Genomic DNA, 57671 nt, shown 5'->3' on the forward strand with positions numbered 1-57671 from the left:
ACCGAACTGGCGTCAAGCTCGCCATCGGCGCCGGAGGCGAAGTAGTGTGGTGAGTCCGGGGTCAACACGCAGGCAACCGTACCAGGGGAGAAAATGACATCTGACGATCCGATTGAGCGGATCTTGTCCCGCGCCGGGACTGCCATTCAGCCCGAAACCCCGAACCAAGACAGCCGCTGGGATCAGTTGGAGCTTGAGGAAAGGTCGGCCCTAAGGCGAGTTGGCGGGCTTTCGACCGAACTAGTGGACGTCTCAGAGGTCGAATACCGTCAGCTTCGCCTTGAGCGCGTGGTCCTAATTGGCCTGTTCGGGGGCGGGGTAACCCAGCTAGAAGCTGAGGTTTCGCTGCGCGAGCTGGCCGCCTTGGCCGAGACCGCCGGCTCGCAGATCCTCGACGGTATCCTGCAGCGCCGCCAGGCACCGGATCCGGCCACTTTCTTAGGATCTGGCAAGGCCCAAGAGGTTGCCGCCCTGGTGGCGGAGCTGGGCGCGGACACGGTGGTGGCCGATGCCGAGCTTGCCCCATCCCAGCGCCGTGCCCTCGAAGATGTCCTCAAGGTCAAAGTGGTTGACCGCACAGCCGTGATTCTGGACATTTTCGCTGCTCACGCCAAGTCCAAAGAGGGCAAAATGCAGGTCGAATTGGCGCAGCTCGAATACCTCTTGCCGCGATTGCGCGGCTGGGGCGAGTCGATGTCAAGGCAGGCTGGCGGCCGCGTGGCTGCGGGAGCCGGCATCGGCAGCAGGGGCCCAGGCGAGACCAAGATCGAACTTGACCGTCGCCGCATTCGCACCCGCATGGCCAAGCTGCGCCGTGACCTGGCCCAAACGGCGCCAGCCCGCCGGACCCGCCGAGCCAAGCGGCGCCGGGCCAATGTGCCGGCTGTGGCCATAGTCGGCTACACCAACGCCGGCAAATCCTCGCTGCTCAACGCTCTGACTGGGGCCGGGGTGATGGTCGACAACACCCTTTTCGCCACACTCGACCCGACGGTTCGCCAAACCCACACCGCCGACGGCCGCGTCTACACCCTGGCCGATACAGTCGGCTTTGTCCGAAATCTGCCGCATGAGCTGGTCGAAGCCTTCCGCTCTACCCTAGAAGAAGCGGTCGAGGCCGATGTCTGGTTGCATGTGGTTGACGCCGCCCATCCCGACCCGGAAGGGCAGATCACGGCGGTCAGGACGGTTTTGCGTGATCTCAAGGCGGCCGATGCCGTGGGGCAGGGTCCAGGGGGAAGCTCCGGCAACGGTTTGGGTGAGGGTTTGGCTGGTGCGGTCCAAGCGGTCGAAATCCTGGCACTAAACAAGGCGGACCTGGCTCCAAGCGAAGTGGTGGCCGGACTTTTGGCCTCCCACCGAGGCGCCGTGGCGATCAGCGCCAACAGCGGTGATGGTCTCGACCAACTGCGCCAGATGCTGGATGAGTCTCTACCCAGACCGCAAATCCTGGTCGAAACGGTGGTGCCCTACCTCCGTGGCGATTTGGTCAGCCGAGCGCATGAGGAAGGCGAAGTCATAAGCCAGGACCATCAGGCCGATGGCACGCATTTGACGGCGCGAGTCGGCCCGGCCTTGGCAGCCGAACTGGAGCGGGCCGCCTCTTCCTGACCGGCGGCTTGGCAGCGGTCAGAGGCTGCGGATCAAGGCCACCACCCGGCCCAGGATCTGGGCGTGGCGGCCAGGAATGGGCTCGTAGGCCGGGTTTCGCGGCAGGAGCTGAACCTTGCCGCTGGCGGATTGCCACACCTTGACGGTGGCCTCGTCCTCGACCAAGGCGGCCACGATCTGGCCGTTTTCTGCTGTGACCTGGTGGCGTACCACGACATAGTCACCGTCATTGATGCCGGCCTCAATCATCGAATCGCCGCGCACCTTGAGCATAAAGATCTCGCCGTCGCCAACAATCTCGCGCGGCAGCGGGTAAAGGCCTTCGACCAGGTGTTCGGCCAGAATGGGGGTGCCGGTGGCGATCCGCCCGACTAACGGGACAAAGCGGGGCTTGGCTTGATTCTCCTCTTCGAGATGGCGCAGGTTAGGTGGCACGTCGGCGTTGGTGTCGACCAGCTCGATGGCCCTAGGCAGGAGGGGATCGCGGCGCAAACAGCCCATTCGTTCCAGGGTGAGCAGGTGGTGTTTCACGCTTGAGGCACTGACTAGGTTGACTGAGTCGGCGATTTCCCGCATCGACGGGGCATAGCCGCGTCGCTTAATTGACTCCGCGATGCAATCCATGATGGCCTGCTGGCGTTCGGTCAGAACTTCTGGTGGCCGGCCCCTGGGACTTCTCTTTGGTCGGCTGACTTCCTCGCTCATTGGCAGTGTTTCTCCTGGTCCTAGCCATGTCCGTGGTCGGGTGTTGACTAGTAAGCATAGTCAAAGTGACAGGCAATTGCAAACATTTGTACTAAGAATCAAGGGAGATGATCATGAGTTCTTTGGCACTGGGGGCACAGGTAGCACCGTCCTGGCGGCCGGGCTCTAGCCGGGGTCCAGCCAGGCCGCGCCAGCGGCGAGCTCCGGACCGGCTGACCCGGCGCGGGCGGGCGGTGGTTGCGGCGCTGCTGGGGTTGGTTTTGGCCGGGTCCTACGCCGCTGGGACTATGCGGACTGGCGGCCAGGTCTACGTACCGTCTGAATCGGTGGTTGTCCACCAAGGCGACACGCTTTGGTCGCTGGCGGCGGAACGGACGGCGCCGGGCCAAGATGTGCGGCAAACGATCCAGCTAATTCAGCGGCTCAACCAGCTTGCCGGTCCGGGCTTGATGGCAGGGGATCGGCTCTGGCTGCCGCGCCTGGGGCAGTAGAAGCCTGCGCTGCCTTGGCCGCGTTCAAACGAAAACCCGACACGCCCACAAGATATAGTGGTGGCTTCTCCCAATTGCACCCACATGTGGTTAGACTGCCATTCGTGCATTGCCCGTTTTGCCGACACGAAGACTCCCGTGTAGTCGACTCACGCACTAGTGAGGACGGCACCAGCACGCGGCGGCGGCGCGAATGCCAAAAGTGTCAGGCTCGCTTCACCACGGTTGAGTCGGTGGCGCTGGCGGTGATAAAGCGCTCGGGCGCTTCGGAGCCGTTCTCGCGCGACAAGGTGGCTGCCGGTGTGCGCCGGGCCTGCCAGGGTAGGCCGGTTTCGGATGACGACGTAGCCGTGCTGTCCCACCAAGTGGAAGCCAAGATTCGCTCTACCGGGCAGGCGGCCGTGGACTCACAGGACGTGGGCCTGGAGATCCTTGGCCCGCTGCGGGCCTTGGATGAGGTCGCCTACCTGCGCTTCGCCTCGGTATACCGGTCGTTTGACTCGATCGACGATTTCGACAAAGAGATCCTGGCCCTGCGAGCCCAGGAGAATCATCCATCAACCCTCAACCGCCAGGAGACCTTCGACCGATGACCGAGCAAACCAAGAAGACCACCGGCCTGACCATTTCCCGGGTCTTCACGACCGAGGGTGTCCATCCCTATGACGAGGTCACCTGGGAGGCCCGGGATGTGGTCCAGACAAACTGGAAAACCGGTGAAACTGTCTTCGCCCAGCACGGCGTAGAGTTCCCCGACTTCTGGTCCGTCAATGCCTCGACCATCGTTGCCACAAAGTATTTTCGCGGCGCTTTGGGTACCGCGGAGAGGGAAAGCTCGCTGCGCCAACTAGTTGACAGGGTGGTTGGCGCCTACCGCCGGGCTGGCCTGGAGGCCGGCTACTTCGCCACCGAGGCAGATTCAATGGTCTTTGCAGAAGAGCTGACCTGGCTGCTAATCCACCAACATTTTTCTTTCAATTCGCCTGTCTGGTTCAACGTTGGCACCAATTCGTCTCAACAGGTCTCTGCCTGCTTCATCTTGTCGGTTGACGATTCAATGGAATCGATCCTGAACTGGTACAGCGAAGAGGGCATGATCTTCAAAGGCGGCTCCGGCTCCGGGGTTAACCTTTCGCGCATTCGCTCGGCCAAAGAATTGTTGCGGTCTTCCGGTGGTACTGCCTCCGGTCCGGTCAGTTTCATGCGCGGGGCGGACGCCTCGGCTGGGACCATCAAATCCGGCGGCGCCACTAGGCGGGCGGCCAAAATGGTGGTGCTGGACATTGACCACCCGGACATCGAAGAATTCATCGACACCAAAGCCCGCGAGGAGCACAAGATCCGGGCCCTGCGAGACGCCGGTTTCGATATGGATCTAGACGGGCGTGACATCAGCTCGGTCCAGTATCAAAACGCCAACAACTCGGTCAGGGTTTCTGACGCCTTCATGAAGGCAGTTGATGAGGGCGCCGGTTTTGGATTGCGGGCTCGCCTCAGCGGCGAGGTGATCGAAGAGCTCGACGCCCGGTCCCTATTTAGAACCGTGGCCCAAGCGGCATGGGAATGTGCCGATCCAGGCATCCAATATGACGACACCATCAACGCCTGGCACACCTCACCGGAGACCGGACGCATCACGGCCTCCAACCCTTGTTCTGAATACATGCACCTGGACAACTCCAGCTGCAACTTGGCCTCGCTCAACCTGCTGTCGTTCCTCAAGCAGGACGGCACCTTCGACCATGTCCGTTTTGAGCGCGCGGTCGAATTGGTCATAACGGCAATGGACATTTCGATTGGCTTCGCAGATTTCCCAACCGAATCAATCGCCAAAACCACCAGGGCGTTCAGGCAACTTGGCATTGGCTATGCCAACCTTGGTGCTTTGCTGATGGCCTGCGGCCTGGCCTACGACTCAGACGCCGGGCGCTCGCTGGCCGGCGCCGTCACCTCGCTGATGACGGCAACGGCCTACCGTCGCTCGGCCCAATTGGCTACCGCGGTTGGGCCGTATGAGGGCTACGCCCGCAATGCCGAGGCCCACCAGAAGGTGATGCGCAAACACCACGCCGCCAACGACCAGCTCATCACCAAATCGGCGCTTGACGGTGACGTTCACCGGGCCGCTTCCCACGCCTGGGAGGACGTCCTCGAACTGGGCAAACACCACGGCTGGCGCAATGCCCAAGCCTCCGTCTTGGCGCCCACTGGCACCATCGGTTTCATGATGGACTGTGACACCACCGGTGTTGAACCGGACTTCTCACTGGTCAAATACAAGAAGATGGTGGGCGGCGCCTCCATGCAGATCGTCAACCAGACGGTGCCCATGGCCCTGGCCCGCCTGGGCTACGACCAAGAGGTGATCGAGGCCATCGTTGAACACATCGTTGAACACGGTCACGTAGTCGACGCCCCTGGTCTTAGGTCGGAACACTACGACGTCTTTGATTGTGCGGTTGGCAAAAGAGCAATCCAACCAATGGGCCATTTGCGCATGATGGCGGCGGCCCAGCCGTTCTTGTCCGGCGCTATCTCTAAGACGGTAAACATGCCGGAGACCGCCACCGTCGAGGACATTGAGGATGTCTACTTTGAAGGCTGGCGCATGGGTCTAAAAGCGTTGGCCATCTACCGCGACAACTGCAAGGTCTCCCAGCCTTTGTCTGACGCCAAGGCCGTCGCGGGTAAAGCGGCCGAGCCGCCGGTCCCGGCACCAGCTCGCCGGCGCCTGCCCAAGCGGCGCTATTCGATCACCACCTCGTTTTCAGTTGGCGGCGCCCAGGGCTATATCACGGCCGGTTGCTTTGACCAGGAACATGCGGACCTGGGCGAAGTCTTCTTGAAGCTGGGCAAGCAGGGCTCAACCCTGGCCGGCGTCATGGACGCGTTTTCGATCGCGGTTTCAATTGGCCTGCAATACGGCGTGCCACTAGACACTTTTGTCCAGAAGTTCACTAACCAGCGCTTCGAACCGGCTGGTTTGACCGACGACCCAGATGTACGCATGGCCCAATCGGTTATGGACTACATTTTCCGCCGTTTGGCCCTCGACCACTTGCCCTTTGAAACTCGCGCCGCCATGGGCATCTACACGGCGACTGAACGTGAGCGGCAGTTGGAAACCGGCAGCTATGACGACCTAATCGACCAAGGTTCGGTTAGCCAGGACGTCACCATCGAAACGCCTCCGGCCGCCCAAACCGGGCGAAAAGCCATAGAGCAGGTTCATTCGACTGCCGAGCTATTTGAAGCCATGCAGGGACGAGCCAATGACGCGCCCATCTGCATGACCTGCGGCACCAAGATGAGGCCGGCCGGTTCCTGTCACGTCTGCGAAGGCTGCGGCGCCACCTCCGGTTGTTCCTAGCTCAGCACGCGCAGCCGGATCGTTTCCGGCCGCTGGGCCAGAGTCTCTAGCACGGCCGGCTCGAGAGCCGAACCGACATCGGTCAGCACGTAACCCACCTCGCCCCGCGTACCAAGTACTTGGCCAACTATGTTGACCCGATACTCGGCCATGGCCTGGTTGATCGAGGCCAGCACGCCGGGGATGTTTTGGTGGGTGTGCGCCAGCCGGCTGACCCCTTCGCCGGAACGGTCCAGGGTCAGATTCGGCAGGTTGACGCTCATGCCGGTCGAACCGTGGGTCAGAAAATCACGCAACTTGCCACTGACAAAACGGCCAATTGAGATCTGAGCCTCGACGGTCGAACCGCCAACGTGCGGCGTCAAGATGACATTGGGCAGGCCACGAAGCTCACTGGCAAACGGGTCGCCGGCGGCCTTTGGCTCTTCGGGGAAAACATCGATCGCAGCCCCGGCCAGATGCCCTTCGTCTATCGCGTCGCGCAGGGCTCGCAGGTTGACCACGTGCCCGCGGGCCAGGTTGATAAAGACCGAACCCTCACGCATGGCCGCAAATTGGGAAGCGCCGAACAAATTGGTGTTGGCCGGCCGGCCGTCAACGTGAACCGAGACAACATTGGCCACTTCAAGCAGTTCTTCAAGCGAATCGAGTCGCAGGGCGTTGCCCAGCGACAGCTTCTCGTCGATGTCGAAAAAGACAACGGCCATACCAAGAGACTCGGCCAGGACTGAAAGCTGGGAGCCAATCGAGCCGTAGCCGACTATGCCAAGCGTCCGGCCGCGCACCTCATGCGAGCCGGTGGCAGACTTACGCCAAACGCCATTGTGCAACGAACGGTCACGCTCGGTCATGCGGCGGGTCAGGGCAATGATCTCCGCCACCGCAAGTTCCACCACCGAGCGAGTATTGGAATACGGTGCGTTGAAAACCGCCACGCCTCGCTCTGAGGCAGCCTGCAGCGCGATCTGGTTGGTGCCAATGCAATAGGCGCCAATGGCCAGCAGCTGCGGGCAGGCTGCCAGCACTTTTTTGGTGACGGACGTCTTCGACCGGATGCCCAACAGGTCGACCCCGCTAAGGGCCGCTATCAGTTCGCCTTCATCTAGGGCACCGGGCAACGCGGTGACTTCGAGTCCGGCGCGTTGTAGTAGTTCAACGCCTACGGGGCTGATGTTCTCGAGCAGAAGGGCTTTTGGCACGGGTTATATGTTGGCGCTGACCGGCCCGCAGCGCAAGGCGGCGCTCAGGCTTGGCCCACCACCAAGCACAGTTTGGTGGTGGGCCGCGTCATGGCCACGTAAAGATCGGCCGCGCCGGCCAGTTCGGCGTATTTGCCCCGGTAGGTGCGCAGAATCTGATCTGGCCTGGTGATAATGACGGTATCGAATTCGAGGCCTTTGGTCTGGGCGGCGGTCAACAGCGCCACCGGGTAGTCCAACGGGTTTTGGCCGGGCGGCGCCACTCTTGGCGCCAGCTGGCCGTGCCCGATGCCGGCCCTGACCTTGGCGATATCAGCCGGCGTGCCAACAATGGCTAGGCGACCGGCGGTGCCGGTCGGGGCCAGGTCCCCGGCCAGTTCGATGGCCTTGGCCGCCCAGTCGCGGGCCTGAATCCTGACCAGGGCGTCGTCTAGCTCGCGGGCGGCGGTGTCCTCACTCACCGGCAGCCCCGCCCGCCGCGCCATCCTTTGGGCGGTTCTAACCACAGCCCCCGGCGTTCTGTAGTTAACAGTCAATGGCGCCATACGCCATCGGCCCCTACCAAGTGCCTGGTCAAGGACTGATTCCCAGTGTGTGCCGACAAAACGGGCCTGACCGGGGTCTCCGACAATTGTCAGCGAGCGTGATGGGCAGCGGCGCAACAAGCAACGCCAGTCCATCGGAGTTAGCTCTTGGGCCTCATCGATGACGATGTGCCCGTAGGTCCACTGCCGGTCGCTTGAAGCCTTTTCTGCCAAGGTCATATGAACCTCGGTTGGGGTGAAGCGGTCGGCCAAGGTTACGCCCCTGACTCGATTGATGCCGTGCATGGCTAGAACCTCTTCGGCGTATTGAAGATTCTGAGCCCAGCGGGCTGCGTCCAGGCGGCGTTCGGCCAAAGCGGCGGAGTCATCTTGGCCCAAAAGCTCCGCCGCCTCGTCAAGCAACGGCACGTCTGAAGCTGACCAGGGTTGGCCGGCAGGCCGGGTGATGGCCCGGCGCTGGGATGCGCTCAGCTCTTTGGCGCAGGCCTGAAGCAGGTAGGACTTTGAAAGCAGATCCGAGACCAGGCGCTGCGGGCCAATCGGCATCCAGCAAAGGTTGAGGATTGTGCGGACCTCAGGTGATGTGCGCAGATCCTCGACTATCTCGGCCCGGCTGGCGTCAGTTAGATTCGAGCCCAACTTTTGCTCTAACTGTGTTGCCAGACGCCCCAGCATGTTACTGACGAAAGCGACCCGAGCTTTGTTGTGGGGCTGGTTGGTTTTGCGGGCGGCGGCCTGGGCGGCATCAAGTTCGTCGCGGCGAACCACCAGCTTGCGTCCCAAAACCCTGATGGCGACATCGCGCCGCGGCAGGCGTTGACGCTCCCTGACAGCCCGCCTGATCACCTTCGCCATTACCGCCAGGCCCTTGATCTGGGTTTGAACCGGGTCTTCAGGGGCGGAGGCGGTGATACCGGGCAGCAGGTCGGCCATAGTGGTGGCGACTACGCCAGTTTCGCCCAGCGACGGCAGGACCCGGTCGATATAGCGCAAGAACAGTCGCGAGGGTCCAACGATCAAAACCCCAGAGGCGGCCAGGCGCTCCCGGTTGGTGTAAAGCAAGTAGGCCGCCCGGTGCAGGGCGACAGCGGTCTTGCCGGTACCCGGGCCACCTTGAACCACCAGCGCACCTTGCGGACTGGAGCGGATAATCCGGTCTTGTTCGGCCTGGATCGTGGCGACAATGTCGCCCATTTTGCCGGTTCTGCCGGCGGCCAGGGCCGCCATCAACGCGCCTTCGCCGCTCAGCGCATCGGCCTGAGACAGTTCGGACTGGCTGGCAGCGGCGAGGTCGAGCAACTCGTCTTCCACGGCGGTGACAGCGCGGCCAGAAGTGGTGATGTGGCGCCGCCGCTTGATGCCAAGCCGGTGGGCCTGAGTGGCCTGGTAGAACGGCTCGGCGGCCGGTGCTCGCCAATCGGTCAGCAGGGCGGCGTGGTCGGCGTTAGTCAGGCCGATCCGCCCAATCAGCCGCTTTTCGTCCTGATCGGTCAGGATCGAACCGAAATAGAGCCGTTCTTCGACCGCCTCAAGTTGGGACAGGCGGTTCTGGTGCAGCATGGCAAAGGCGTCACGCTCTGAGCGATTCTGGGGTGAGCCGCCGGCCCTGGCCTTTTGGACTTGATCTAGGGCCTTTCGGGTTTGGCGACGCAACTGGTCAAGGCGCTGGTAGAGCTTGGTAGTTAGGGCCTGTTCGGCGGCGATTTCCGGGTCCTGGCTCACCCCTCCGCCTTTCTTGCGTTGGCCAAAGCGACCATCAATTCTAGTGGACTGCCCTGGGAATGAACCGGCTTTGCTGGCTGTTGCCTTGGATAGAGAGCGTTTTTCTCCCGAAAGGACGGTGACATGACCAAGCCTCTGTACACGTTGCAGCCAGCCGCTGTAGCTGAACTGGATGCCCTGCCCACGCCACCTGTCTTGCTGTATGCCCTCGACGGCCACATTGACTCTGGCCTGGCGGCGGGCCTTATGATCAGCGATCTCGTCCTGAACTGCGAGACTAAGCGGATCGCAACCTTCGACACAGACGATCTGGTCGACTACCGCTCCCGGCGGCCCCCAATGATTTGGGGCGAGGGCGGTTGGTCAGACTATGGCCGCCCTGAGCTGATCATCGATCAACTCCGTGATGTCGAAGGAACCCCGTATCTTCTGCTCTACGGGCCCGAACCCGACTTCAAATGGGAGGCGTTCGCTCAAAGCGTGGTTGACATCGTGGAACAACTCAACATCCGCATGGCCCTTGGCCTGCAGGGCCTGCCCAAGCTGGTGCCACACACCCGGCCGGCTCTAGTCCGCCGGCCAGGTGAAATCGATGATGTCGACTCAGCTGGCCAAGGCGTCAAGGCCAGGCTGCATGCGCCCGGTTCTGCCATGGCCATGATCGAGTACCGACTGCGCCAAGCCAACCGTGAGGCCACCACGTTGGCGGCTGACGTGCCAACCTACCTGGCAGCAGTGCCCTATGCCCGCGCAGCGGTCAGCCTGGTCAATGCGGCCTCGGCCGCTACTGGCCTGAAGCTGGCAACTGATCGCCTTGAAGAGATGGCTTTGCGTTCTGGGCGGCAGCTGGAAGAAGAGATGGCTGGCGCCGGCGACCTGACTCGCACGGTGATGGAACTTGAGCAGCGTTTCGACCGACTGCAAGCCTCGAAGCGGCACCCGGCCGGCGGCGGCGATCCCGTTCGCGCGGATTCCCGGACCAGCGAAATCGGTCCAATCGACCCTCGCGGGGCTTCGGTCGAATTGATCCGAGACCTCGAGAGGTTCCTGGCTGAGCAACCGGCCGCCACTCCACAAGTTGAGCCTGAACCGGAACCCGGCTCCTGACCGGCTCGGGCCTAACGCCCGCTCCAACCAGCCCCAATCACCCGCGAGGTTGAGCCCACGCATAATCTCGTTATGCGAAATTCAACCTGGTGGGGTGGGGGTGACACAGTCGATAATCGATGCATGGGTCCGCCGGTCATACTTCACGTCGACATGGACGCGTTCTTCGCCTCGGTCGAGCTGATCGACCGGCCGGAACTGCGCGGCAAGCCGGTGGTTGTAGCCGGTGAGGGCCGTTCCGTGGTGGTCGCTGCCACCTATGAAGCCCGGGCGTTTGGGGTGCATTCAGCCATGCCGGTGGGCCGGGCCAAGCGGCTATGTCCCCAGGCTGTCTTTCTATCCCCCAGCCGTGGGCGGTATTCGGCAGTTTCGAGAGGCGTGATGGACTACTTTCGGACAATCACACCCCTGGTCGAACAGGTCTCCATTGACGAGGCGTTTCTCGATGTCACAGGGTCTATGCGACGTTTGGGGGCGGGTGGGCTCATCGCCAAGGCCATCCGCCGTCACGTGGTTGAGCAGTGGTCCGTGACCTGTTCGGTCGGCGTTGGCCGGTCCAAATCAGTCGCCAAGATCGCTTCGACCTTGGCCAAGCCAGACGGCTTGATGGTGGTAGAACCACAGGCCACCGAGGAATTCCTGCGGCCTTTGGACTTGGGCGTGCTCTGGGGGGTGGGTGCCAAGACCCGGCAAAGCCTGACCCGTCTGGGACTGAGAACCGTGGGCGACCTGGCCGATGCCCCTGATTTCCATGTTGCTCGCGCATTGGGCCAGGCCGCTGCCGCCCACATCCAGGCGATGGCCCGCGGCCAGGATGACTCACCGGTACAACCCGTTCACCTCGAAAAATCAGTTGGCGCTGAGACCACTTTCCAGACCGACCTGCCGGCCGGCGAGGAGGTCCGCCGGGCCCTGATAGGCCTGGTCGAGCGGTCCACCCGCCGCCTAAGGCGCCGCCAAATGGCCTGCCGTACCGTCGCGGTCAAGCTACGACGGACCGATTTCTCCACCGTCAGCCGGGCCCACACACTGGACCAGCCGACCGACTCGACCAAGACCATTCAGGCTGCCGCCGAGACCCTGCTAGATGCCATCGACACTCGTGGTCAAGCCATCCGCCTGATCGGCGTCCGCTTGGAGAACCTCAGCCCTAGGCATAACCTCGGCGTTCAAGACACCCTTGATGCCGCCGCCAGCCCGCCCAAAAGTGCTGATCAGGTCAAAGATCAGATCAAGGACCGCTTTGGCGAGGCTGCTGTTGGGCCGGCAACCTTGGTTGAATCTGGGCCGGATGTGCCACCGGACCTGCCATCGACGTATGCTTGATATTGGTAGCGTGTGCCGCGAGGCCAGATGGAGGTGATTGACATGCCCCTTTCCGAGTACGAACAACGTGTGCTTGACCAGCTCGAGGAACAGTTGACGTCGCAAGACCCGCGTCTAGGATCGAAAATGTCTGCCTCTTCGTCCGCTCGCAGTGGTCGGGTGGCCCTGGGACTGGCTGGTGTACTGGCCGGGCTGGCCACTTTGGTTGTGGGCATGGTCGTCGGCCTGCTGTGGGTTTCGATGGCCGGATTTGTCATTATGTTTGCCGGCGCCTATTGGGCTTTGTCGCGGCCAAAGGTCGCCAAAGGCGTCAAGTCCAGCGGCACGGCTAGCGGAAAGTCGCGCCCCCGTCGCTCGAAGTTGTCAGAGCGTTTCGAAAAGCGCTGGGAGGACCGCGGCCGCGAGTAGTCCCCCCCTGCCCCACCTCACTCCACAAGGTGGGACTGCTGGTTCACCACCAAGGCCGCGAGTGATCCTCCCTGCCCCACCCCACTCCACCAAGGCCAGCGCAGCTGGCGAGTCCTCTCCACCCGGCAAAGTCGAGGTCGGCCAGTAGCACCCTGCCCGCGAGGTCGAGGATTCGCATAAAGCCCCAGGTAGGACACGGTGGGCACCTACCTTTCCGGCTGCATGGCAAGGTCTGGAACCAGACCCAGCCGTGCGACATCGGGCGCTGTGGCGACACGCCTCTGATCAGCATTTTCTCGCGAGGTCGAGTTTTCGCATAGGAGCCAAGGCCAAAGACTGTCCACTTTGCTCCACGCAATTAGCGGTTGAATTGCCGCAAGGCGGCCAATGGTACCTTGTTGACCTGCATCTTAACCGCCATCTTGGCGTCGAAACTGGCTCAAATCTGGGCCCTAACACGCCGAAGCCGGGGCCTTGGCTCTGCGGCATATGCCGGTCTCAACAGGTAGAACATGCCAGGCCCACCAACACAAATTGTCCGCCTGTGGCGCTTGGGGGAGATTGTGGAGTAAAGTGGCACAGTCGGTGCCAGGCGAGGGGAGGTGCAACCGATGGCGTTTTTGGGCAAGCTCCAGGTCAAGCTTGACGAAAAAGGCCGGTTGTTCCTGCCTGCCAAAGCTCGTGCCCCGCTGGCCGAGGGCGCCTATCTGACCGGCGGGCAGGACCACTGTCTTTACCTGTTTGGCCAGGACCAATTCGACCAGTTCTGCGATGACATTCGCGAGCAGACGCTGGAGGATATGACACCCACGGACTTTGACCGGGTGCTTTTCTTCACGCTGACAAACCCGAAATTGGACAAGCAGGGTCGCCTTACCATCCCCCAAGACCTACGCAAATTCGCCGGCCTAGACCGGGAGGCGTTGGTCATTGGAATGCCAGGTCGGCTGGAGCTTTGGGATCTGGAGAATTGGCAGAACTACTCTTCGACCTTCTTCGAGCTGTTTGCCTCGGCCAAATCCCGCCGAGGCTGACCAGCACAACTCAATAGGAGCGGACCTAGCCGCACGGCTTGATCTCCGCCCCGCCGGGACCTGAGGCCACTTCCCCGAGTCTCAGTGCTAACGGCGGGTTGGGGATCTGGTCGGGTGGAAGGAGGGCCGCCCGACCAAATCTTTGAGCCACAACGGGAAGGGGCAACGGACATGGGCCAGGTTGGCGCCTCACATATGCCCGTGGCGCTGGACCGACTACTCGAACTAGTAGGACCCGCTCTTGAACGTGAAGGTGCCACCTATGTCGACGCAACTGTTGGGATGGGCGGCCACGCCGAGGCTGTGGCCAGGCATTTCGGTGAAGTCAGGATCATTGCGTTAGACCGAGACCCGCAGGCAGTCGACCAGGCCAGTGCCCGGTTGGCGCAGTTTGGTCAGCGAGCCAGGGTGGTGCGGGCGAATTTTGACCACATCGATCAAGTCTGCGCTGAACAGGGTGTCGACGCCATTGACGCCGCCTTATTTGACCTCGGTGTCAGTTCTTTCCAGCTTGACAATGACCATCGCGGCTTCGCCTACTCGCGCCCAACTCGACTTGATATGCGGATGGATCAAACAGAAGGCCAAACTGCGGCCCAGGTGCTGGCCACGTACTCGAGAGGTGAGCTGATCCGAGTCTTGCGGGACTACGGGCAGGAACGCTTTGCCGGTGCCATTGCGACCGCGATTGTCCATGCTCGTCAGGACAAGCCGATTGAACATTCCGACCAGCTGGTTGATCTGATCCGCTCAGCCATTCCGGCACCGGCCCGTCGACAGGGTGGCCACCCGGCCAAGAGGGTCTTTCAGGCGCTAAGGGTCGAGGTCAACGGTGAGCTCGAGGCCATCGAAAAGGCCCTGCCAACGGCTATTGATCTGCTGCGAGTTGGCGGACGCCTAGTGGTAATGAGCTACCAATCGCTGGAGGACCAAGCGGTAAAGCGAATCCTCAAATCCGGCTTGACTGACCGGGCCCCAGCCGGTCTGCCAATAGTGCCAGATCTGGCCAAGCCCTATTTGCGGGCTCTGACCAGGGGCGCAGAACTGGTTACAGCTGCCGAACTGGCAGCTAACTCGCGTTCAGCGCCGCTGCGGCTGCGGTCGGTTGAGAAGATCCGGGAGGCGGCATGAGTGCGGCACGGGAAACCGCTGTACGGCGCAAGCCCACCACACGCGGCCAAGCCACCACCTCACCCGTGCTCCAAGTGGTGGTGGCCCCCAAACGTCGCACCGGCTATTTGGTCCATCTTGCCGTCTGCGTCACAATGCTGGTTGGCGCCTTGGTCGCGGTCTTGGCCCTAAACACTGCACTAACGCAGGGTTCCTTCCAGATCCACCAGCTGAAACAGGAACTGGAAAACCTAGAGGCCAAAGAGAACAGGATCGCCGAGCAACTTGATGACCTGGCCTCCCCAGAGCAGCTTGCCGTCAAGGCCGCCGAGCTAGGCATGTTGGCACCACCATCGACCCGTTACATCACCATCAAGGACGGCACCATTACACCGGCCCAGCCTGCGCCGGTGGAAGAGGTGGGTGACCAGTGACCCGCCGGCGGGACAACCGCTTCGGTTCTGCCAAGGCTCAACCTCGCGCAAATAGGGCGCGAGGGGAAAAGCGTGGGGCCGATGCCGGCGCGAGCAGGCCGGGCGGCGAGCCTGCCAAAGCTCGACCTCGCGGGGGGGAGTATGCAAAGGCCCAACCTCGCGGGGAAAAGGTGAGGCGGGGCCCGGCATCGGACGCGGAGTATGCCAAAGCTCGACCTCGCGGGGAAAAGGTGAGGCGGGGCCCGGCATCGGACGCGGAGTATGCCAAAGCTCAACCTCGCGGGGAAAAGATGAGGCGGAGCCCGGCATCGGACGCGGAGTATGCCAAGGCTCGACCTCGCGGGGGGGAGTATGCCAAAGCTCAACCTCGCGGAAATAGGGCGCGCGGGGAAAGGGCGAGGCGGGGCCCGGCATCGCGCGCGGAGCATGTCAAAGGCCGGCCGCCAAAGGTCGGATTTGGCCGGCGCATTGTTCGCGCTTGGACATCGGTAGGCGACCCGGGCCGGCGGCAGTACTACGTCCGGGTGGTGGTGCTTTTGCTGCTGGCGGTCTTTGCCACCAAACTGGTCCAAATCCAGCTAGTTGACGCCGAGGCGATTGCCCAAGAAGGCCTAGAAACCCGCATGCGGGAGACGACCGATCCGGCCAAGCGTGGCTCAATTGTGTCATCGGACGGTACACCATTGGCAGTTGACGTGGTCCGTTACGAGATCCAGGCCAACCCGCGCGAGATAGTTGACTACCAGGCCAGCGAAGAAGATGGCGGTGGCACCGGAGCTGAAGCGGCAGCGGCGGCCCTGGCCGGGCCACTGGGATTGGACCAAGATGATCTGGCAGAGCAGCTAGGCGAAAAGGGCCAGTACGTCCAACTAGTCAAAGCCGCCAGCCAGGAGCAGTGGGATCAGGTCAGGCAACTGGACATCAAGGGCATTTATGGGGTCAAGTTCTTCCAGCGCCAATACCCAGCCAACGCGCTGGCCGGCAACGTTATTGGTTATCCCTTTTCCTTAGAAACAGACCAGCCCGGCGACTCACTTCACTTCACCGGTCTTGAAGAAACCGCCGATCAGGCCCTGGCCGGCCAGCCCGGTTCGAAACGGCTCGAAGAAGGTCCGGGCGGCCAGGTCATCCCCGGTGGTAGCGAACAAATCGAACCGGCTTCCGACGGCTGCGAGATCACCACCACAATCGACTCTGATCTGCAATGGAAGGCAGAGGCCGCCGTCAACGCCAGCCGGGAGGCCAACCAGGCCATCTCCGTGATGGCCGTGGTCGAGGACCTGACCACAGGCGAGATTCTGGTTTTGGCCGAGTCCGGTTCTGTCGACCCGTCAAATCCAGGGGCAACCGACGCGGCCGCTCGTGGCTCACGTGCGGTCGAGACCGTCTTTGAACCAGGATCGACCGGCAAGGTTGTAACCATGGCCATGCTGTTGGAAACCGGCACCGCCACCCCCGATTCGCAGTACTCGATCTCATATGAATGGACCATTCAAGGGCAAACCTTTCACGACTCCAGCCCACCGGCCTTCACCAATTTGACCTTGGCCGGGGTGCTGGCCAAGTCCTCCAACGTCGGCACTTTGATGGCGGCCCAGGGTGTGCCAAGCGAAACCCGCTACGAGTACCTAAAACGGTTTGGCTTTGGCGAAAGAACCGGACTAGGCCTGAGCACTGAAGTGGCCGGCTATGTGCCGCAGCCAGGCACCGACAGCTGGGACGGACGCACCCGCTACACCGTTCTGTTTGGCCAAGGTGTCAGCGCCACCGCCGTACAAGCCACCGAAGTCTTCGCAACTTTGGGCAACGGCGGCGTGGCCGTACCGCCCCACTTGGTCCAGGGCCAAACCTGTCCCGGCCAAGAGTTCGAACCGTTTGACGTTGGCCCAAGCCGCGTGGTGGTCTCGCCTGAGACAGCCCGGCAGGTATTAGACATGCTCGAATCCGCCGTCAATGAGGGCACCGGCAAGAAAGCCCAGATCGCCGACTACCGTGTGGCCGGCAAGACCGGTACGGCCGAGTGGCTGACCGGCGACAACACCGGTGCGATGAAGTACGTGGCATCATTTATTGGTGTGGCGCCAGCCGAGGCGCCGCGCATTGCGGTTGGCGTTTTCGTGGTCGATCCCAAGGGCGAGTATTACGGTGGCGAGGTGGCGGCCCCGGTTTTCGCGGCCATAGCCGAGCAGGCGCTGCAACGCCTGGGCGTGCCGCCTTCGATCGAACCAGCACCGACCCTGCCTTTGACCTGGTAGGAGGCCCAGATGAGCCTGCGTCCGCAGCGGGGGTTTGGCCACAGCCTGGATGCAGTGGCCAAAGCGCTTGGGTCTGCCCGGGTGGTGGGCCAGGCCACGGTTTCAGGCCTGACCTTGGCCAGCGATGAAGTTGAGCCAGGCGATCTGTTTGTGGCCCTGCCCGGAGCTCGCACCCATGGCGGGCTATTCGCCTTCGAAGCGGTTGGCTTGGGGGCGGCAGCGGTATTGGTGGACGATGCCGGCGCGCACCTAGTTGACGCCGGCGTGCCTTTGGTGGTGGCGGAGGATTTGCGCCCTCGCCTCGGTGACCTGGCGGCCTGGTTTTATGACCATCCCGGCCGGTCACTAAAGACAATTGGCGTGACGGGCACCAACGGCAAAACCACTGTCACCCACATGCTGGCGGCGGCGCTGGGCGGCCTTGGGGCGGTGCTTGGCACCGTCGGGGCGCGGATCGGTCACCAAGAACTGCCGCAAGAGCGCACCACCATGGAAGCGCCGGCCTTACAGGCCGCTTTGGCGACCATGGTTGAACGTGGTATCGAGACTTGTGTGATGGAGGTGTCATCCCACGCCATTTCGGCCCATCGGGTTGACGGCCTGGTCTTTGATCTGGTCGCCTTCACCAACCTCTCCCGCGACCACCTTGACTTTCACGGCTCAATGGAGTCCTATTTTGCGGCCAAGGCCGCCCTGTTTGAGCCCAAGCACGCCAAAGCAGCCATAATCGATGTTGACTCCGAGTGGGGCCAGCGCCTGGCCCAGTTGGCCACCATCCCGGTCCAAACCCTAGCCAGAAGGGCCCTTGGCGACACCGCCGGTGGCGGCCCGGCCTGGCGTTTTGGCACCGCCAAGGTCTTGGCGGATGGTTCTCGGTTGTATCTCCAGGCTGACGGTATCGAGCTGGAAGCCGGCGTGCCCATGCCGGGCGAATTTGATGTCGCCAACGCCGCCATGGCCTTGGCCCTAGCCATCCAGACCGGAGCTGAGCCGGCGGCAGCAGCGGCCGGCCTGGCCGCCATGGATCCAGTGCCGGGTCGAATGGAAGTTGTGCCGCGACCGGTTGACGGTCCAAGTGTTGTCATCGACTACGCCCACGCCCCTGAGGCCATTGCCCAGTGCCTAGCCGCCTTGCGCCCACATGTGACGGGCCGCTTGATCGCAGTGTTGGGCGCCGGAGGTGGCCGTGACCTGGGCAAACGCGAGTTGATGGGGGTGGCGGCGGCCGAAGCGGCCGATCTGGTGGTCATCAGCGATGACAACCCGCGCTCCGAAGAGCCGGCGGTAATCCGAGCCCAGGTTTTGGCCGGGGCGCGGGCGGCAGCCGGGGCCGAGGCCAAAGATCGGGTGATAGAGATCCCGGGCCGGGCCGAGGCCATCTGCTACGCCATTGAGCAGGCCCAAGCCGGTGACCTGGTGGCACTGCTGGGCAAAGGCCACGAACAAACCATCGAAGTGGCCGGTGAGTTCTTGCCGCATTCAGACAAAGCCGTGGCCTTGCAGGCCCTGGCTTTGAACCGAGGTGAGGCATGATCCCGATGACGGCCGCCCAGGTGGCGGCGGCGACCGGAGGGCAGTTGCTTGGGCTCGAAGCCTCAGCCAGAGCCTGGGCCGCCAGTATTGATTCCCGTCAGGTCGCCGAGGGCACTATCTTTGTCGCCTTACCGGGCGAACGGGCCGACGGGGCTGATTATGCTCCAGCGGCGATGGCCGCCGGGGCGGCTTTCTGCCTGGTGCAACGCCCGGTCGAGGCTCCTTGCGTGCTGGTGGCAGACACCACGGCCGCCCTGGGGGCTTTGGCCCGCCAGGCCCTGGCCACCAGGCGAGCTGCCCCTCCTAACATCACCGTTGTGGCCGTGACCGGCTCGGCCGGCAAAACCACCACCAAAGACTTGCTCGCCACCTTGACGGCCCAGATGGGCCAGACTGTGGCGGCCAAGGGTTCGCAAAACAACCATTGGGGTTTGCCGCTAACCGTTTTGCGAATCCAAGCCAACAGCCGCTACCTGGTAGCAGAAATGGGCGCCAATCACCTTGGCGAAATCGCCGCCCTGGCCCGTCTGGCCCCGCCGGATGTGGCGGTCGAGTTGGGGGTTGGTGTGGCCCATCTGGGCGAATTCGGCAGCGTCGAAGCCATCGCCCAAGCTAAGGCCGAGCTGGTTGAGGGCCTGGCACCTGGCGGCACGGCCGTTCTCAACTTAGACGAGCCGCAGACCGCCAAAATGGCGGCCCTGACCACCGGCCCAGTTATTGGTTTTGGCCGCGGCCCAAAGGCTCAGGTCAGGGCACAGCGGCTGTGGACCAATGACAAAGGCCAGGTCAGCCTGGAAATCAGTTTCGACGGTGCGGGCAAAGGCCAAGACCAAGTGACTGTTAATTCGGCCCTGATTGGCGCCCATCACGCCAACAATTTGCTGGCCGCCAGTGCCACCGCCTGGGCTTTGGGGATGGCGCCAGACGGCATTGGCCAAGCCCTAGATGGGGTTACGGCCGCCAGCCCGCACCGCATGGCCGTGACCCGAGTGGCCAACGGCGGCCAGATTATCGACGACGCCTACAACGCCAACCCGGCTTCGATGAAGGCTGCCCTCGAGACGGCGGTCTCATTGGGCCGCAGCCACAACCAGCCGGTCTGGGCGGCATTGGGCCTGATGGGAGAACTGGGCGCGGCGGCCGGCGATCACCACCGCGAGCTGGGCCGGCGGGCAGCCCAACTCGCCTTGGACCGGCTCTGGGTGGTTGGCGAAGCGGCCAAAGCCATCCTTGACGGTGCCGCTGAGGCAGGTATGGCGCCCCAGGCCTTAGAGTATTTTGCGGGACGCGAAGAGGCAGCGTCCGCCCTAGCCGCCCAGATGAGACAAACTGATGGGACTTGGCCAGTGGTGTTAGTCAAGGGATCACAAAGCGCCGGACTTTGGCATCTGGCCGAATACCTGGTTAGCCAAGCGGGGGAGTAAGCATGGTCAATATCATCGTGGCCGGCGCCTTGGGCTTGGCTATTGCCCTGTTCGGCACGCCAGTTCTGATCAAGTTCCTCATCAAAAAACAATACGGTCAGTTCATCCGGCAAGATGGGCCGGCCGGGCATCACACCAAACGTGGCACCCCAACAATGGGCGGGATCGTCATGATCATCGCCGCCACAGTTGGTTACCTTGGCTCGGATCTGCTGGTAGGCCACGGCCCCAGCGCCTCGGGTTTGTTGGTGTTGTACCTGATGGTTGGCATGGGGTTGATTGGTTTCCTCGACGACTTCACCAAGATCCGGCGCGAACGTTCCTTGGGTCTAAGACCAACCTGGAAGTTCATTGGCCAAGGCGTCATTGGCGTCTCGTTTGCTGTTTTGGCCATCAAGCTGCCTGATTCGCGTGGCTGGACGCCCGGTTCGAAGGGTATCTCTTTCCTGCGTGACACGTCGGTGACTTTGGCTGCCTGGGGCCCCATTATTGGCCTGGTGGCTTTTGTCATTTGGGCCAACTTCCTCATCACGGCCTGGACTAACGCTGTCAATCTGACCGACGGCCTGGACGGCTTGGCCGCCGGAATCTGCACCATGATTTTTGGCGCCTACATTGTCATCTCGTTTTGGGCCTGGCGCCACGCTTGCCCCACGGCCGGCGGCGTTGGCGAGTATTGCTACACAGTCCGCGACCCGCTCGACGCGGCCGTGATCACCGCCGCCTTGGCCGGCGCCTGCCTCGGTTTCTTGTGGTGGAACGCCTCGCCGGCCCGGATCTTCATGGGCGATACCGGCTCGCTGGCCTTGGGTGGGGCCTACGCCGGCATGTCCATCATCACGCGCACCGAAATCCTGGCCGCGCTCATCGGTGGGCTGTTAGTGCTGGTGGTGCTGAGCGACATTATTCAGATTGGCTCGTTCAAGCTGACCGGTCGGCGAGTTTTCAAGATGGCGCCGCTGCACCACCACTTTGAGCTGTCCGGCTGGGGTGAGGTCACTATTGTGATTCGCTTCTGGCTGATATCGGTGTTATTTGTGGCTAGCGGTGTGGCGCTGTTCTACAGCCGCTGGTTGGTAGGTTCGGGCGGATGACGCCAGCTGAGTCTTGGGCCCAGCGCCGGGTCGCCGTGGCCGGGCTTGGTACCTCCGGCCAGGCCGCCCAGGCGCGTTTGACCGAACTAGGCGCGCAGGTCACAGGGGTAGATGACACCGAACCTGGCGCCATCAAATCCGACCAGCTTGACCTTGAGAAAATTGACCTGGTGGTGGCCTCACCCGGCTGGCCACCAAGGACGCCGCTTTTGGCCAAGGCCCAGGCCGCCGGGCTGCCGGTAATTTCGGAGGTCGAATTGGCTTGGCGCACCCGGGCCAACCGGCAGGCCAATTGGCTGGCCGTGACCGGCACCAACGGCAAAACCACCACAGTGACCATGCTGGCCGCCATGCTCCAGGCCGCCGGCCGGCGCGCAGTGGCCGCAGGCAACGTTGGTAACGCCCTAGTTACGGCCGTAGCCGACCCAACTATCAGCGATTTCGCGGTCGAGCTGTCATCTTTTCAACTCCACTTCACCTACTCGATGCAAGCCACCGCCGCCGTCATTTTGAACTTGGCGCCAGACCATATCGACTGGCATGGCAGCTACCAGGCCTACGGCGCGGCCAAGGCCCGCGTTTACCGCGGCGTGACCAAGGCCCGGGTTTTCAACCTCGACGATCCCGACTCCTGCCGGTTGGCGGCGGCGGCCGATGCCGGTCCATCGGTTCTAAAGGCAGGCTTTACTTTGGCGCAGCCCAGCCAAGGTCAACTCGGGCTGGTTGACGGTTTTCTCCTGGACAGGGCCTTTAGCCAGGGCCAAGAACTGGCCGCTCCGGCTGATTTAGCCCAGCTGGCCGGTCCCACCGGCCAGCTGCCCGCCCACACCCAAGCCAATGCTTTGGCGGCGGCCGCGCTGGGGCTAGCGGCCGGCATCGGGCCAAGAAGCCTGGCCCAAGGCCTTAGACAGATAGGCCCAGGCGCCCACCGCATCGAGGAAGTGGCGAAGCTAGGTGGTGTCGTTTACGTCAACGACTCGAAGGCCACCAACGCCCTGGCCGCTGCCACCGCGCTGGACTGTTTTGGCGACGGCCAAGTCGTCTGGATCGCCGGGGGCCAGGCCAAAGGGGCCCGTTTCGAAGAGCTGGTGGCCAGGTGCGGCGCCAAACTCAAGGCCGTCATTCTGATTGGGCTGGACCACCGCGAACTAGACCAGGCGCTTGACCGACACGCGCCCGGCCTGCCCCGTTGGGCAGTGTCGGGGCAGCAAACTGGATCGGTGATGGATCAGGCGGTGCAGCTGGCAGCCCAGGTGGCCAAAGCCGGCGATGTCGTCTTGTTAGCGCCTGGCTGTGCCTCAAAAGACCAGTTCTACTCTTACGAAACCCGGGGCCGGGCCTTCGTTCAGGCCGTCGAGGCACTGGCGGCGGGAGCGGGCTGATGGAAAACCGGCGAGCCCTGATCACGGCCTACTACATGATTTTGTTCTCGGTCGCCGCGCTAGTTGGCCTGGGCTTGGTCATGACTGTTTCAGCCCAGACCGTAACGGCCCTGGCGAACGATATGTCGCCCTACCTGCAGGGCCTGTATCAGGCTGTTTACGCCGCCATTGGCGTTGGGGCGGGCCTGGCCTTCGCCCACTTGCCGCCGCCGTGGCTGCGCCGGGTCGGCTGGGCGGCCATGATTGTGACCCTGGTGCTGCTGGGTCTGGTTTTGCTGATCGGTGAAATGCGAGGCGGCAACCAGAACTGGCTGACGATTGGCGGGCGAACGGTCCAACCGGCGGAGTTCGTCAAATTGGCTTTGGCCTTGTGGTTGGGGTCGGTGTTGGCTATGAAAGCCCCGACTTTAGGTTCCTGGGTCGACCTGATTGTGCCGGTGCTGGTGGTGGTGGCGCTGACCTTGGGCCTGGTCTTGGCCGGTGGCGATGCCGGCACGGCGGCGGTGATCGGCATTCTGGTGCTTGGCGCCTTGATCTTGGCCGGCGTGCCTTGGTCGAAGCTGGCCACGGTCATTCTAGTGATGGGTTCGTTGGCGGTGCCGGTGGTGATGCTGTCAAGCCATCGCCGGGCCCGTTTCGCCACCATGCTTGACCCAGGGGCCTGCACCGAGGCCGAAAGGCTGGGCCAATGCTGGCAGGTCTCTCAGGCCAAATACTCCCTGGCCCAGGGCGGGTTGCTCGGTCAAGGCCTAGGAGCTTCGCGGGCCAAGTGGTACCTGTCCCAAGCCGAATCCGATTTCGTTTTCGCCATCATTGGCGAAGAACTGGGTTGGCTCGGAGCCGTCACCGTACTGGTGCTATTTGGCCTGCTAGGAGTGGGTTTGTTCCGGGTGGTGCGGCTGCACCCCGACCGGTTTGCTCAGATCACCATTGGCACCGTTGGCTGCTGGATCATGGGTCAGGCCCTAGTCAACGTCGGTATGGTGGTCCAGGTGCTGCCGGTCATTGGCGTACCCTTGCCGTTCGTCTCCGTGGGAGGGTCATCGCTGGTGAGTTGTTTGGCGGCGATAGGTGTGGTGGTTGGTCTAATGCGAGGTAACCGGGAGGTGGCCCACGCCATCGCCCCGAAGTCCCGCCGAGCTTTGGCCACAGCCGGGGTGGCCGCCGTCTCAGGGCCCACGGTCCCGAGCCGTTCCGGGCCAAAGCGGGTCAAGGCGTGAAGGTTGTCCTGGCTGGTGGCGGCACCGCCGGTCACGTCAATCCGCTGCTGGCCACGGCTGGCGAGCTGCGCCGGCGCCAACCGGATTGCGAGCTGTTGGTGCTTGGCACCGAAGAGGGCCTGGAGGTTGATCTGGTGCCGGCGGCCGGGCTGGAGCTGGTCTGTATACCCAAAGTGCCTTTTCCCCGCTCGGTCAGTGGCCAAGCCTTGCGTTTCCCGGCCCGTTTCCGCCGGGCCGTGGCCCAGGCCAGGGGCCTGCTAGAGCAGTTTGAGCCCGATGCCGTAGTCGGCTTTGGCGGTTACGTCGCCACTCCGGCCTACCTGGCGGCCAGGCGACTAGAGATCCCGGTGGTCATCCACGAGGCCAACGCCCGGCCCGGACTGGCCAACCAGCTTGGGGCTCGGTTCGCGGCGCAGGTCGCCACCACTTTCCGGGCGACCCGCCTGCCGCGCGTCCACCTCACCGGAATGCCGATGCGGCCGGAGTTGGCCGGTTTGAACCGGGCCAAGGATCAGGCGGCGGCCCGGGCCGAGCTGGGTTTGGCGCCCGACCGGCTGACGTTGCTGGTGGCCGGCGGCTCGCTCGGTGCGGCCCATCTCAACCAGGCCATGACCGACCTGGCAGAGTCGCTGCTAGCAGCTGGGGTGCAAGTGATTCACACCACCGGCAGGGGAAAGGCGGCCGGTATCCATGAGGCCCTGGCCGGGGTTGACCAGGCCGAGCACTACCACACCTACGAATACTGCAACCGGATGGACCTGGCCATGGCGGCGGCCGATTTGGCGGTTAGCCGGGCCGGGGCCGGATCAGTTTGTGAACTGGCCTGTGCCGCCTTGCCCTCAGTGTTGGTGCCTTTGCCAATTGGCAACGGCGAGCAGCGTCACAATGCGGCTGATCTGGTTGAGGCTGGTGGGGCGGTACTGGTGACAGATGCCGCCTTCCCCAAATGGGCGGGCGAGAACTTGCTGCCCTTGCTGGTTGACGACAGCCGGCTGGCGGAAATGTCGCGGGCGGCGGATTCTGTGGCGCTGCGCCACGGGGCTGAACTCCTGGTCAACTTGGTCGAGGTTAGTGTTAGCGGCGGCCGGCGCGAGCGTGACTTCCACCTGATGGGTGCCGGTGGGGTCGGTATGGCGGCGGTGGCAGAACTGGGTCTGGCCAGCGGCTGGAAGGTCAGCGGTTGCGATGGGGTCGACTCTGAGCTGCTGCGACATTTGGCTTCGCTGGGCCTGGCCACATCGGTTGGTCACAGCCCAGACCACTTGGACCAGGTCACCACGCTGATTGTGTCCAGCGCCATCAAGCCAGATAACCCGGAGCTGAAGCTGGGGCGTGACAAGGGTCTGGAGGTTTGGCACCGTTCAGAGGCTCTAGCCGAGCTGGCGGCCGGCCGGCGCTTGCTGGCGGTGGCCGGCACCCATGGCAAGACCACCACCTCGGCCATGGCCGCCATGGCTCTAGCCAGCGCCGGCTTAGACCCCAGTTTCGCCATCGGCGCCGAGGTGTTGGGCCGGGGCACCGGGGCGGGCCTGGGTGCTGGCGACATTATGGTGATCGAAGCCGACGAATCAGACGGTTCGTTTTTGAACTACCGGCCCAAAGTGGCCGTGGTAACCAACGTCGAGGCTGATCACCTGGACCATTACGGCAACGCCAAAGCCGTTATGACAGCCTTCCAAGAATTCATCAGCCAGGTCGAAACCGCCGTCATTGGTGTTGACGACCCGGGTGCCAAACAGCTGGCCAGCTGGGCCAAACGACACTCAACGGCGGTTGTCACTTACGGCGCGGCGGCCAAGGCCCAGATCCGGTTGACGGACCTGCCAGGTAGGGAACTGGCCCTGTCCGGTCTGCTTGGCGAGGCCCAACTGGATTTGACGGTAAACGTGCCGGTTCCGGGTTGGCATATGAAATCCAACGCGGCGGCCGCCCTGATCAGTGCGGTCCTGCTGGGAGCCGAACCGGCCACGGCGCTGCGCGGAATTGAAGACTTTGCTGGCACCGGCCGGCGCTTTGAACTCAAAGCCCAGGTCGGTTCAGTTCGCCTTTTTGACGACTATGCCCACCACCCAACTGAGGTCAAAGTCACCTTGGCCGCCGCCCGTGAAGGGGGCGACGGCCGCCTGCTGGTGGTTTTCCAGCCTCATCTGTACTCCCGCACAGTTGCCTTCGCCAGCGAATTTGCCCAGGCCCTGGACCTGGCGGACCAGGTCTGGGTGCTAGACGTCTACGGTGCGCGGGAGGATCCGGTAGCAGGTGTTTCTGGTGCCACCATCACCGACTTGATGGATGGCAGCAAAGCAAGTTTTGAGCCGGATCGTCAAGCCGCTGCCCTGGCCGTAGCGGCGGCGGCTGGGGCCGGGGATCTGATCATGACCATGGGGGCGGGCGATGTCACCCAGCTTGACGGCGCCATCACCAAGGCCTTGGAGGAGCGATTCGGTCAGGCGGCCCAATGAGCCGCCTAGCCAGCTGGCTGGGACTGGGCCGGCCGCCGGCCGCCGAGCCCCCGGCCGGCCGCCCGGCCATGCCGCAGGTGGTCCGCCAGGCCGGCCCGCTGGTCAAGACGGGCCCCCAGGCGCCACAGCCGATCCGGTCAAAGCCAGCCAAGCAACCGGCCAAAAAACGGGCCCAGCCACCGGCCGAGCCTCAGACCCACCCGGCCTTTGTCAAACGCGCCAAAGCCGCCCGGCGAGCCACTTGGGCCCGCTTTGGGCGCTGGGCCCTGGCCCTGGGTATTCCGGCCGTGATCGTGGTGTTGTTGGTGGCCAGCCCGGTGGCGGCGGTGCGGCAAGGCGATATCAAAATCGAAGGCCTCGGTGGGGCAGTTAAGGCTGATGAAGTGGCTGAGGTTCTGCAAGCCTCGGTGGGCGTGCCCCTAATCCGTTTGAACACTAACCACCTGGCGGCCCAGCTCGAAGCTCTGCCGGCGGTCAAACAAGCCACCGTTTCCAAGTCCTGGCCCACTGGGCTGACGGTGAAACTGGTGCCCAGAGTGGCCGCCGCTGCGGTCAAAGACGGCGACCAGTACGTTTTGCTTGATGTTGATGCGGTCCAACTCGAACGGGTGGACCAGCCACCCGAAGGTTTGCCCCTAGTGACCGTGCCGCTTGAGGAGGGCTCCGGCCGGACTTTGCGTTCGGTTCTGGGTGTGGTGGTCTCCCTGCCACCCGAGCTAGCCGCCCAGCTGACCCAAGTCGGGGCCACCACCCAAGACGGCGTCGAATTGGTTTTTGGCGACGTCACAGTGGTTTGGGGTGACAATTCTGAAGCTGGGCTCAAAGCCGCCGCGGTTGAGCTTTTACTCAAGGACGGTGCCAAGTGGATCGACGTCACCGCACCGGCCCACCCCGTCACCAAATAGCCTTTGCCAACCCGCCCCTCAGCCGCCAGGTTGAGCTTTGGCAGACTTAGCCAAGGCTCAACCTGGCGGGAGGGGAGGGCGGCCAGGTGGCGTAGGGCCAGCGAATCCGCTGGGTCAACCGAGCCAAGCGACACGCGGCCCAGGTCATTGAGCTTGGAGCCGACCTGGCCTAGCGTCGAGGCGAAGATCCATATCCCTGCAACATTGGGAGGCAGAGCCGTGGCGGCACCCCACAATTACCTTGCCGTGATAAAGGTTGTCGGCGTAGGCGGCGGTGGCGTTAACGCCGTCAACCGCATGATTGAGGCCGGGCTGAAGGGAGTCGAATTCATTGCGGTGAACACCGACGCCCAAGCCCTGTTGATGTCGGACGCTGATGTCAAGCTGGACGTTGGCCGCGAGTTGACCCGAGGGTTGGGCGCTGGCGCCGACCCAGAGGTGGGACGCCGGGCAGCCGAGGACCACTCCGAAGATATCCGCGAGGTCCTAGAGGGCTCTGACATGGTCTTTGTCGCCGCCGGCGAAGGCGGCGGCACCGGTACGGGCGGCGCGCCGGTGGTGGCTCGAATCGCGCGTGAACTTGACGCCCTGACCGTGGGCGTGGTGACAAGGCCATTTGCCTTTGAAGGCCGGCGCCGGGCCGAACAAGCCGATGACGGCATCGAAAACCTGCGCGGCGAAGTCGACACCCTGATTGTCATCCCCAACGAACGCTTGATGCAGATTTCGGATCCTGGCATCTCGATCCTTGAAGCCTTCCGGCACGCCGACCAGGTCTTGCTCTCCGGCGTGCAGGGCATAACCGACCTGATCACCACACCAGGTTTGATCAACGTCGACTTTGCCGATGTCGAAGCCGTCATGAAGGGCGCCGGTTCAGCCCTGATGGGCATTGGCGCGGCCCGTGGTGAAGACCGCATGCTCAAGGCGGCCGAGATCGCCATTTCTTCGCCACTACTAGAGGCTTCGATTGATGGCGCTCACGGCGTTTTGCTGTGCATCCAAGGTGGCTCGGATGTGACGCTGGCTGAGGTGGCCCAGGCCGCCACGCTGGTCGAGGAGGCTGCCAACAAATCAGCCAACATCATTTACGGCCAAATCATCGATGACGCCTTGGCTGATGAGGTTCGTGTCACCGTCATTGCGGCCGGCTTTGACCGTTCCGATGCCAAGCTACCGCCGCTGGAAAAACCCGCCGCCGAGGCGGACACACCAAGCAGCGACGAAGCCAAATCTGCCGATAAACCGGAAGACTCCACTGGAGACAAACCAGCCGAAGACCAAACCGACCGGCCGGCCGGCGGCTTAAGCACGCCGGCAGCGGCCAATCAAGGCGCCACGCCACCGGTCGCAGCGCTGCCTGGTCTAGCCACGCCGGCGGCGTCGGTGGCGCCGTCGAGTCTCGCTGAGAAGGCTCCACCCCCGGGCGAAGACGAAGCCAATGGTCAGGATAAGGCCGAAGCGACAGGCGCCATGCCGACCGCGCCGGTGCCCTTGGCACCGGTCTTTGACCAGCTCAAGCGCCGGCATCAGACCAAGGCTGGCCCTTCAGATCTGGACGTGCCTGATTTCCTAAAGGATTGACCTCCGTCCTAGCCGGGTTCACCGGCGCCGAGTTAGACCTGGCCGCACCTGGGGCTTTAGCTGCCCTGGCGACGCGGGCCGGCTGCCCAGTGGTGGTGGCACGCCAAGTCCACGGCAGCGATTTGATTTGGGTCGAAGGCAGGCCAGCCCAAGCCGTGAGCGATGCCGGGACTGGCGATGGGTTGGCGACGCAGCGCCAAGGTGTGGCGTTAGTGGTCAAAACGGCCGATTGCGTTCCGGTCTTGCTGGCCGCCCCAACTGCCCCTCTCCCCGTGGTGGCTGCCGTTCACGCTGGTTGGCGCGGTGTTCTTGGGCGGATCGTGCCGCAAGTGGTGGCGCAACTGCGGGCCAAGGGGGTTGGGGCGATTGAGGCCGCCATTGGACCGGCTGCCTGTGGGCAATGCTACGAAGTTTCGGCCGAATTGGCTGGACGGTTTAGGGCCGCCGGGGAGATTGTCTCTCGCACCCGGCAGGGCACTCCTTCGCTCGAATTGGCTGCCGCGGTTGAACGGCAATTGCGGGCTAGCGGTCAAATCAGCCAGATTTGGCGTAGTGGCAAATGCACTATTTGCAGTGCCGGTTACTTCAGTTATAGGCGCCAAGGAACGGCGGCCGGGCGTCAATGCGGCTTCATCGCCATGTGGCCAAGTGACAACACGCCGGAGAAATTGCCGCCTAAGAGCGCCCTTGGCGCTTTAGGTTGGCGTTGGGCAACTTCCCCGCCCTGAATAGGAGAGAAATAATGGCTGGTTCGATGCGCAACGCAATGAGGCGGCTTGGCTTGGCGCCGGCCGAATCAGACGAGTACGTCGACTACTACGAAGGCAGCGAACAGCTGGCTGACGTCACCCCAATCAGTCGTGGCGTCGGAGGCTATGAAGCTCCAATGGCTGAGAGTGACGCGATGCACCGAATCGTGACAGCGCGCCCACGCGGTTACAACGAAGCCAAGACCGTTGGCACGCCGTATCGCGAAGGCGTTCCGGTGATCATGAACCTGACCGATGTGGTTGGCGAAGTTGACGCTCAACGGCTAGTCGACTTTGCCGGCGGAATGACCTATGCCCTGAGAGGCAGGCTAGAGCGAATCACTCAGCGAGTGTTCTTGCTGACGCCGGCCTCAGTCGAAATCTCCCAGGTCGAGGCCGCACCGCGGCGCGATTTCGACAGCGAGTAGCCGCATTGCATCTGGCCGGCGTAATAGTGCTTGCCAGTGCCCAGATTTACCTGTTGTTGCTGGTATGCCGCATGGTGATAGATCTGGTGATCTCGTTTGCGCGAGGCTGGCGGCCAAGGGGAATCGCGGCCGGCGCGGCTGAAATTGTCTTCGTTATGACTGATCCCCCAATCAAGTTGGTGCGTCGGTTCATGCCGCCTCTCAGACTCGGCGCGATTGCCCTGGATCTAGGTTTCATCGTCGTGGTGTTCGCCGTGGCTTTCGTGGCCTACCTGGGCGCGATAATGGCCTCAGGGTGACACCGACGGCCAGGCATAACGCACATTGGCCGTAGAATCGGCTAGCGTATAGACCTAAGTCAAAGCCCCTGGCGGGGCTCCGATACTTAAGGAACCAAAAATGGCGCAACTGACAGCAGATGATGTTGTCCTGAAGAAGTTTCAGCCCACCAAATTTCGTGAGGGTTATGACCAGGTCGAGGTTGATGACTTCCTGGACGAGGTCGCCGTCTCAATGCGCGAATTGGCGGCCGAAAACGAAGAGCTAAAGGCCAAATTGGCCGCGGCCGAGGCACGTGTGGCCGAGCTTGAGCGCGACGGCGCTTCGGCAAATCCCGGAACCCTGCCGCCGCCAGTGGCCCCGCCACCACCGCCACCCGAACCGGCCCCCGCCCCGCCACCCGAACCGGCCCCGGCCCCGCCACCACCGCCGGCCCCCGCCCCGCCACCACCGCCGGTACCGGCTCCATTCCAGGGGCGCGAGTCTGATTCTGAATCAGCCACCGGCATGTTGGCCTTGGCCCAAAAGCTGCATGATGAATATGTCCGGGCCGGTCAAGAAGAGGGCGACCAGATCTTGTCAGAAGCCAAGATGAAGGCCGCCACGATCATGCGCGAGGCTGAGGAAAGCTCGGCCAGGACGCTGGCGCAGTTGGAGCAAGACCGGGCTGTGCTGGAGCGCAAGATCGATGAACTGCGCATCTTTGAGCGCGACTACCGGACCCGGCTGCGGACCTACCTGGAGAACCTGCTGGCCGATGTCGACGGTCGCGGCCAGCCCAGCAGCGACCGGATCTGATCGCCCAAAGATAGTGGCGGCTGCGGCGCCTTTAGACCGCGGCTGGCTGTAGGCTGCTGCGAGTGAACCGACGCGCGCGGTCAAAGGCTCCCTTACCGGCCTGGTCCTTCCTAGTGGTGGTGGCTGGCCTGGTCTACGTAATCGACCAATACTCCAAGGCTTGGGCCCTGGAGGCGGTTTCGAACCGCCATGTCAATCTGCTGGGCAACTGGCTGGTGCTGCGCCTAAGCCAAAACCCCGGGGCGGCGCTGTCAATTGGTTCGTCCTTCACGGTGGTCTTCACCGTGCTGGCGGCGACGGTCTCAGTCGGCATCATCCTTTACGCCCGCCGGGTCCGCTCGCGCGCTTGGGCCATAGTCCTGGGACTGCTGCTGGCCGGCGCCCTGGGGAACCTGACCGACCGGCTGTTTCGCCCGCCGGCCTTTGGCCGCGGCCATGTGGTTGACTTCATCGCCTACGGTGACTGGTTCATTGGCAACGTGGCCGATATCGCCATCGTGGCAGCCATGGTTCTGATTATGATCGGTGCGATTCGCGGTATCCCCATGGCCGGGGAAACCCCGGCCAAACCGAAGGCGGCCCCTAAAGCCGGCCCTTCCGGCATCGGGCGACGGGCCGTTGCCAAGTCAGCTGGGAGATACGAACAAGACGATCCACCCGACATTATGCTCAGGCCGCCCAAACATGCGGCCGGAGAACCCAAGGACCTGCCCCACGAGTTGCCCGCCGAAGAGGCCGATGAGTCAGCCGAGGTGCTTTTCGACTTGCCGGGCCAGGCCCAGGCGGGCCAAGCAATTGATCAGCCAGACCCGCCGCCCAGCGGGGCTGAGGTGTCCCAAGGGGCCGGCGAGGGCCTGGCGCATCAGGACAATGACGAGGTCGAGGAGCAGATTGAGGTGCTCTTCCAACTGCCTGGTCAGGACGAGGCAGAGGTTTGATCCGCGAATTGCCGGTGCCAGAGTCACTGGCCGGAATGCGCCTGGACGCGGCGGTGGCGCGGCTAACCGGTCTGAGCCGGACCAAAGTGGTCGAAATGGCGGCACAGGGCCTAATCGAAGTCGAGGGCGAGGTGGTGGCCAAATCGGCTCGGTTAGAGGCCGGCCAGTGGCTGCGAGTCGAATTGGGCGACCAGGACACCCGCCCGGCGCCTGTGGTCGACTTGGCTGTGGTCTACGAGGACGATGACCTGGTGGTGGTCGACAAACCAGTCGGAGTAGCGGCGCATAAAGGTCCGGGCTGGGACGGGCCCACGGTGATCGGTTCGCTGGAGGCTTCCGGCCACAAAGTGGCAGCCTCCGGCCCACCAGAACGGCACGGTGTGGTCCAACGCTTAGACGTCGGCACCTCAGGGCTGATGATGGTGGCCAAATCCGAGGTGGCCTATTCGGTGCTGAAACAAATGTTCCGCCACCGCCAGGTCGAAAAGGACTACCACGGAGTGGTCCAAGGCCTGCCACACGACCTCATCGGCACCATCGACGCGCCAATTGGCCGGGTTCCGGGGGCTTTCAAGTTCGCCGTGGTGGCTGGCGGCAAACCGGCCGTCACACATTACGAGCTGATCGAGGCCTTCGCCGGGGCCTCGCTACTGCGAGTTGGCCTGGAGACGGGGCGGACCCACCAAATCCGAGTGCATTTATCAGCCATAGGTCACCCGCTGCTGGGTGACCCTTTCTACGGCGGCCAAAGCGCTCTAGCTGCTCGCTTGGGCCTAGAACGGCAGTGGCTGCACGCCGTTGGCCTGCGTTTTTCCCATCCGGTCACCGGCCTGCCAGTGCGGCTCGAAGCCCAATACCCGAAGGACCTGGAAGCCACCTTGGCTCTGTTGCGCGAGTCTTGAACAGCTCGCAGGCGGGGCCCATTTAGACTGGGTGGCTGTGTCACGCGGGGGGTCAGCTTCAGGTTTTGTCCACCTTCACGTGCACACCGAATACTCCATGCTGGACGGTGCCGCCAGGATCGATGATCTGCTAGATAGGGCGGTTGACCTGGGGCAAACGGCCATTGCCACAACTGATCATGGTTTTGTTTTCGGGGCCTATGAGTTCTGGTCGAAAGCCAAGGCGCGGGACATCAAACCGATTATTGGCCTTGAGGCTTATGTCACGCCCGGCACGGCCCGCCAGGATAGGACCCGGGTCTTATGGGGCGGGCCGGAGGACAAGGCCGATGACGTGTCGCAAGGTGGTTCCTACACTCACCTAACCTTGTTGGCCCGTTCGACTGCCGGTATGCACAACCTCTTCCGCTTGGCTTCACTGGCCTCGATTGAGGGCATGTTGTACAAGCCTCGAGCCGATAGGGAGTTGTTCTCCCGCTACGGTGAGGGGCTGATCGCTTTGAGCGGCTGCCCCTCAGGGGAAATCCAAACCCGTTTACGCCTAGGCCAATACTCCGAAGCCCTCCGGGCGGCGGGTGAACTCCAGGACATTTTTGGCCGAGACAACTTCTTTGTTGAAGTTATGGATCACGGCATTGAACTCGAAAGGCGGGTGGCCGGTGACCTGATCCGCCTGGCCAGTGATCTGGGGGCGCCACTGGTGGCGACCAATGACCTGCACTACACCAAGGCCGAGGACGCCGGTTCACATGAGGCGCTGCTATGTGTCCAGTCCGGCACCACTTTGGACAACCCAGACCGTTTCCGTCTGAGCGGCCAGGGCTACTACCTCAAGTCTGGCGAAGAAATGCGCCAGATGTTCCGCGAACTGCCCGGGGCCTGCGACAACACTTTGGCGATAGCTGAACGCTGTGAGGTTAAGTTCGCTGAGGCGCCGGGTAAGTACATGCCCAGGGCGCAGGTTCCAGCTGGCGAATCCGAAACCTCTTGGTTCATCAAAGAGGTCGAACGCGGCCTGCATTGGCGCTACGGCGGACAGGTGCCGCGGGCGGTGGCTCTGCGAGCCGCCACCGAAACCAAGGTCATCACCGACAAAGGCTACGAAGGCTACTACTTGGTGGTGGCAGATTTCGTCAATTGGGCTAAAACCCAGGGCATCCGGGTGGGACCTGGCCGGGGCAGCGGGGCTGGTTCTATGGCGGCCTACGCCATGGGTATTACCGAACTTGACCCTTTGGCCAACGGGCTGATTTTCGAACGCTTCTTGAACCCCGACCGCCCGTCGATGCCGGACTTCGACATCGATTTTGACGAGCGCCGGCGCGGTGAGGTCATCAAATACGTCTCCGACAAATACGGCAGTGACCGCGTCGCCCAAATCGTCACCTACGGCACCATCAAGGCCAAACAGGCTATGAAGGACGCAGCCAGGGTGCTGGGCTTCCCTTATGGCGCTGGGGAAAAAATGACCAAAGCATTTCCGCCGCCGGTGCTGGGAAAAGACATTTCGCTCAGTGCCGTTTACGACGAATCAAATGACCGCTACAAAGAGGCCGAGGAGTTCCGCCAACTAGTTGGCGCCGACCCTGATCTGGAAAAAATCCTGGAAACGGCTAAGGGCCTGGAGTCGCTAAAGCGCCAATGGGGGGTTCACGCGGCCGGCGTCATCATGTCTTCGGTGCCCCTACTTGACGTCATTCCGCTGCTGCGGCGGGAACAAGACGGCACAATCATCACCCAGTTTGACTACCCGGCCTGCGAAAAATTGGGCCTGGTCAAAATGGACTTTCTTGGCCTGCGCAACTTGACCATCCTCGATGATGCTTTGGCGGCGATCCGGCACAACGGCAAACAGCCACCGGTGCTGGAAGAACTGCCTCTTGACGATGGAGAGACCTATGTTCTGTTGTCCTCCGGCGAGACTTTAGGGGTTTTCCAGCTTGATGGTGGCGGCATGCGCTCGCTGCTTCGCCAACTCAAGCCGGACAACTTTGAGGACATCTCGGCCGTTCAGGCGCTTTACCGCCCAGGGCCAATGGGAACAGATACACACACCAACTACGCCTTGCGCAAAAACGGTCTCCAGCCAATCAAGCCGGTCCACCCGGAGTTGGCCGAGCCTCTGAAAGACGTCCTGGCCAGCACCTATGGCTTGATTGTCTATCAAGAGCATGTCATTTCGATTGCCCAGAAGCTGGCTGATTTCTCCCTTGGCCAGGCTGATTCGCTGCGGCGGGCCATGGGCAAAAAAGACAAAGCTGAACTTGACAGGCAGTTCAGACCGTTTTCCAAAGGCATGACCAAGCATGGTTACTCCCAAGACGCCATTGACACCATTTGGTCAATCTTGTTGCCCTTCTCTGACTACGCCTTCAACAAAGCCCATGCCGCCGCCTATGGCTTGATCAGTTACTGGACCGCCTATCTCAAGGCCCACTTTCCGGCCGAATACATGGCGGCCTTGCTCACCTCCACCCGTGGAGACAAGGATAAATCAGCCGTCTACCTGGCTGAATGTCGCCGCATGGGGATTACGGTGCTGCCGCCCGATGTCAATTCCTCTCAGGCTGCTTTCACTCCAGTGGGCGCCGACATTCGTTTTGGTCTCGAAGCGGTGCGGAATGTTGGCGCCGGGGTGGTCGAATCGATTGTCGAAGCCAGGGGGGCCAAGGGCCAGTTCACTTCGTTTCAGGATTTCCTCGACAAAGTGGCCGTTACGGTCTGCAACAAACGGGTGATCGAATCGCTGATCAAGGCCGGGGCCTTTGATTCGTTTGGTCACCCCCGCCGAGCCTTGCTGACGGTCTACGAAGAGGCCATCGACCAGGTCATCAACCTCAAACGGAACGAGGCGGCCGGCCAATTCGACCTATTCGGTGGGCTTGATGACCGGGCCGCCTTCAGTTGTGAAGTGCCCGATTTGCCGGAGTGGGACAAGTCGGTGGCCCTTGGTTTTGAGCGGGACATGCTGGGCATGTACGTCTCTGACCATCCTTTGCGTGGCTTGGCTGGCGGGCTTGAAGCGGCGGCCAGTCATGTCACACCGGAGCTGTCAGACCCAGAGACCACACCCGACGGCCGGGAGGTGACCGTGACCGGTCTGCTGACCCAGCTGGCCCGCAAGACCACCAAAAAGGGTGACATGTGGGCTACCGCCACCCTGGAGGATCTGCATGGTTCGGTCCAGGTGATGTTCTTCCCCAAGACCTACAAGCAGGTGGCCAGGGATTTGGCCGAAGACCTGGTGGTTGGCGTGTCCGGACGGGTTAACCGGCGGGACGAGGAGTTGTCGTTGTACGCCAGCCGGCTTGAGGTGCTCAAACTACACCCCGAAGGTCAAACCGCCCGGCCAGTTGAGATCACACTTCCGGCCAACCGGGTCAACGAAGCCATCGTGGCTCAGTTGCGGCTTGTGCTGGCTTCCCATCCCGGCGACAGCGAAGTCTGGCTCCGCCTGACCAGACCCCATGGCACCACTGTGCTCAGACTCAATCACGGCATCAGAGTCAAATACTCAACCGAGCTCTTCGGTGACCTCAAAGGCCTGCTGGGGGAGCGTTGCCTGGGGTGAAGCCGGCCTGGCTGGCCTTGGGCAGCCAGGGCCTGGCGGGTTTGGTGCTGGGCCAGGTTTGGGCTTACTTGGCGCCGCAGCCGCAGGCTTTTTGGACAGGCACAACTTGGGCGGCTATGTACGATGTCGGCTTTAGGGCTGCCGCTGACAGCCTCTTTGCCGTCCTGGGCTTGGCGGCCGGTCTGGTGGTTGGGTTCTATCTGGCGGCCGTGGCCAACCGGGTCCAGCCGGTTCGCCGCCTGGCCTGGTGGCTTTTGGGTGCGCTGGTTGGTTCGGGGCTGGCCTATGTCACCGGCATGTTGGTGACCGGCTCGTTTGGGCCGGTCCCAACGACACGTGACCTGGTCAGGGCTCCACTTGGCCTTGATGCCTACGGCGTGATGCTGGTTTGGCCGGTCGCGGCAATGTTGGCGCCAGCCCTGGCGACGGCTCTGCGCTGGCTGTTCTCCCGGTCGACGGCCGCCACCGAGGTCGACCCCCCAGGCCCACCGTCCCCACCAATCCCGCCAGGTTGAGCCTTGGCACAACCTGCCACCCGGCCCTCCACCAACACCCGCCAGGTTGAGCCTACGCATAAGGTCCCCACCCGCCACCCGGCCCTCCACCAACACCCGCCAGGTTGAGCCTACGCATAAGGTCCCCACTGGCCAGGTTGAGTTTTGGCATAACTTGGTTATGCCAAAACTCAACCTGGCCGGGAATGGAGGTGTGGGCTGCGTCTTTGGTGCGTCGCCACAGGGGTGTGTGGGGCGGCCTAGACTGGGCGGCGTGATGAGAAGAATCGATCTGCGTGGGGTCGGATTGACGCCGGAGGTGTTGGCCCAGGCCTTGCCGCGGGCCGAAGTCGACGTCGAGGCAGTTCTAGACCAAGTGCGGCCCTTGATGGCAGAAGTGGCGCAGCGCGGCCAGGCGGCCCTGATCGAGCAAGCTGAGCGCTTTGACGGCGTTGTCCCGCCAACGATCGAGATCTCAGCCGAGCGCTGCCAGGCAGCCCTGGATCGGCTTGACCGGGGGGTCAGGCGCGGTCTCGAGGTCGCCATCGAACGCACCAGGGTGGTCCACCGAGCCCAAATCCCGCCGGACCTGGAAGTCGAGCTGGCTGACGGGGCCAAGGTGGCTCAGCGCTGGATTCCGGTCGAACGGGTTGGACTGTACGTGCCTGGGGGTCTGGCGGTATACCCCAGCTCGGTGGTTATGAACGTGGTGCCAGCCCAGGAGGCTGGCGTTGGCCATTTGGCGGTCGCCAGCCCGGCCCAGGCGGACCACGGCGGACTGCCGCATCCGACCATCTTGGCTGCCTGCGCCATGCTCGGAGTTGACCAGGTCTTGGCGGCTGGTGGCGCCGGCGCCATCGCCATGTTTGCCTATGGCATTGCCGGCCTGGTCCAACCGGTTGATGTTGTCACTGGCCCGGGCAATATCTGGGTGGCTGCGGCAAAACGCCTAGCCCTGGGTGTGGTCGGTATCGACGCCGAGGCCGGTCCCACCGAAATCGCCATAGTTGCCGATGGCAGCGCTAACCCGGACCACATTGCGGCCGACCTGGTGGGCCAGGCCGAGCACGACCCGTTGGCGGCTTCAGTGCTAATCACAACCAGTCCCAGACTGGCCGATGAAGTTGATCAGTTGACCGAGGCCAGGAGCCAGGCCACCAAGCACGCCGCCAGGGTGAACCAGGCCCTGACCGGGCCGCAATCAGGTTTGGTCATAGTCAGCGACATGGACGCGGCAGTTGAGGCGGCCAACCGCTATGCCGCCGAACACCTCGAAATCCAGACCGCCAACGCCAGCCAGCTGGCCGAGCGAATTCATTCGGCCGGCGCCATTTTCGTGGGCGCTCACACCCCGGTACCGCTCGGGGACTACCTGGCCGGATCCAATCACGTCCTGCCAACCGGTGGCACTGCCCGGTTTGCCAGTGGCCTGGGTGTAACCTCCTTTCTCAAGTCGGTCCAACAAGTCACCTACAGCCAAGCCGCCCTACAGCAAGTCGCAGCTCATATTGAAGCCTTGGCCAAGGCCGAGGATCTTCCGGCCCACGGCGAGGCGGTTGGGGCAAGGCTGAAGGACAACAGCTAGTACCGGCGCGCCCCTGGGGGCGCGCCAGCCAGTCAGTGGCTCTTGTGGTAGTTGGGAGCCTCGACCACCATTTCGATGTCATGCGGGTGAGACTCTTTGAGACCGGCCGCGGTGATGCGGATGAATTGGCCTTTGTCTTTGAGCTCGGCGATCGAACGGGCGCCAACGTAGAACATCGATTGGTGCAGCCCACCAACCAGCTGGCCGGCGACGGCACTGAGCGGCCCGCGGTAGGGCACTTGACCCTCGATGCCCTCAGGCACCAAATCGTCGTCGGAGGCGACATCGGCCTGGAAGTAGCGGTCCCTCGAATATGACCGTTGGCCGCGTGAGGCCATTGCCCCGAGCGAGCCCATGCCGCGGTAATGCTTGAACTGTTTGCCCCGGACAAACACCAATTCGCCCGGCGATTCATCGCAGCCGCCCAGCAGCGAACCCAGCATTACCGTCGAGGCCCCGGCGACCAAAGCCTTGGCGATGTCACCGGAGTACTGGACACCGCCATCGGCGATAACCGGCACGCCAGCCGGCTGGCAAGCCTTGGCAGCCTCATTGATGGCCGTCAACTGGGGCACGCCCACGCCGGCCACCACCCGCGTGGTGCAAATCGAACCGGGCCCAATACCGACTTTGACACCGTCCGCACCGGCTTCGACCAGGGCCTGGGCGCCGGCCCGGGTGCCAACGTTGCCGCCAACAATGTCAACCCCGCGGGTGGCCGGGTCGGCCTTGAGCCGGGCGACCACATCAAGCAGGGCCTGAGTGTGGCCGTGGGCGGTATCCACCACCAGCAAATCGACCCCGGCCTCGATCAAGGCCTGGGCCCGTTCCATGGCGTCGCCAAAAAACCCCATGGCGGCGCCAACTCGCAGCCGGCCGTCTGCGTCCTTGGCGGCGTTGGGATACTGCTGGGCTTTGACGAAATCCTTGACCGTGATCAGGCCTTTGAGACGGCCGTCAGAATCGACGATCGGTAGCTTCTCGATGCGGTGTTTGGCCAGCAGGGCCTCAGCGGCTTCGGGGCTAACCCCAACTGGTGCGGTCACCAGTGGCTGTGGCGTCATAGTTGAGCCCACCGTCCGGCTGGTGTATTCCGACCGGGGCACAAAGCGCAGGTCACGGTTGGTGATGATGCCAACCAGCACGCCGCCGCTATCGAGCACCGGCAAGCCGGAAACACGGTATTGGCCGCATAAGGCATCTAGTTGGTCCAAGGTGGCTTGCGGCGAAACCGTTAGCGGGTCGGAAACCATACCGGATTCTGACCGTTTGACCCGGTCAACCTGGGCGGCTTGGTCGGCGATGGGCAAGTTTCGATGGATCACGCCAAGGCCGCCGTGCCGGGCCATGGCCACGGCCATACGGGCCTCGGTGACAGTGTCCATGGCTGATGAAACCAGCGGCACATGCAGAGAGATATTGCGCGAAACCAAGCAGTCGGTTGACACTTCGGAGGGCATGACATCGCTGTGACCAGGCATCAACAGGACGTCACCAAAGGTCAGGCCTTCGTCGATGGACAACTTGGACCCGGCGGCCGGGCCCTCAACCGAGCGTGGTTCCACGCCCCCAATGCTAGCGCCGCCAAACGGCCCGGCAGTGGAAGGCCAAACAGGCTGGAGGGTATCTTGGGCGCATGGAGCAGGCCCCACGACCAGACGAACTCGCCCGTGCTAGAGCTATGGTTGACCAGGTCACCGGCGCCTTTACCAGCCGCGTGATTGGCCAGGAACGCCTGCGCTGGTCCCTTTTGATCACCATGGTGGCCGGCGGCCACATTCTGGTCGAATCAGTTCCGGGCCTGGCCAAGACCACGGCCGCCAAGACTCTGGCCGCAGCTTTCGACGCTTCCTTCGCCCGGATCCAATGCACCGCTGATCTAATGCCGAGCGATATTGCCGGCACCCAGATCTACGACTACACCAAAGGCAGCTTCAATACGGTGATTGGTCCGGTCAGAGCCAATTTTGTGTTGGTCGACGAGATCAACCGGGCCAACGCCAAAACCCAGTCTGCCCTGCTTGAGGCGATGGAGGAGCGCCAAGTCACCATCGCCGGGGAGAACCATGCCTTGCCTGATCCGTTCATGGTTGTGGCGACCCAAAACCCGATTGAACATGAGGGCACTTTCGAGCTGCCGGAAGCCCAGGTTGACCGCTTCTTGCTGAAAGAGGTCATGACCTACCCCGACCTGATGCAAGAAGTCGCCATCATGGAGCGCATTGAGACGACCGACTACCGCGACGAGGCGGCCGTGCGCACGGCTTTTGGCGCCCAGGACATTGCCTACCTGCAGGCCTTGGCCCGGCGGGTCTACGTCGATAGGGCGATCAAGGACTACATTTCCCGCCTGGTGCTGGCCACCCGTGAGCCGGGCCGGTTCATCGATCCGGTTCTGGCCAATTGGGTCGAGCTGGGCGCCTCACCGCGGGCCTCAATTGGCTTCCTCAAGGCTGGGCGGGCCCTAGCCTTGCTGGTTGGCCGCGACCACGTCCTGCCGGAAGACATCCATTTCCTGGCCAAATCCGTTTTGCGCCATCGGATTTGCTTGACCTACGAGGCGGTGGTCCAAGGCGTTAGTCCTGAACAGGTGATCGACGCGGTCTTTGCCGCCACGCCGACCCCCTAATCGCTATGCAGACAACCATGGATTCGGTCCGGCGTCTCTTCGCCGACCTGGCCAAACGGCCTGTGCGCACGGCCCTGGCCGGAGCCTATGCCTCTGTCTTCATCGGTCGTTCGCTCGACTTCGAAGACTTGCGCGAATATGTGCCAGGTGATGACGTCAAGGCAATCGACTGGAAGGCCACGGCTCGCTCGCCCCGTGTGTTGGTGCGCCGGTCAGTGGCGGAGCGTCGCCACCACCTGGTACTAGTAGTTGACACCGGCCAAGCCATGGTCGCCACTGCCCCAGATGGCCAAGCCAAATCAAATCTGGCTGGAGCCATGGCCGGTGTTTTTGCCCTGCTGGCCCTGGCCCATGGTGACTTGATTTCGGCCTATTGGGGAGATGCCAACCAGCGTTGGTCACTGCCGCCGCGTGGCCGGGCCGCGCACGGTGACCTGCTGTTGAAAAGCCTCAACCTGGCCTGGTCCAACCAGCCCGGCGCCTCAGCCATCGACCAGGTTATGGACAAGGCCACCAAAACGTCTCGCCGGCGGGGCGCGGCGATTGTCATCAGTGACAACACCGGCCTTGGGCCGGGCAGCGAACAGGGCCTTCGCCAACTCCAGCTTCTCCATGAGGTCATGGTGGTCCGAGTGGCAGACCTGGCACCGGCTTCGCCCCTGGCAGCCGGCGCGGTCGACCTGATTGACGGTTTGACTTTTGGTGAGGCTATTCGCGGGGGTCAGGCCGCGGCTGAACAGGCCCTGGCCCTGGATCTGGTGGAAAATCGCGATATGACCGGCAAACTGGCCGCCATGGGCATCGCCACCGTCCGCTTGGCGGCTATGGACGAAGTTTTGTTCAAGGTCATCGAAATCCTCGAAAGGCACCGGCATGTGGCGCGCTGAGGCTGACCTGCCCGGCGCCGTAGTGCCGCCGCTGGGTTACAGCCAGGCCTGGCTGTTTGGCGGCATTGGGCTGGTCTTGGCGACCGGTGTGATGGTGCTGGCGGCCTTCTGGTTGACCCGCCGCCGCCCAGAGCCTCAGGGGGCCCCAGCCAATCAGGCAGCGGCCTCTCCGCCGGCCGATCCAGCCTGGGCGTTGGCCCAGATCGACAGCATTGAACGGGCCTGGAGCGTCCAGCTTTTGTCCTTCCGCCAAGTCCACCACCAGTTGTCTGCTGTGGTCAGGGCTTGTGCCAGCGACCAGTTGGGCCTGCCGGCCAGGCAATTGACCTTGCATGGCTTGGAGTCGGCGGGCAGGCCACAATTGGGCCAGGTGGCTGTGTTGGTGCGGTTTTTGTATCCGGCCCAGTTTGGCCTGAAGGCGGCCAGTACCGTGCCCGATGCCGTCTACCGGGCCCGTCAGGTGGTGGCACAGTGGCTTTGACTTGGCCTTGGTTGTTCTTGGTGGGTTTGGCCGCCATTGTCGTGGCCGGCGTCCTTGGCTACCGGCGTCCCAGCCGGCACCCCAGTCCGGGCCAGGCTGTGCGCCTGGCCGGCGCCGCCAAATACCTCGACCTGCCGGCCGTCAAGGCTGGGATTGATCGCGGGCGGCGCAGCGCCATCGCCACCTTGGTCTTGGCGGCAGTGACAGCCTCCGGGGCCACCTTGGTGGCCGCCCGGCCGGTCGAACGGCAGGACATCACAGCCGAGGTGCGCAACCGTGATGTTGTCTTATGTCTCGATGTCTCAGGCTCAATGGCAGAAACCAACCTTGGCCTAATCGAGGCCTACCTGGCGCTGGTTGAAGGCTTCAGGGGTGAGCGGGTGGCTCTGTCGATTTTCAACGCCCGGTCAGTTACGGTTTTCCCGCTGACAGACGACTACGACTTTATGCGGACCAAATTGGAAGAGGTCAGTAGAATGATCGAAGCCTCGCAGGAGGATTTCATCGGTTCACTTGCTCTACTGGCCACGCTTGATCCGGTTGGCGACTATTCGTCACTTATTCCAGACGGCCTGGCGACCTGTGTCCTAATGTTCGACAAACAAGACGAACAACGCTCGCGGTCGATTGTCTTTGCCACCGACAATGAACTCAACGGCACGCCTTTGGTGACCATGGCCGAGGCCGTGGCCTACGCCAATCAAATGAAAGCCAAGGTCTACGCCATAGACCCGGCCAGCGAAATCTCCAGACTCGAGGCCCGCGAGCTGGAAGAAGCCGCCCTAGCCACCGGTGGGCAGTTTTTCGACGCCTACGATCTGGACACTATCGACGAGGTCATCAGGCGAATCGCGGCTGAGCAGGCCGCACCGATCAAACTGCCGCCGCGCACCGTTGTGACCGACCTCCTGGGCCTGGGGGCCTGGCTGATCGGTCTTGGCACAGTGGCTTTGGTGGTGGTCCTAACCTGGTCAGTGGGCCAGGTCAGGAGGCGGCGTGATTAGCCCTTTGTGGCCGGCGTGGCTGGTCATCACATTGGTCGTTTTGGCTGCCGGGGCCCTGGTCTGGGTAGCCCTGAAGTCGCGCTTGGGTGGACGCTGGATCGAATTGGCACGCCGGGGGGCGATAGTGGCGTTGGCCGGAGTAATTGTGCTAAACCCGCAGTCAACCGCCGGTGTCAAAGCCGATTCGCAAAACCTCGACGTCTTTTTGGTGATCGACAATTCGATTTCCATGACGGCCGAAGACTACAACGGTGATTCGCCTCGCCTGGCCGGTGTGAACCAGGACATCGAAGACCTTTTAGCGGCCCATTCTGGGGCCAGGTTCTCGGTGGTGTGTTTTGCCAATACGGCCAGTGAACGTCTGGGACTAACCACAGACGCTTTGGCCGTGATGTCAGTGGTGGAGACGATCAAGCCGCCGCCAGAACCCTATGCCGGCGGAACCTCGATTGACGCGCCGCTGAAGTTGATGGCGCAAGTTATTGGCCGGGCGGCCGAGGCCAACCCTGGACGCGGCCGCCTGGTCTATTTCTTTTCCGATGGCGAACAAACCCGTGGGGCCAGAGTCAAATCTTTTGGCGAGCTGAAGGATCTGGTCAACGGCGGAGCGGTTTTCGGTTATGGCAGCGAGCAAGGTGGCCGCATGCCTGCCTCTGACGGTCTGGGTGGGCCCTTCACGCTTGACGCCCAAAGGCAGGCCGCCCTTTCCCGCATCGACCAGGCCGCCCTGGCCAAGATCGCTGATGAGGCCGGCTTGGGTTACCACCACCGGACCGAGCCCGGCGGCGTTGACAAGCTGGTGGCAACCGGGTCGTGGACCTCGCTTCCTGGTTCAACAACCGTTCAAGGCAGCCGATCCGTGGCTTGGCCGGCGGCAGTAGTGCTGTTGGGGCTGTGTCTTTGGGAGGTGGCGGCGGCGGCCGGGTGGTGGCGGCGGGCCAACCAACTGGCCCAACGGGCCAAGGTGGTCACTAAATGACCCGGCGCAGACGGCGGCGAGCCCTACTGCTGGTGGCGGCGGCGCCTTTGATGGCGGCGCTTTGGCTAGGTGGGGTCTTCGCCTTAGGGGCACGCGGCGTCGACCGCTTCGAAGCCCAAGTACCGGCCGCAGCCGAACAAGCCTTCTCCCTGGCCTCGAAACTGACGCCGGCCGAGCGGTTCAAAGCGCCATATGGCCAGGGCACGGCCAAGTTGGCACAAGGCCAACTGGCCGCGGCTGAGGCCCTGCTGCGTCAGGCCCTGGAGCTGGTGCCGGCCGGCGAACAGTGCCTGGTTCGGGTCAATTTGTCCCTGGCGATTGAGGCCCAAGGCGACGATGTTCTCAATACCGCCACCAACGCCGTCTTCCAAGCGGCGGTTGACCCGGACACGGTGGTTGGCCCAAATGACTCCCCGGCGCTCAAACGCTACAAAGATGCGCTGGCCGTGTTGCTGGACGGCGACTGCGGCCGTTTATCCCGTCCGGACGCCGCTACCAAGCAAACCGCCGCCTTGGCGATTGACCGTCTCAGGCAAAAGATCAGGCAAGCCGAAAAGGCCAGCTCCCAACCCAGTCCCAGTCCGCAGCCAAGCCCCAGTCCAACCGAACCGCCTGAAGAGGAAGGCGGTCCGTCCGATGACCTGCTGGACCAGCTGAGGGATCGAGAAAGGCAAGGCACTGAGCAGCTTCATCAAGGCCAAGACTTGGATCGTATTTGGGGTTCGGAGGGTGATTTGGGTAGGCGTCCGCCCGGCACCGACCCATCGAGACCTTGGTGAACAGCCTGGTCCCAAGCCCTGACACCCAAGCCCTGACACCCAAACCCTGACACCCAAACCCTGACACCCAAACCCTGACCAGCCCCGAACCTCGACCACACCCCTTTCCGCGAGGTTGAGCCCTGGCATAATTCCCACCGGCCGCACAACTCAGCCACCAGAGCCAGCCCCACAAGTCACCGGGAGCCAACCCCCGACCACTGTCTTTTGCCGCCAGGTTGAGCCCTGGCATAATTCCCACCGACAGTCCACCAATCACCGTTTTCGAACCCAGGGCAGGCGAAATGACAGTTATCCAATGGGGCATTTGGGCTACCGGCTTGATCGCCCAGGATTTCACCAAGGATCTTCAAACCAGTGGGCACAACGTTGCGGCTGTTGGTTCGCGACAGATCGACCGGGCCAGGGCTTTCGCCCAGCAGTTCGACCTGCCCAAGGCCCATGGCAGTTTGGAAGACCTGGTGGCCGACCCGGCGGTCGATGTGGTCTATGTGGCCAGTCCACATCCCTTCCACCTTGAGGCGGCCTTGGCTGCGGTTGAGGCGGGCAAGGCAGTGCTGGTTGAAAAACCTTTCACGCTGACAGGGGAGCAGGCGCGCCAACTGCGGCAGGCCGGCATCGGCCGGGGTGTGGTTGTGATGGAGGCGATGTGGACGCGCTTCTTGCCCCATTACCGCTACCTGCGCCGCCTGGTGGACCAGGGACAAATCGGTGATGTCCTGATGGTGGCGGCGGACCACACCCAATCGCTGCCAACTGAGGCCAGCCATCGCCTCAATGACCTCAAGCTGGGCGGTGGCGCGCTGCTTGACCTTGGCGTCTACCCAATCTCGTTGGCTTATGACTTGTTGGGGCCACCATCCAAAGTGGCGGCCTCGGCCACCTTCAAACCAACCGGCGCTGACGCCCAGGTGGCCACGGTATTTGACCACGCCGACGGCCGGCGGTCCTACACCCTGAGCGCATCGAACGCCCAGGGCGCCAACCGCGCCACCATCATTGGCAGCCAGGGCCGGGTCGAGTTGGAGCGGGTTTGGTACATGCCGACCACTTTGCGCCACTACGACGCAGCTGGTCAACTGGTTGAGACCTGGGACCAGGCGGTAGCCGGCCGCGGTATGCAATTCCAAGCCGAGCACCTTGAACAACTGATGGTCGCCGGCCCAAGCGACTCGCCCATTATGCCCATGGACCAGTCGGTGGCGATTATGGAACTACTTGACCAAATCCGCTCCATCATTGGGCTGAAGTACCCGTCAGAAGGCAACTAACCGGGGCTAGTTGCCGCCTCCCCGGGTAGCCGGCCGGCCAAAACGACCAGGGCCAGGTGCGCAAGGTGACGCGGGGCCGCCTAGGACTGGCCACTGTCGTTGGGTTTTGTTGCCCTCGCCTAGACTAGGTCGATGGTCGACTGGATTATGGCCCAGCACTTCGCTGTGGCCGCCATCACCCTGACGGTGGTGGCCGCTGTCCGGTCACAATGCACCTACTGGCTGGGCCGGGCCGTGCGGTCCGGCGTGGTCAAATCCGCCTGGGCCCAGCGGCTAAGCGCAGACGGTGGCTCCAAAGGCCGGCGTTGGTTGGAGCGGCGAGGCTGGCCCATTATCCCGTTGAGCTTTTTGACTATTGGCCTGCAAACCGCCGTCAACCTGGCCGCCGGCCTGGTCGGTTGGCGCTGGCCGCGCTACACCCTGGCTGCCATTCCTGGTTGGATCGCCTGGGGTGTTATCTACGCCGCCGGCGGCCTGGCCATCTTTGGCGCCCTGATGGCCCTGGCCAAGGATTCGCCGATGCGGGCGGCGGCGATAATCCAGTTGGTGGTCTGCCTGATCGTGGCCGGGCTCTACATTGTCAGCCGGCGCCGGGCGTCTAAGGGCTAAGCCCGCTAGGCCCCACCTCATTTTTTTGCGAGGTTGAGCTTTGGCATACTCCGATTCTGCCGAGGCTCAACCTGGCGGGTGATGGGGCTGGTTAGGGGTGGGTTTGTGCGAGAGCTCAACCTGGCGGGTGATGGAGTTGGTGAGGGCGGGTTTGTGCCAAGGCTCAACCTGGCGGGTGATGGAGTTGGTGAGGGCGGGCTTGTGCGAGAGCTCAACCTGGCGGGTATTGGGGGGCTGGTTAGGGGTGGCGAAGTAGGGCGGCGGCGACAGCTCGTTCGAGGTTGATGGCGGTGTGGCCGATGGCGGCCGCGAGGTTGGGTTCGTTGGCGGAGATGGCCTCGAGGCGGTTAAACGGGCTGGGACCAGCTAGCTGAACCTGGCCCGCGAAAGCCCAAACCTCGGTGTGATGGCGTCTGGCCAGCTCAGCCACACCCCAGGGCGTTTTGCCGCCGGCAGTCTGGGCATCAATCGACCCCTCGCCAGTTAGGACCAGCCTGGCCCCGGCGATCAGTTCTTCTAGGCCAGTGGCTTGGGCCATGACCTCGACTCCGGGCCGGGCTTGGGCACCGAGGCAGGCCATCAGGGCTGCGGCCATACCGCCGGCAGCGCCGGCCCCAGGCGCCATCGCCACCGGCCGGCCGGTGGCGGCTTTCAGCAGCTCAGCCAGGTGGCCGATGGCCTGGTCGAGCCTGGACAGCTCGTCTTCACCAACACCTTTTTGTGGACCAAAGACATAGGTGGCGCCGTGTGGACCAGTTAGGGGGTTGGCCACGTCGCAGGCCAATTCGACCTCGACCTGGCGCCAGCGCGGGTCCAGCCCTGAGCAGTCGACCCGGGCCAAGGTGGTCAGGGCGGCGGCGCCGGGCGGCAGAGGCCGGCCGGCGGCATCGGCCAGGTGCACGCCCAGCTCTTGCAGCAGGCCGGCGCCGCCGTCATTGGTGGCGCTACCACCTAACCCAACTACGATTCTCCCCGGCCTGGCTGGTCGTGTTTTGGCCGGTGAGGCTGGCTTTTCCAGCGTCGGCCTGACCAGGTCAAGCCCGGCTGCCAAGAGCTGGCCGACCCCCCGGCTGCTAGCTCGCATGACATCGCGCTGGCTAGGTGGGATCAGGCCCAAGCCGACCGCCTGGGCCACCTCAACCACGGCCACCTGCCTGGCTGGGGCCCATCCCAAATCGGCCACGATTGGCTGGCCCAGGGCGTTGGTGGCTGGGACCTTGACCGTCTGGCCAGCCCAGGCCGCGGTCAGGAGGCGGCCCAGGCCCTCGCCGCCATCGGACATGGGAACCAGGTGACAACGGGCCTGAGGCCAAGCCGCCAGAACCCCACGCGCCATGGCCGCGGCGACCTTGTCCGCCTCAAGCGCCTCCTTGAACGAATCTGGCGCCACCACGACCACCGGCCCCACCTCGCTACCAGGGTCAGGGGCATCAGGTTTCTGCGTGGTTTGAATGAGGCCTTCGATCCCCTCAGTTTGACACAGACATAGACCGGGCCCAAGACGGCTGGGCCGGCGGCGGACAAGCTCGTCCTGATCGGTTTCCTCGATGTCACCTTGTGCCCGCTGCCTGGTGCGGTATGTTGCTTCTTTGGATGCTCCGACCGGAACCGCCCGCCAATGTCGATTCCCGATCACCCAAGGAGACAGTGTGGCCAACTCGTATGCCGACCTGCGGCGACAGCTTGACGCCCTTGCGCAGGAAAACGATCAGATCGAAGCTCTGGTTATGGTCGGGTCCAGGGCCATTGGCGAGGCCGACCAGGCGGCCGATCTAGACGCCGTGGTGGTGTCGAGTCAAGCCGACGAACTGTTGAACTCGCTGCGCTGGCTGGTACCGCTGGGTCAGATTTGGGCTTACTCCCTGGACAAGGTCATGGGCACTGTGCCGATGTTGTCGCTGCTCTTCGACGATGCCATGGCCCTGGATCTGGTGATAGTGCCGCCGGCGGCCCTGGAGGCGGGTGAGCAGGCCGAGGCCCTCGGCCAGATCCTGGGGCGGGGTCACGCTGTGGTCAAAGACAGTCTTGGCCTAGACCAGAAGCTGGCCAAGATGGCCAGCGAAAAGACCGACCGCCCCCATCAAAAAGAGTTCTCCAACGCGGTCGCCCAATTCTGGATTGACGCGGTTAGGGCGGCCAAATGGTTAGACCGCGGCGAGCTTTGGACGGCCAATCAGGTGATCGAGTGCCGGTTGAAATCCCTGTTGATCCGGATGGCGGCCTGGCGGGCCAAGGCCACCCATGGGCCGGCCTACGACACCTATTGGGATGGCCGGCGGCTGGAGGAGTGGGCCGGGCAGCGAACCTTGGAGGATCTGGCCAGTTGCCCACCTGGATCTGACCCCGATTCGCTGCGTCAAGCCTTATTCAACACGATGGATGTTTTTCGCCTGGCGGCCGTTGAAACTGCCAGCCGTTTTGGCTTGGACTACCCCGAGGCGGCCGACCGAAAAGCCACCGTGTGGGCCCGCACCTGGCCCTAAGGGGCTGGCCGGGTCCTTTGGCCAGGTAAAGCGCCTGTTCTTGGCCCTGCCGATGGTTTCTACCTAGCCGTCCGCAGACTCTTTCACCTGCTAATTGATCTGCCCGTTAGGGTTAGTAATGGCTGGTCGCACATGGGTAGTGCACCGGTTGCACAATATGGGAGGGACAATGAGGACGTGCAGCGTCGCGGCACGGTTTTTGAGTGCCGCCGCTGCTGGCGCCGTTGGTCTTTTTGGCCTGGTCCTGACCTTCGCCGCGCCGGCCGGGGCCCTAGGGGATCCCACCTGTGACATCCAGGCGCAATTCGACTATTACTCGGCTGTGGAATTGACCGGCGGCTGCCAGTCAAGCGAACCAATCGTGGTCAATCACGACCTGACCTTGAGCGGCGACGAGGTCTTTTTCGACGGTGGCCTACGCCTTGAGTCTGGCGCCTCGTTGATGGTCGAGACGGGCATGGAGCTGTACGGGTCGGTTTCGGTCGCCAGCGGCGCCACCCTTTGGCTTTACGGCGGCAATATCACCCTCAATGGCACCCTCATGGTCGAAGAAGGCGCCTTGGTCTTCATCGAATCCACCGGGGATCCCATCACAGTTGGACCAGTCGTTAATGCTGGGGAGTTGTACCTTAGCGGCCTGGTTCAAGTCGGCTCGGTTTCCGGCGGCATCCAGGGCCAGTTGAGCCAGACTTCGATAGTTGGCATCTACGACCCGCTGGCCGGTTCCCTGATTTACTTTGACCCCCCGCCCCCAGGTGCAGCCCAGCCCTATGACGTGGCCAAGGTCGAAGCCAGTGTTGGGCCGGATTTGCTGGGCGAGATCATCGCTTCGACCGCACCAGATGTCTGGCCCAGTGGCCGCCACGAGGCCGACGGCACCATCATCATCTCCCTGAACCAACCGAACCGACCGGCGGCTCCACAACCGCTGGCTGCCGCCCCCATGGCCCCAACTGCCTGGACCGGCTACGACCTTCAGACCGCTTTTGACCAGGCCTTTTCGGGTGATGTAATCGATCTGCCGCCGGCGCCCCTGGTCGTGACAGTGCCCAGTCCTGCGGTCGTGACCGGCCTGGCCGGTGAAGAACGGCGTGTCACCATCACCCTACGAGGTGGCGGGCTGATTCGAGGTGGTCCCGGTTCGATCATCACAGTGCCCGACTGCACGCGGTTGATCCTTGATCACGTCACTGTTGACGGCAACTCCGAAGAATTCCCGGCTTCGACGGCGTCGTTGGGCCCGGCCATAACAGTCGAAGGCGCTCAGTACCGCGGCTGCGGTGGCGGCATTTTGGAGATCCTTGACGGTTCCGTGGTCCAAAACAATGCCGCTGGCGGAGTGTTGAACAATGGCACGCTTTGGCTCGACGGAGACGGGGCCGCCATCCGCTCTAATTGGGTCGACCTGAGCCTGACATCACAGCCGGCTCCGGCCGGCGGCGGTGGCGTCTTCAATAGCCGTGGTGCGGTCTTCTGGCTGATCAACGGGGCCGTCGAATCTAATCAAGCCTTAGGGCGCAGCGGCCAGCAGGCTGTCGGTGGCGGTGTGCTCAATGCCGGCCTGATGCGCTTTGTTGGCGGCTCGGTTTCCTCCAACCAATGTGACGGGCGTGGCGGCGGCGTGGCGGTGGTTCGCCAGGCTGCTGGCCTGACCGGCGGCCAATTTGAAATGGGTGCGACCAACCCGAGGCCTAACCGGGCAACGTCGCTGCCCCGGGTCACCGGCAACACGGCCCGTGATGGCGGCGGCGTCGCCATTGTTGACCACTTCTACCAATCCGACAGCTCGACCGGTGGGCCGCTGGAGTCAAACGGCCACGTCAGGACCGGCGTGGACCCGACTGTGCCGTTCGCCCAGCTGCGCGATGGCATCATCGACGCCAATACCGCCATCCACCGTGGCGGCGCCGTTTGGGCCGGTGATGGGTCGTGGCTGGGCTTTGAGGGGCCTGTCACCATTGGGCGGTCAAACCAGGCTGGTCACAGCGGCGCGGGGGTGGCTGTATCCGAGGCTCACGCCGTCATGATGGCCGCTCCTGTCACCTTCGAAGGTGTCGGTTTTTCGTTCGAGTCGATCGGCTGGGTGCTGCGGATCGACCGGGATCTGACGGCCACCGCCGCCCCGGGACAGGTTGTGATTGACTCCTTGCCCGCCTTCAGCCAGGGCGGCGAGGTTCCGGTGGCATACGCTAACGCGGGTCTCGAATTGGCCCATCAGGCGGCGGTTTTCTCCCTGTCTGAGGGCTTGAACGCCACGGTCGTGGCCGACGAAGTTCGCCCATGGCTGCTGCTGGCGGTAACGGAGCTGAGTCATGACGACCCGGGGCCGCCCCCAACTCCTTCGCCCAGTCCAAGCCCAACTCCTTCACCGACCCCAACTCCTTCACCGACCCCAACTAAACCGCCCTCACCGACCCCAACTAAACCGCCCTCACCGACCCCAGTCGTCCCATTTGAGCAGCCCAGCCAGCCGGAGGTGACTGGCGTGGATCCGGTGGTCGAGGCAGAGACTCCAAGCCAAAGCCCACCAGTTGAAGCCAGCCCTTCGGCATCGGCCTCAGATTCCGCATCGCCCCAGCCCAGCGTCACGCCCTCGGATTCACCCAGCGCCAGCCCCAGCAGCCCATCGACCGGCGGCGGGGAGCCCCCCACCCAGGGGCAAGACGCAGGCCAATCCGACAACCAGGCAGCTCAGGCCACGCCGGCCGCCAAGCAGTCTTTGCGTGGCCTTGGCTTGTCCATGATTGGAGTTGGCGTGGCCGGACTAGTTGGTTTGGTCGGATACCTGGTGCGACGCCCAGGACTGATCTGATAGGGCCAACAGCGCCAAAACAGATACGGCCAGGTCAATGCCCGGCGAAGTTGGGCACTGACCTAGCTCGTAGATCGCCCTAACCCTATAAGGTTGCCTGGCCAGGAATCCGGGACCCTACTGATGACCGCTCGAAGCTACGGCAATCGCCATCAGCGCGGCAGCCCAAAGGACATCCGCCGTTCTGGTGCGACTAGCTCTAGGAACTGGGGATGGGCGGCAATGTAGTCGCGCACAAAGGGACAAAACGGCAAGACTTTCAAACCCAGCTGGTTGGCCCAATCCAGGGCCTGATGAACCAGGCAACTGCCGAGGCCGCGTCCACCAAACCTTGGTGTCACTTCGGTATGTGTCAAGGCCACCACTCCGGGGCGCAGCTGGTACTGGAGTAGGCCAACGGACTTACCGTCGACCGCCATTTCGAACTGACTAGCTGCCGGGTGGTTGACGACTGAGACTCTGGGCTGCTCCATGGAGGCCTCCTCTTCTAGGCTGGAAGATCTTGAGTTTGCCACCTGGACCAACCGGGCCGTTGGCGATAGTTCCCTCGTCCCGAATTGGTTCAGGCGGGACCGCCGGTAGGGTCTGGTCCCACCTATCGGTTATTGTCACCAAATGGCGCGACCTATAGCATTTCTGGGTGGCTAGGCGGATGTTGGCGGCCGTAGGCAACCCAAAGGACTCTTGGAACCGGTTGGCCCGGCGGTCTTTGTCCCTGGCTCGCCCACCATATCTGCCCGGCGAACACGCCGCCTGGTTCATCGCTCAGGACTTAACCGGCCAAGCCCAAAACGGTGGTTGCACCACGGCTGGTCCAAGCCGGCTGGCGGAGCTGACAGCCCAGCGCGGGGCCGGAACGACTTGGCCCCAGGCGAGCCAAAATGGCTCCAGAGCCCGGCGGTTTTACGCCCTTGACGGATTTGGTGCGACTAGAACTAGGCATTTTGTCGATAGTGCCGCCCAAATGGAGGATCATGTGATAATCCGTTCACTAGATTAGATGGTGGGAACACCATCGGTAGGCCAACGGAAGGTGCCGCTGGTAACCAACAACCTGAGGACAAATGTGACTGAACCGATGACCGTGGCCGAGATTCAAGCTTGGCTACATGAGAACCCGCAAGCTCGGGTGTCTGAGTGTCTGGCTGCCTGGACGCCGGGAGACCTAAGGTGAAACCAGTTGTGCTGCCGCACGTCGCCTTCGCCCGCGAATTGCTAGCTGGCGACGCGTCGACCCTCCCATATCCGGTGGTCCGGCGGGCCCAAGTGGCTGCGCTGCCGGCCTCACCGGTGCACAACTCAATCGAGACCCCGGCCTATTTGATGGATCTTGGGCTCAGGCGATGGCGTGACCCCAAGGCGGTTTTCGACGCCACCTTGGCCAAGCGCCCCAGTTTGCAGGAACGCTGGCGGGTCCTGTCCCAGCATCACGACGACGACGTGGTCATGCGGGTCCGCCAGTGGGAGGTGGGCCAGTGCTCGAGCCAAGCCGTGGCCGCTGATCTCGAGTCGTTGGTGCTTTTCACTGGGGACAACGAAGTGGCCAAGACTCTGGCCGGCGCCATCAGTTCTTCTGTGCGCACTATTGACTTCCCACGCCTGGCGGTGGCTTGTGCTGCCGTACTGTCGATTGAACAGCCCAAATCAGCCTCCAAGCTATTGTCTCACGCCTCGACCCTGAGCACTGATCCGGTCTCGAAGTTCCTTTTAGGGCTGCGCCTGGCAGCACTGGTCATCAAGCGCCTGAAGGACCATGAGACCAGCTATGCCGTTCTCAAGCAACTAACCCAACTGGCCGGGGCAGCAGTTGCCAGTCATGTCGTTTCTGATGCCGACGGCCAGGCCATGAGAGCCCTGGTACTGAACCTCCAAGCCCTGATCGAGGTTCAGCAAGACCGCCTAATCGAATCAGTTTCGACTATGTACAAGGCCGGCGCCATTATGCCCGACGACGGTTTTGTCCAGGTCTCATCGGAAATGGCCGACCGCTACCGGGCTCAAGTCAGGGCCAACACTGTCCAGGCCCTGTGGTTATCAGGTGAGGAGTCAAAGGCCGTGGCCTTGGCCAATGAGCACGGCTCGGTTACCCGGCGCGAACACCCCTATTCGCTGACCGAGGCGCTGACCTTGGCTGGCTACTTCAATGAGCTGGCCGGCGGGCACACACTGGCCCTGTCATACTGCCAGGAGGCTGAGCGGTTGTTGGTCCGCGAAGGAGCACCTCACCGGCTGGCCAACTGCCGCCGTATCGCCGTGGCCGCGCTGGCCGGCTGCGACAAGACCTCCCGGGCCGAGAAGCTGGCCCGGGCCCTGGTCAAAGATCCACTCGGGGAGCGGTTCCTTGTCTGAAAAGTCGACGCCGCCGCGTGAGGATCCGCGCACACAGCCTCATGCGGTCATCCATCAGGGCATTTCGGAAGACCAGATGCGCCAGTCCCGCCGGCCCAGAACTTCTTCCCAGCCAACTATCCGCAAGGTGCCGCCCTCGACCCAGCCGGGCCGGCTAGTCCGCACTGCCACTGGTGGTGTGCCCAAGATTGGTCAGGGGTCGATTGCCGCCCGCGGCCAGATCAGGGTGGCCCTGGTCGACCAAGAGACCTTGTTCCGCACCATGGTGACCGAGGCTGTCAACCGTTCTGGCGATTTGCGCGTGGTCGCCTCGCTCGATTCTTGCGCCAAGGCCAGAGTCTTTCTCACCCCGGGTAAGGCCGATCTGCTGGTGGTAGACGTCGAACAACGTGACGGTTCAGGCGCCAACTTGGCGGTCGACCTGCAGCGGGCCGATCCCCGCATGGGTGTGTTGATTATGACCCGCCACGATGTTAGGGCTCTGATCGAGGCGACCAGGCGGCATCTGCGCCGGCCTTGGTCCTACGCTTCGAAACTGTCGCCTATGGGCTCAGGCCAGCTGGTCGCCACCATCAGGCGGGCGGCCCTTGAGCCGCTGGGCGTGGGCGACTCTCACGACCGGCGCGGCGACATCTTTGGCGATCTGACCGGCCAGCAAATGGCCGTGCTGCGCCTAATTGCTGATGGCTACACCAACCAGAAAGTGGCCGAGCACCTGGGTCTATCCCGCCGCACAGTCGAAAACCACCTCCTGGCCATCTACCGTACTTTGGACATCGCTGAAGACGAGGTCAACCCCCGCGTCGCAGCCGTCTTGCTGTATCTGTCGCATACGCTCAAATTGTGACGGGGGGAAACGGCCGCTATGCCCCCAGCCCGTCGAGCGACTTGCACTTAGGCAATCTACGCACGGCGGTGGTCGCCTATGTCGCGGCCAGGGCGACCGGGCGGGGCTTTGTTCTGCGGGTCGAGGACATTGACCAGCGCAGCCGCCCGGACATCGCCCAACGCCAGCTGGCTGATCTGGCCGCCTTGGGACTGGTTTGGGATGCCCCGCCGCTTTACCAGACCGACCGCTCGGCGCTCTACTGCCAGGTGGTGGCGGATTTGGCGGCTAAGGGCCTGGTCTATGAGTGCTTTTGTTCTCGCCGCGAGATCTTGGAGGCACCCAGGGCGCCACACCAGCCGCCCGGCGCCTATCCCGGCACCTGCCGGGATTTGTCCGATGCCGAAAGAAAAGCCAGGCGCAAAACTCGCCCGGGTGCGTGGCGACTGAGGAGCGATCTTGGCCAGGTAACGTTGTTCGACCAGCTTTATGGCTCTTACGCCGCCAAAGTCGATGATTTTGTGCTGATGCGGGCCGATTCAGTGGCCGCCTACAACTTGGCCGTGGTGGTCGACGACGCTGCCCAGAGCGTCAGCCAAGTGGTACGAGGCCAAGACCTCTTGGCCTCAACGCCGCGCCAGGCCTACTTGGCCCAGGTTCTGGGTTTGGAGCAGCCGTCTTATCTGCATGTGCCATTGGTTTTGGCGCGCGACGGCAGCCGGCTGTCAAAACGCGACGCGGCCATGGCTGGCGCCGCCTTGTGGCAAAGCTGGGGCGGCCCGGGCGGCCTGGTAAGCGGCATCGGGCAGTCTCTGGGTCTGCTTGAGGTGGGCGAAGCAGGCGATATTGACACCCTGGTCGCCAGGTTTGATCTGGCTAAGCTGCCTAGGCAGGCTTGGACGCCATGAAGCGGCGGTGGTTGGTGCGGGCTGCGGTTGCCCTGGCTCTGGCCCTGCCGGCGGCCTATGTGGGCGTGATTGGGGCCAAGACGGATTATGCCTTTGGCCCGCATGAAGCTTCCTACCAAGTCACGGTCAATGGGCGGCTAACAGTTGACATGGGGCCGCTGGGAACACTGGTGGCCTCAAGCCCCTTGCCGGCGCCGGTTTCCTTTTTGGGTTTGCGCGTGGTGGTGGGCCAAATCCCAGAGGAGCTAGAAGGCATCGAGGCCGGGCCAGAGCCCCTGTTCGAGATGGCCACCCAATACGTCCAAATGTTCACCGGTATGGACACCGTTGTCGAAGAGGTAGCCCGCGGTTTGGCTTTTGACGCAGCCAAACGCTTCGCCATCATTTGGCTTGGGTTGTTGCTGGTTTGGCTGGCGCTGGCCTGGGTCTTGGGCTCCTCCCGGCGGGCCGATCTGCGCTTTTGGTGGGGGCGCCGGCGAATCTTGGCCGCCGTGGTGGCCTTGGCGGTGGTGGTGGTGGCCGTGGGCGAGGAAACCTGGCGTATCAAAGGCCTGGTCAAGGCCGAAGGCACGGTGGTGGGTTCGGCGGTGTTCAAGGACACGGTTTTCGCCGGAGCCCGGGTAACCGGCCGGCTGGGCCAGGCTCTGGACCATTACGGTGCTCAAGCCATCGAAGCCTACGACCAAACCAATGACTTCTACGACCAGGCGGCCACCGCAGCTGAACAGGCTTTGGCCGCCCAACAAGCCAAGGCCGAGTTGCTCGGTCCGCCTGAAAAGCTGGCTGGTGTGGGCCGGCTGACCGGCGGAGGCGCCTACCGTGGACTCAGGCCGGTGGTGGTGGCCAGCGACCTGCACTGCAATGTTGGTATGGCCCGGGTGGTTGGGGCGGTGGCCGCGGCCACCGGTGCGCGCCTGGTGCTCGACGCCGGCGACACCACTATGGACGGCACGGTCGTCGAACAGTATTGCGTTGACTCCTTTGCTGGGGCC

General features: G+C 63.1%; 49 protein-coding genes (1 of these 49 running past the window's edge). 43 read left to right on the forward strand and 6 right to left on the reverse strand.

Annotated elements, in window-relative coordinates:
- The first annotated feature begins 93 nt into the window (after positions 1-93).
- Complete coding sequence (hflX, locus tag FWD29_01935) at positions 94-1611, forward strand: GTPase HflX (protein MCL2802704.1); 1518 nt, start codon at positions 94-96, stop codon at positions 1609-1611.
- 18 nt (positions 1612-1629) lie between these two features.
- Here hflX and lexA read toward each other — a convergent pair whose 3' ends face one another.
- Positions 1630-2316, reverse strand: a complete 687-nt coding sequence (gene lexA / locus FWD29_01940) for a transcriptional repressor LexA (GenBank protein ID MCL2802705.1) — start codon at positions 2314-2316, stop codon at positions 1630-1632.
- Positions 2317-2429: 113 nt separating this feature from the next.
- Here lexA and FWD29_01945 point away from each other — a divergent pair, with 113 nt between their 5' ends.
- From FWD29_01945 to FWD29_01955, 3 genes are all read left to right on the forward strand, one after another.
- A complete protein-coding gene (locus FWD29_01945; GenBank protein ID MCL2802706.1) occupies positions 2430-2807 on the forward strand; it encodes a LysM peptidoglycan-binding domain-containing protein in 378 nt (125 codons plus the stop codon).
- Positions 2808-2911: 104 nt separating this feature from the next.
- Positions 2912-3400 (forward strand): transcriptional regulator NrdR, encoded by a 489-nt coding sequence (gene nrdR, locus FWD29_01950; GenBank protein ID MCL2802707.1) that lies wholly within the window; start codon positions 2912-2914, stop codon positions 3398-3400.
- Positions 3397-6177, forward strand: a complete 2781-nt coding sequence (locus tag FWD29_01955) for a vitamin B12-dependent ribonucleotide reductase (protein ID MCL2802708.1) — start codon at positions 3397-3399, stop codon at positions 6175-6177. Before nrdR ends, FWD29_01955 begins: the two co-directional genes overlap by 4 nt.
- Here FWD29_01955 and serA read toward each other — a convergent pair.
- Positions 6174-7376 (reverse strand): phosphoglycerate dehydrogenase, encoded by a 1203-nt coding sequence (serA, locus tag FWD29_01960; protein MCL2802709.1) that lies wholly within the window; start codon positions 7374-7376, stop codon positions 6174-6176. The genes FWD29_01955 and serA overlap by 4 nt on opposite strands.
- A gap of 44 nt (positions 7377-7420) precedes the next feature.
- Positions 7421-9643 carry an AAA family ATPase gene (locus FWD29_01965; GenBank protein ID MCL2802710.1) on the reverse strand — a complete coding sequence of 741 codons (2223 nt, stop codon included), beginning with the start codon at positions 9641-9643 and terminating at the stop codon, positions 7421-7423.
- Between the two features lie 123 nt (positions 9644-9766).
- Here FWD29_01965 and FWD29_01970 point away from each other — a divergent pair, with 123 nt between their 5' ends.
- From FWD29_01970 to hisD, 24 genes are all read left to right on the forward strand, one after another.
- A complete protein-coding gene (locus tag FWD29_01970; protein ID MCL2802711.1) occupies positions 9767-10750 on the forward strand; it encodes a PAC2 family protein in 984 nt (327 codons plus the stop codon).
- Positions 10751-10822: 72 nt separating this feature from the next.
- The gene (gene dinB, locus FWD29_01975) at positions 10823-12076 is read left to right on the forward strand and encodes a DNA polymerase IV (protein ID MCL2802712.1); all 1254 of its coding nucleotides are present in this window, start codon (positions 10823-10825) and stop codon (positions 12074-12076) included.
- 42 nt (positions 12077-12118) lie between these two features.
- Positions 12119-12484, forward strand: a complete 366-nt coding sequence (locus tag FWD29_01980) for a DUF3040 domain-containing protein (GenBank protein MCL2802713.1) — start codon at positions 12119-12121, stop codon at positions 12482-12484.
- A 611-nt stretch (positions 12485-13095) separates the two neighbouring features.
- Positions 13096-13518 carry a cell division/cell wall cluster transcriptional repressor MraZ gene (locus FWD29_01985; GenBank protein MCL2802714.1) on the forward strand — a complete coding sequence of 141 codons (423 nt, stop codon included), beginning with the start codon at positions 13096-13098 and terminating at the stop codon, positions 13516-13518.
- A gap of 171 nt (positions 13519-13689) precedes the next feature.
- Positions 13690-14649: a 16S rRNA (cytosine(1402)-N(4))-methyltransferase RsmH gene (gene rsmH, locus FWD29_01990; GenBank protein ID MCL2802715.1), complete on the forward strand. Its 960-nt coding sequence runs from the start codon at positions 13690-13692 to the stop codon at positions 14647-14649.
- Entirely contained in the window at positions 14646-15062 is a 417-nt protein-coding gene (locus FWD29_01995) for a hypothetical protein (protein ID MCL2802716.1), read from the forward strand. Before rsmH ends, FWD29_01995 begins: the two co-directional genes overlap by 4 nt.
- The gene (locus FWD29_02000; GenBank protein ID MCL2802717.1) at positions 15059-17317 is read left to right on the forward strand and encodes a penicillin-binding transpeptidase domain-containing protein; all 2259 of its coding nucleotides are present in this window, start codon (positions 15059-15061) and stop codon (positions 17315-17317) included. The genes FWD29_01995 and FWD29_02000 overlap by 4 nt, the downstream gene beginning before the upstream one ends.
- Before the next feature lie 9 nt (positions 17318-17326).
- Complete coding sequence (locus FWD29_02005; GenBank protein MCL2802718.1) at positions 17327-18850, forward strand: UDP-N-acetylmuramoyl-L-alanyl-D-glutamate--2,6-diaminopimelate ligase; 1524 nt, start codon at positions 17327-17329, stop codon at positions 18848-18850.
- The gene (locus FWD29_02010; GenBank protein MCL2802719.1) at positions 18847-20274 is read left to right on the forward strand and encodes a UDP-N-acetylmuramoyl-tripeptide--D-alanyl-D-alanine ligase; all 1428 of its coding nucleotides are present in this window, start codon (positions 18847-18849) and stop codon (positions 20272-20274) included. The genes FWD29_02005 and FWD29_02010 overlap by 4 nt, the downstream gene beginning before the upstream one ends.
- 2 nt (positions 20275-20276) lie before the next feature.
- A complete protein-coding gene (gene mraY / locus FWD29_02015) occupies positions 20277-21368 on the forward strand; it encodes a phospho-N-acetylmuramoyl-pentapeptide-transferase (protein MCL2802720.1) in 1092 nt (363 codons plus the stop codon).
- The gene (murD, locus tag FWD29_02020) at positions 21365-22750 is read left to right on the forward strand and encodes a UDP-N-acetylmuramoyl-L-alanine--D-glutamate ligase (protein MCL2802721.1); all 1386 of its coding nucleotides are present in this window, start codon (positions 21365-21367) and stop codon (positions 22748-22750) included. The genes mraY and murD overlap by 4 nt, the downstream gene beginning before the upstream one ends.
- Entirely contained in the window at positions 22750-23970 is a 1221-nt protein-coding gene (locus FWD29_02025; protein MCL2802722.1) for an FtsW/RodA/SpoVE family cell cycle protein, read from the forward strand. The genes murD and FWD29_02025 overlap by 1 nt, the downstream gene beginning before the upstream one ends.
- The gene (murC, locus tag FWD29_02030) at positions 23967-26429 is read left to right on the forward strand and encodes a UDP-N-acetylmuramate--L-alanine ligase (GenBank protein ID MCL2802723.1); all 2463 of its coding nucleotides are present in this window, start codon (positions 23967-23969) and stop codon (positions 26427-26429) included. Before FWD29_02025 ends, murC begins: the two co-directional genes overlap by 4 nt.
- The gene (locus tag FWD29_02035) at positions 26426-27334 is read left to right on the forward strand and encodes an FtsQ-type POTRA domain-containing protein (protein MCL2802724.1); all 909 of its coding nucleotides are present in this window, start codon (positions 26426-26428) and stop codon (positions 27332-27334) included. The genes murC and FWD29_02035 overlap by 4 nt, the downstream gene beginning before the upstream one ends.
- A gap of 219 nt (positions 27335-27553) precedes the next feature.
- Positions 27554-28918 carry a cell division protein FtsZ gene (gene ftsZ, locus FWD29_02040; GenBank protein MCL2802725.1) on the forward strand — a complete coding sequence of 455 codons (1365 nt, stop codon included), beginning with the start codon at positions 27554-27556 and terminating at the stop codon, positions 28916-28918.
- Complete coding sequence (locus FWD29_02045) at positions 28915-29646, forward strand: polyphenol oxidase family protein (GenBank protein ID MCL2802726.1); 732 nt, start codon at positions 28915-28917, stop codon at positions 29644-29646. Before ftsZ ends, FWD29_02045 begins: the two co-directional genes overlap by 4 nt.
- A gap of 14 nt (positions 29647-29660) precedes the next feature.
- A complete protein-coding gene (locus FWD29_02050) occupies positions 29661-30095 on the forward strand; it encodes a cell division protein SepF (GenBank protein MCL2802727.1) in 435 nt (144 codons plus the stop codon).
- Between the two features lie 5 nt (positions 30096-30100).
- Positions 30101-30394 carry a YggT family protein gene (locus FWD29_02055; protein MCL2802728.1) on the forward strand — a complete coding sequence of 98 codons (294 nt, stop codon included), beginning with the start codon at positions 30101-30103 and terminating at the stop codon, positions 30392-30394.
- A 100-nt stretch (positions 30395-30494) separates the two neighbouring features.
- Positions 30495-31172 carry a DivIVA domain-containing protein gene (locus FWD29_02060; protein MCL2802729.1) on the forward strand — a complete coding sequence of 226 codons (678 nt, stop codon included), beginning with the start codon at positions 30495-30497 and terminating at the stop codon, positions 31170-31172.
- Between the two features lie 62 nt (positions 31173-31234).
- Positions 31235-32110, forward strand: coding sequence for a signal peptidase II (locus FWD29_02065; protein ID MCL2802730.1), 876 nt, complete (start codon positions 31235-31237; stop codon positions 32108-32110).
- 35 nt (positions 32111-32145) lie between these two features.
- Positions 32146-33012, forward strand: a complete 867-nt coding sequence (locus FWD29_02070; GenBank protein MCL2802731.1) for an RluA family pseudouridine synthase — start codon at positions 32146-32148, stop codon at positions 33010-33012.
- A gap of 97 nt (positions 33013-33109) precedes the next feature.
- Positions 33110-36583, forward strand: coding sequence for a DNA polymerase III subunit alpha (dnaE, locus tag FWD29_02075; GenBank protein MCL2802732.1), 3474 nt, complete (start codon positions 33110-33112; stop codon positions 36581-36583).
- Positions 36580-37098 (forward strand): hypothetical protein, encoded by a 519-nt coding sequence (locus FWD29_02080; protein MCL2802733.1) that lies wholly within the window; start codon positions 36580-36582, stop codon positions 37096-37098. The genes dnaE and FWD29_02080 overlap by 4 nt, the downstream gene beginning before the upstream one ends.
- Positions 37099-37351: 253 nt before the next feature.
- Positions 37352-38662 (forward strand): histidinol dehydrogenase, encoded by a 1311-nt coding sequence (hisD, locus tag FWD29_02085; protein ID MCL2802734.1) that lies wholly within the window; start codon positions 37352-37354, stop codon positions 38660-38662.
- A gap of 32 nt (positions 38663-38694) precedes the next feature.
- Here hisD and guaB read toward each other — a convergent pair whose 3' ends face one another.
- Entirely contained in the window at positions 38695-40143 is a 1449-nt protein-coding gene (guaB, locus tag FWD29_02090; GenBank protein MCL2802735.1) for an IMP dehydrogenase, read from the reverse strand.
- A 155-nt stretch (positions 40144-40298) separates the two neighbouring features.
- Here guaB and FWD29_02095 point away from each other — a divergent pair, with 155 nt between their 5' ends.
- The 8 genes from FWD29_02095 to FWD29_02130 all read left to right on the forward strand — a co-directional run bounded on the left by FWD29_02095 (position 40299) and on the right by FWD29_02130 (position 47301).
- Positions 40299-41291, forward strand: a complete 993-nt coding sequence (locus tag FWD29_02095; protein ID MCL2802736.1) for an AAA family ATPase — start codon at positions 40299-40301, stop codon at positions 41289-41291.
- A gap of 17 nt (positions 41292-41308) precedes the next feature.
- Entirely contained in the window at positions 41309-42178 is an 870-nt protein-coding gene (locus FWD29_02100; GenBank protein ID MCL2802737.1) for a DUF58 domain-containing protein, read from the forward strand.
- Positions 42165-42659, forward strand: a complete 495-nt coding sequence (locus FWD29_02105) for a hypothetical protein (GenBank protein ID MCL2802738.1) — start codon at positions 42165-42167, stop codon at positions 42657-42659. The genes FWD29_02100 and FWD29_02105 overlap by 14 nt, the downstream gene beginning before the upstream one ends.
- Positions 42650-43663: a VWA domain-containing protein gene (locus FWD29_02110; protein ID MCL2802739.1), complete on the forward strand. Its 1014-nt coding sequence runs from the start codon at positions 42650-42652 to the stop codon at positions 43661-43663. Before FWD29_02105 ends, FWD29_02110 begins: the two co-directional genes overlap by 10 nt.
- A complete protein-coding gene (locus FWD29_02115; GenBank protein ID MCL2802740.1) occupies positions 43656-44642 on the forward strand; it encodes a VWA domain-containing protein in 987 nt (328 codons plus the stop codon). The genes FWD29_02110 and FWD29_02115 overlap by 8 nt, the downstream gene beginning before the upstream one ends.
- Positions 44639-45421: a hypothetical protein gene (locus FWD29_02120; protein MCL2802741.1), complete on the forward strand. Its 783-nt coding sequence runs from the start codon at positions 44639-44641 to the stop codon at positions 45419-45421. The genes FWD29_02115 and FWD29_02120 overlap by 4 nt, the downstream gene beginning before the upstream one ends.
- A 284-nt stretch (positions 45422-45705) precedes the next feature.
- A complete protein-coding gene (locus FWD29_02125) occupies positions 45706-46692 on the forward strand; it encodes a Gfo/Idh/MocA family oxidoreductase (GenBank protein ID MCL2802742.1) in 987 nt (328 codons plus the stop codon).
- A 132-nt stretch (positions 46693-46824) separates the two neighbouring features.
- Positions 46825-47301: a VTT domain-containing protein gene (locus FWD29_02130; protein ID MCL2802743.1), complete on the forward strand. Its 477-nt coding sequence runs from the start codon at positions 46825-46827 to the stop codon at positions 47299-47301.
- 238 nt (positions 47302-47539) lie between these two features.
- Here the strand turns inward: FWD29_02130 and FWD29_02135 are convergent, their stop codons facing one another.
- On the reverse strand, positions 47540-48700 hold the full coding sequence (locus FWD29_02135; GenBank protein ID MCL2802744.1) for a glycerate kinase: 1161 nt from the start codon (positions 48698-48700) through the stop codon (positions 47540-47542).
- 250 nt (positions 48701-48950) lie between these two features.
- Here FWD29_02135 and FWD29_02140 point away from each other — a divergent pair, with 250 nt between their 5' ends.
- Both FWD29_02140 and FWD29_02145 read left to right on the forward strand, forming a co-directional pair.
- A complete protein-coding gene (locus FWD29_02140; protein MCL2802745.1) occupies positions 48951-49784 on the forward strand; it encodes an aminoglycoside 6-adenylyltransferase in 834 nt (277 codons plus the stop codon).
- A 169-nt stretch (positions 49785-49953) separates the two neighbouring features.
- Positions 49954-52596 carry a hypothetical protein gene (locus FWD29_02145; protein ID MCL2802746.1) on the forward strand — a complete coding sequence of 881 codons (2643 nt, stop codon included), beginning with the start codon at positions 49954-49956 and terminating at the stop codon, positions 52594-52596.
- Between the two features lie 152 nt (positions 52597-52748).
- Here FWD29_02145 and FWD29_02150 read toward each other — a convergent pair whose 3' ends face one another.
- Positions 52749-53069 carry an N-acetyltransferase gene (locus FWD29_02150; protein ID MCL2802747.1) on the reverse strand — a complete coding sequence of 107 codons (321 nt, stop codon included), beginning with the start codon at positions 53067-53069 and terminating at the stop codon, positions 52749-52751.
- 167 nt (positions 53070-53236) lie between these two features.
- Between FWD29_02150 and FWD29_02155 the strand changes: the two genes are divergently transcribed.
- The 5 genes from FWD29_02155 to FWD29_02175 form a co-directional block, all read left to right on the forward strand.
- Positions 53237-53596: a hypothetical protein gene (locus tag FWD29_02155; protein MCL2802748.1), complete on the forward strand. Its 360-nt coding sequence runs from the start codon at positions 53237-53239 to the stop codon at positions 53594-53596.
- 170 nt (positions 53597-53766) lie between these two features.
- Positions 53767-54945: a hypothetical protein gene (locus FWD29_02160; GenBank protein MCL2802749.1), complete on the forward strand. Its 1179-nt coding sequence runs from the start codon at positions 53767-53769 to the stop codon at positions 54943-54945.
- Positions 54938-55792 carry a response regulator transcription factor gene (locus FWD29_02165; GenBank protein ID MCL2802750.1) on the forward strand — a complete coding sequence of 285 codons (855 nt, stop codon included), beginning with the start codon at positions 54938-54940 and terminating at the stop codon, positions 55790-55792. Before FWD29_02160 ends, FWD29_02165 begins: the two co-directional genes overlap by 8 nt.
- Positions 55789-56679 (forward strand): tRNA glutamyl-Q(34) synthetase GluQRS, encoded by an 891-nt coding sequence (gene gluQRS / locus FWD29_02170; GenBank protein MCL2802751.1) that lies wholly within the window; start codon positions 55789-55791, stop codon positions 56677-56679. Before FWD29_02165 ends, gluQRS begins: the two co-directional genes overlap by 4 nt.
- Positions 56676-57671, forward strand: partial view of a metallophosphoesterase gene (locus FWD29_02175; protein MCL2802752.1) — the 5' portion only. 666 nt of this gene lie beyond the right edge of the window; only the first 996 of its 1662 coding nucleotides appear in the window; it begins with the start codon at positions 56676-56678; its stop codon lies off the right edge, out of view. Before gluQRS ends, FWD29_02175 begins: the two co-directional genes overlap by 4 nt.

Source organism: Micrococcales bacterium (assembly GCA_009784895.1).
Lineage (GTDB): Bacteria > Actinomycetota > Actinomycetes > Actinomycetales > WQXJ01 > WQXJ01.

Excerpts from the sequence above, each read along its gene's own strand:
- murD (MCL2802721.1), top strand. The coding sequence starts at position 21,365 with ATGACGCCAGCTGAGTCTTGGGCCCAGCGCCGGGTCGCCGTGGCCGGG.
- FWD29_02095 (MCL2802736.1), top strand. The coding sequence starts at position 40,299 with ATGGAGCAGGCCCCACGACCAGACGAACTCGCCCGTGCTAGAGCTATG.
- FWD29_01945 (MCL2802706.1), top strand. The coding sequence starts at position 2,430 with ATGAGTTCTTTGGCACTGGGGGCACAGGTAGCACCGTCCTGGCGGCCG.
- FWD29_02150 (MCL2802747.1), bottom strand. The coding sequence starts at position 53,069 with ATGGAGCAGCCCAGAGTCTCAGTCGTCAACCACCCGGCAGCTAGTCAG.
- FWD29_01955 (MCL2802708.1), top strand. The coding sequence starts at position 3,397 with ATGACCGAGCAAACCAAGAAGACCACCGGCCTGACCATTTCCCGGGTC.
- dnaE (MCL2802732.1), top strand. The coding sequence starts at position 33,110 with ATGCTGGACGGTGCCGCCAGGATCGATGATCTGCTAGATAGGGCGGTT.
- FWD29_02070 (MCL2802731.1), top strand. The coding sequence starts at position 32,146 with ATGCGCCTGGACGCGGCGGTGGCGCGGCTAACCGGTCTGAGCCGGACC.
- FWD29_02050 (MCL2802727.1), top strand. The coding sequence starts at position 29,661 with ATGGCTGGTTCGATGCGCAACGCAATGAGGCGGCTTGGCTTGGCGCCG.
- guaB (MCL2802735.1), bottom strand. The coding sequence starts at position 40,143 with ATGCCTGGTCACAGCGATGTCATGCCCTCCGAAGTGTCAACCGACTGC.
- lexA (MCL2802705.1), bottom strand. The coding sequence starts at position 2,316 with ATGAGCGAGGAAGTCAGCCGACCAAAGAGAAGTCCCAGGGGCCGGCCA.
- FWD29_02035 (MCL2802724.1), top strand. The coding sequence starts at position 26,426 with ATGAGCCGCCTAGCCAGCTGGCTGGGACTGGGCCGGCCGCCGGCCGCC.
- FWD29_02130 (MCL2802743.1), top strand. The coding sequence starts at position 46,825 with ATGGTCGACTGGATTATGGCCCAGCACTTCGCTGTGGCCGCCATCACC.
- dinB (MCL2802712.1), top strand. The coding sequence starts at position 10,823 with ATGCGAAATTCAACCTGGTGGGGTGGGGGTGACACAGTCGATAATCGA.
- FWD29_02120 (MCL2802741.1), top strand. The coding sequence starts at position 44,639 with ATGACCCGGCGCAGACGGCGGCGAGCCCTACTGCTGGTGGCGGCGGCG.
- FWD29_01970 (MCL2802711.1), top strand. The coding sequence starts at position 9,767 with ATGACCAAGCCTCTGTACACGTTGCAGCCAGCCGCTGTAGCTGAACTG.
- FWD29_02025 (MCL2802722.1), top strand. The coding sequence starts at position 22,750 with ATGGAAAACCGGCGAGCCCTGATCACGGCCTACTACATGATTTTGTTC.
- FWD29_01985 (MCL2802714.1), top strand. The coding sequence starts at position 13,096 with ATGGCGTTTTTGGGCAAGCTCCAGGTCAAGCTTGACGAAAAAGGCCGG.
- mraY (MCL2802720.1), top strand. The coding sequence starts at position 20,277 with ATGGTCAATATCATCGTGGCCGGCGCCTTGGGCTTGGCTATTGCCCTG.
- hflX (MCL2802704.1), top strand. The coding sequence starts at position 94 with ATGACATCTGACGATCCGATTGAGCGGATCTTGTCCCGCGCCGGGACT.
- FWD29_02125 (MCL2802742.1), top strand. The coding sequence starts at position 45,706 with ATGACAGTTATCCAATGGGGCATTTGGGCTACCGGCTTGATCGCCCAG.
- FWD29_02105 (MCL2802738.1), top strand. The coding sequence starts at position 42,165 with ATGTGGCGCGCTGAGGCTGACCTGCCCGGCGCCGTAGTGCCGCCGCTG.
- FWD29_02010 (MCL2802719.1), top strand. The coding sequence starts at position 18,847 with ATGATCCCGATGACGGCCGCCCAGGTGGCGGCGGCGACCGGAGGGCAG.
- FWD29_01995 (MCL2802716.1), top strand. The coding sequence starts at position 14,646 with ATGAGTGCGGCACGGGAAACCGCTGTACGGCGCAAGCCCACCACACGC.
- FWD29_02060 (MCL2802729.1), top strand. The coding sequence starts at position 30,495 with ATGGCGCAACTGACAGCAGATGATGTTGTCCTGAAGAAGTTTCAGCCC.
- FWD29_02145 (MCL2802746.1), top strand. The coding sequence starts at position 49,954 with ATGAGGACGTGCAGCGTCGCGGCACGGTTTTTGAGTGCCGCCGCTGCT.
- rsmH (MCL2802715.1), top strand. The coding sequence starts at position 13,690 with ATGGGCCAGGTTGGCGCCTCACATATGCCCGTGGCGCTGGACCGACTA.
- FWD29_01980 (MCL2802713.1), top strand. The coding sequence starts at position 12,119 with ATGCCCCTTTCCGAGTACGAACAACGTGTGCTTGACCAGCTCGAGGAA.
- FWD29_02005 (MCL2802718.1), top strand. The coding sequence starts at position 17,327 with ATGAGCCTGCGTCCGCAGCGGGGGTTTGGCCACAGCCTGGATGCAGTG.
- FWD29_02100 (MCL2802737.1), top strand. The coding sequence starts at position 41,309 with ATGGATTCGGTCCGGCGTCTCTTCGCCGACCTGGCCAAACGGCCTGTG.